This is a genomic window from Nocardioides sp. HB32 (genome assembly GCF_054058995.1).
This window is the reverse complement of record NZ_JBSSBS010000001.1, coordinates 3,465,862-3,522,833: the sequence shown is the minus strand read 5'-3', so window position 1 is coordinate 3,522,833 and position 56,972 is coordinate 3,465,862. Positions and strand designations below refer to the sequence as shown.

Below are 56,972 nucleotides of genomic sequence, written 5' to 3'. Positions count from 1 at the left end.
CCGACGACGGCACCGTCGCGCTCGAGATCCCGGCCACGACGTTCGGCGTCTACGACTGGGGCAACGTCCACGACGACATCCTCCAGGGGCTCGCGGACAGCCCGTGGGCCGTGCGCAACGTGATCCCGCTCGCGCAGCCCGGCAACGTCGCGTTCCTCGACGCGGTCAGCAGGGCGATCGAGTCCGGTCACCCGAGCAGCACGCTCGCGCCGTTCCTCGCGGAGAACGGCGTCGGCAGGCTGGTCGTGCGCAACGACCTCGACCGGTTCCAGACCGGCGCCCCCGACCCGGCGTACGTGCGCAGCGTGCTGATCCACTCGCCGGGCGTCACGCTGGCGAAGTCGTTCGGCCCGACCGTCGGCTCCCGGGCGTGGAGCTACGCGCCCGGCGGCAACGTGCGCGTGGTCGAGGGCTCGGGGATCTCGGCGGAGACCGGGTCTGTCGACGTCTACGACGTCGACCGAGCGGCCGCGGGCACCGTCACGCCGTCGCCCCAGGTGCTGGTCGGCGACCCCGGCTCCGGTCTCGACGCGGGGACGGCCGGGCTCGGCCCGGGTCCGCGGGTGCTCGCCGAGGACGCCACCGACGAGCAGGGACAGGTGCTCACCGACGGCACCAAGCGGCGCGAGGTGAACTTCGCCGCGGTCCGCTTCAACCAGTCCGCGACGATGCCGGCCAACGAGCCGTACCGGCTGCGCGGGCCGGAGAAGGCGCACCGCTTCCTCCAGCACCCCGAGCGCTGGCAGACCACCGAGAGCTGGGCCCGCAACGTCGTCCAGGTCACCGCGAGCACGTCCCAGGCGTACGCCGACGCGCAGCCGCCGCTCGAGATCGGCGCCCACCCCGGCGCGGCCCTCGACCTCGACCCCGCCACGCAGTGGAAGTCGGCGCGGCACCTGGATCCGACCGGCCAGTGGTGGCAGGAGACCTTCTCCGGGCCCACGTTCCTCGACCGCGTCAAGGTCACGCTCGGTCGAGACTCCGCGCCGGTCCAGCAGCTCCAGGTCCAGACCGACGACGGCTCGCGGGTGGTGACCGCCCCGAAGCCGGGGCAGTCACGCACCTACTCCCTGGACTACTCCGCCGCGAACTTCCTGCGGATCACCGCGGCCGGCCGCGACCTGACGCTGCCCGGCTCGTTCGCGCTCGCCGAGGTCGCCGTACCGGGCGTGGCCGCGCAGCGGTACCTGAACCTCCCGGTGCCGGACGACCGGTTCGCGCTGGATGCCGTCTCGGTGACCCGGGACCCCGACCGGGCGCCGTGCGTGATGGTCGGCGCGACCTACGCGTGCGACGAGTCGCTGATCTCCCCGGGTGAGGACGGGGACACGCTCGCGCGCCGGTTCATCCCGCCGTACCAGTCGACCTACCAGCTGTCCGCGACCGGCTCCCTGCGGCGGACCGTGGACGCCAGTCTGCTGCTGTCCTCCGGCGTCTCGATCACCAGCGACGCGCCGGTGCGCGACGTCGCCACCAGCCCGGTCGCGCTCGGGGACGGCGACCTGGCGACCACCTGGATCGCCGACGACCCCGACGAGGTGCTGCACCTGGACCTCCCGGCGCCGCGGACCCTCGGGACGCTCCGGCTCCAGGTGAACGCCGGCGCGGCCGCCGCCCAGCCCACCCGGCTGCTGCTGCGGGCCGGCGAGCGCCGGGCCTTCGTCCAGGTCGACGGGCACGGCCGGGCCGTGCTGCCGCACTGGCGCACCGACGAGCTGGACATCGAGGTCCGGCAGACGAAGGCCGCGGTGTCGACGTACGGCCGCCAGTTCGTGCGGCTGCCCGCCGGAATCTCCGAGCTTGAGCTCGACGGCGTGCCGTTCAACACCGACCCGCTCGACGAGCGCCGGTTCCCCTGCGGCACCGGTCCGCAGATCACGGTCGCCGGGCAGCTCCGCGACACCGCGTTGCGGGCGAGCACCCGCGACCTGGTCCGCGGGGCGTCCGTGCCGCTGCGGATCTGCGGGACGTCGGACATCCTGCTGACCCAGCAGGCCACGTCCCTGCTCGCGCTGCCGAACCCGTTGTTCCGCTTCGACTCCGCGACGCTCGCGCACCAGGGCCTGGCCGGCCCGTCACCGGCTGCGGTCGACGTCGACCGCACCGCGAACGGCACGCCGAAGGGCGTCGACCTGCCTGCCCGCGCGCACGACTCGGTCCTCACGCTGCCGCAGAACGTGAACGCCGGGTGGCAGGCGACCCTGGGTGGGAGCCAGCTCACCGCGGTGCGGATGGACGGCTGGAAGCAGGGCTGGCGGGTGCCGGTCGGCGAGGCCGGCGCCGTGCGGCTGACCTACCGCCCCGCACTGCCGTTCACGATCCTCTTCGTCGCCGGGCTGGCGCTGGCTCTCGTCGTGCTCGCGTTCGCTGTCTGGCCGCGACGTCGGAGGCCGGCCGGCGTGGAGCCGGCCGGGCTGGCGGCCGGGCTGGCGGCCGGCCGTCCGGGAGTGCCCGACCTCGTCGTGGTCCTCGGGGCGGGTGCCCTCCTCGCCGGGTGGTGGGGTCTGGCCGGCACGGCCGCGGCGGTGGTCGCGGGCCTGGTGCTGCGCCGGTTCGGGGGCTGGCCGTGGCTCGCGGGCCTGTCGCTCGTGACGGGTGCGCTCGCGCTGAGCGCGGACCGGATCACCCGCCAGTCGTGGGCGGTCAGCTGGAGCCAGGCCTGGCTGCTCGCGGCGGTCTGCCTGACGGTCGCCGCCCTCGCGACTCAGGTCACCGAGGCCCGGTCCGTCACCCCGGACTCGCGGTCGAGCCGGGCGACGAACCGGACGTTCTTGAAGCGCATGATGCGGCGCTCGAACGAGTAGTAGGAGATCGTCGCGAGCGCGACCGTGATGGTGAGGGTCAGGCCGGCGACGGCGACGAACCGGCCGGTGAAGTACTCGATGTCGAGCCAGCGGAAGACACCGTTGAGCACCAGCATGTGGATCGCGAAGATGCCGTAGGAGATCTCACCGAGCCAGAAGAGCACGGGACCGCTGAGCTGGGTGCGCACCCAGCCGCGGCGCTCCGGGCCGAAGACCAGCGGCAGGAGGTAGAGCCCGCCGGCGACGGCGTACAGGGCGACCTTGGGCCCGGCCTCCCAGCCGCCGGGGGTCAGCAGCGTGCGCGGGCCGGCGAGCGGCGACGCGGCGATCGCGAACACCGCGGTCGCGAGGATCCAGCAGCCCACCAGGTCGTGGCCGAGGCGCTCCAGCGGGTGGTCGCGAGGATCGACGGCCAGGCTGGCCGAGACGGCGGCGAAGCCGACGCCGACGAGGAACCACGGCAGGTAGCCGGGCAGCCACTGGGCGTAGTGGCCCTCGTTGCCCGGGATCTGGGCGACGGCGGCCTGCCAGGCGACGCCGAGGGCGAAGACTACGGCCGAGCGGCCGAGCACCGTCGGCAGGTGCAGCTCGTGCTCGCCGCGGCGCGGCCGCCAGGTGAGGAACCAGCACAGCAGGGGGAGCGCCAGGTAGAACGCGACCTCGGTGCAGAGGCTCCACATCTGGGTGAGCGAGCTCGGCAGCAGGTCGGGCCGGTACAGCTGGGTGAACGTGAGGTTGGCGAGCCAGTCCTGCCAGCCCATGCCCTCGTTCGCGGGGTCCAGGGTCAGCGCGAGGACCACCACGACCCAGTAGAGCGGCAGGATCCGCAGCGCGCGCTTCCAGAAGTAGTGCCGGGACGAGGGCGCGGGGCGTCCGAGTGCCGTGGTGAGGAACCACGGCCGGCTCAGCAGGAAGCCGGACAGCACGAAGAAGATGGTCACCCCGAAGTCGAGCCGGGCGAGCACGGCACCGACCCAGCCGTGGTTGATCTGGCCGGTGTTGAACGCCGAGTGGGTCAGCACGACCATGACCGCGCCGATGGCACGAGCGGCGTTCAGGGTGGGGAAGGTCCGGTCCCGGAAGTCAGGGGTGCTCATCGGTCCTGCTTCTCCTCGAGGGCGCTGGCGGGAGCCACGCGGCCCACCGTCACATCATCGGTGCACAGGGTCACCCCGTCGACCAGCCCCTCGATCGTGACCGACCTGAACTGCGGCCCGCCCTCGAAGTAGAGCGCGTGCACCCCCGCCCGGACGGTGGTGTCCCGGGACACGCTGCCCGCCGTCACCCGGACCGCGCTGTCACCGCTGCTCAGGTAGCCGATCCGGACCCACCATCCGCCGAACGCGACCGGTCCGTCGAGCGGGATCGTCACCGGGCTGTCCTGCACCTGCCAGCCGCACCGCCCGTGCGGCCCGTCCTTGCCGCTGCGCACCACCGGGATGACCGCGGGGCCGACGACGCCGTGGTCGTCGACGATGTCGAGCCGGTCCGTCGCGACCTCGGTGAACGCCAGCGCGTGCTCGCCGGCGAGCACCCGGCTCTGCAGGTTCTCCGGGTAGCGCACTCCGTTGGTCACGGCGTACGGCACCACGGTGTCGACCGTCGGGATCGGTGTCGTGGCGGCGCGCAGCTGCGGCACGAGGGTGGCGAACCACTTCCGCGAGCCGTCGTCGTCGTGCCAGTAGGTCATGTAGCCGTACGTCGACCACGCGGCGACCAGGACCATCGCGCCCGTCGCGAGCGCGACCCGGCGCGGATGGTCCAGGAACTCGCTCGTCGACCGCCGCTCCGACGACTCGGCGGCGCCGAGCACCGGCATCGTGAGGCAGGCCAGGGCGATCGCGGACGCTGCGGCGAGCTCGCCCTGGAACCGGTAGTCCAGGCCGACGAGGGGGCCGGAGACGCTGGCTCGGGTGACCAGCACCAGCGTGACGTCGATGCCGAGGAAGTACACCGGGATCCAGAGCGCCCGCAGCGCGTGGCGGCGGTGCTTGCGGATCTCCCAGAGCAGCACGCCGAGCAGCGCCAGGGCCAGCAGGGTGAGGCCGTCGCCGGGCAGCGAGAACGAGAACGGCTGGTCGGGCACCCGCCACCACCGCACCGGTCCGCCCACCAGGCCGGGCACGTAGGTGTCGAAGAACATCCGGTTCACGGTGTCGAGCACCGGGTAGCTGACCGGCTTCGAGGCGCGGAAGTCGCGACCGACGCTGAGGTAGAGCAGCACGTACGCCGCTCCGGTCAGGACGTAGAGCGCCAGGGCGGGCAGCCGGCCGCGGACCGCTGTCCGCACCCGCTCGACGGGGGACCGGCCGGTGGCGAAGTAGCAGAGCGTGACGATGCCGAGCACGCCGTACACGAGCGCGGTCTTCTCGTTGAACGCGATGCCGGCGACGGCCCAGGAGTTGGCGGCCACGGCGTGCCGCAGCCTCCCGGTGCGCAGGTAGCCGACGTGGGCGGCGAGCCCGAAGAACAGGGCGACCTGGAGCGGCAGCAGGTTGATCGCGGCCGCCCACCAGATCGAGCCCTCGAGAGAGATCACCGACGCGAGGAAGAGGGCGAGCGGCGGCAGGATGCCGGGCCGCAGCCCGAACATCGTGCGCAGGAGGTAGAGCAGGCCCAGGTCGCAGAGCACCTGGAGCGCCACCATCTCGGTGGCCGGCAGCCAGAAGTGCCAGGGCGCGACCGCCTGGTTCAGCCAGGACAGGTACATCGCCGCCGGCATCACGTGGCCGTAGTAGGACCGGGCCGCGACCGACGGGGAGAGCCCGTCGTGGAACATCCGCGAGATGAAGTTGAAGTCGTCGATGTGGAACCAGCCGCCGTAGGTGGCCCACGCGCGCAGGGCGACGTGCGCCGCGATCAGGGTGAGGGCGGCGACGAGGACCTGGCGCTCGCGCCTCACGACGACGTCTTGGCCGACGTACGCGTCGGCTCCGGCGAGCCCAGCACCAGGTCGGTGACGCACAGGCCGGTGTCCTCGGGGAAGGAGTTGACCATCACCTCGTCGAAGCTCCCTTCCGCCTGGAACCACGCGGTGTGCTCGCCGGCCGGCACGTCCACCTCGTGCGCCTCGTCGCCGGCCACCAGCCGGAAGTGGGTGTCCACCGGGCTGTCGTAGTCGAGCGCGATCCACCACCCGCCACCGATGACCGGGCCGTCGAGGGGGATCCGCACGACGCCGCCGCGCAGCGGGTACGCGCAGTCGCCCTCCGCGTCCTTCGGCCGCTTCATCTCGCGCGCCGGATCCAGCCGCACCTGGGCCAGGTCGCCGGAGTCGTCGAACACGAACAGGTCGTCGAGGCTGTTGCGGGGGAATGCCATGTGCGCGGCCCACGGCTGGAACAGGTGGCTGTAGGTGTTCTCCGGGTAGCGGAACGACCACAGGAGCGTCTGCGGCACGCCGGCGTCGACCAGCGGAACCGGTGCGTCGGCAGCCGTCAGGCTCGCCGCGACGTTGTCGAGATAGGCGTGCGTGGGGTTGTGGTCCTGCCAGAGGTCGACCCAGCGAACGCTAGAGACGACGCTCAGCGCCAGCACGACGACCGCGACCGCGCCGACCAGGCGGCGGTCCTCGTAGCCGTCCGGTGCGTCCTCGCGCACGGCGTTCGGCTCCCGCGCGCCGCGCAGCGGCAGGAACGCCAGCCCGATCGCGATCACGATGATCGCGGCGGCCTCGGTCTGGTAGCGGTACTCGCGGGCGATGTCGGGCCCCACGATCCCGGCGCGGGCGGAGGCGAGCAGCGCGACGTTGCCCAGCGTGGTGAACACGACGAGCGACCACGCCCGCTTGCTGATCGTCCGGCTGCGCCAGGCGTAGAACACCAGAGCGCCGATCGCCGCCCAGGACACGATGAGCAGGATGTCGGAGGGGTCGGCGAACGCCCCGACGGTGACCGACTGCCAGTGGACCGGACCGCCGGTGACCGCGGGGAGCATGGCGATCGCGACGAGGTTCCACGCGATCGGGCCCCAGGGGACGTCGGCGGACTCGCCGGGGGAGAAGTTGAGGCCGTACGCGGCGTACACCGCGAGGTAGGCGCCGCCGCAGACGACCGCCGCGACGACCGCGAGCCGGTACTCGTCCCAGAGCCGCCGCAACCGCTCCGGGGTCTTGCCGGCGCTGAACCAGCACAGCGCGACCAGGCCGTAGACGCCGAGCACGAGCACGGTCTTCTCGTAGAAGAGCAGTCCGAGGCCGACCCAGACCAGCGACGCGACCAGGTGCCGGGCGCGGTGGGTCCGCAGGTACGCCAGGAAGGCCGTGAGGCCGAACGCGAGCGAGATCTGCAGCGGGATCTGGTTGATCCCCGCCGCCCACCAGACACCCGCGGAGAGCGTGAAGACCCAGGCCAGGTAGCAGGCCAGCAGGACGAGGACGAGCTTCCGGCGCCCGAACATGGACACCAGCAGCCGGAGCATGCCGACGCTGGCCACGAGCTGGAGCAGCAGGAGCGTGGCCGCCCAGGGTGCCCAGTCGTAGACCCACCACTTGGTCAGCACCCACGCGAGCGCGAAGCCTGCGGGCATCAGGTGGCCGCCGTACGACTCGGTCAGGTAGGCCCAGTCGAAGGGCTGGTTCATGGCCCGGGACATGAACGCCAGGTCGTCGAAGTAGAACCAGGATCCCCACAGCGCCCAGGCCCGGAAGCCGAGCTGGAGCAGGATCAGGAGGCCGCCGACGAGCACGAATCGGTCGGGTCGGCGAAGCACGCCGGGAGTGTGCCACACCGGTCGCGACAATTCGGGCCTTCACAATTTACGGGCGGGGTGTGACGGAAGTCGCATCCCTACCCGCCAGCACTGCTAACGTGCCGCCCATCACATCCTGGGAGGGGTCGCAGTGAAGCGTAAGTGGTTCGGTGTGGTGCTGCTCGGGCTCGGCGCGTTCCTGCTCGTCACCGGCATCCTCGCGGTCACCTGGGCACCCGGCATGGTGAAGAAGACCCCCCTGGACGTGAACCAGGTGACCCACCTGGACGGCACCGTCAACAAGCTCGACCCGGCGACCGGTGAGCTCGTGGAGAACCCGGTCAAGGTGGAGAGCATCAGCAAGGCCGACTCCAAGGCCTCCGACGACGACACCATCGTGTGGGTCCAGACGGCGTGCGTGGTCATCGACATCGACGACGCTCCGAACTGCGTCGACGGCGACGACCCGCGGCTGGTCCAGGCGACCACCGACGTCTTCGCCACCGACCGGGTCTCGGCCGAGGCGATCCCCGACTACCGGGGCCTGCCCGCGGACGCCGTTCCGCACGAGGGCCTGGTCAACAAGTGGCCGTTCGACTCGGAGAAGAAGGACTACGAGTACTGGGACGGCTCCGTCGGCAGCGCGGTCCCGGCCGTGTACGACCGCACCGAGACGCTCCTCGGCATCGAGTGCTACGTCTACAAGATCAACGTCTCGGACGTGCCGATCGAGATCGCCGACGGCATCGACGGCACCTACGACAACGCGGTCGAGATCTACGTGGAGCCGAAGACCGGCGCCATCCAGCAGCAGACCGAGTCGATGCAGCAGTACCTCGACGACGGCACCCAGGTCGTCGACCTGAACATCCAGTTCACCGGCGACCAGATGCAGCAGTTCGCCGACGACGCGGTCACGAACATGCGCCTGCTCGACGTCATCACGCTGTGGGTGCCGATCGTCGGCTTCGTGGGCGGCGCCCTGTGCGTCGTCGCCGGCGTGCTGCTGCTGGTCAGCGTGCGCCGCAGGAAGATCGACGACAGCTCCACCCCGGCCGAGCCGGCGACCGCCGGGGTCTAGCCGAGCCGGGCGCCGAAGATCGCGGTCCCGGGGGTGTACCGCCCGCGGGTCGCGGACCAGCCGCCCCACACCCGCTCGTGGTGCTCGGGCCACTCCGGCTCGAGCAGGTCGGTGATCACGAAACCGGCGCCGGCCAGCAGGGCGACCCAGTCGCCCAGCGTGCGGTGGTGCTCGACGTACGACACCTGCCCGGTGGCGTCGTCGACCTCGACGTACGGCGTGCGGTCCCAGTAGGACTGGCTGGCGACCAGCCCCTCCTCGGAGGGGTCGTCGGGGAACATCCACCGCGTCGGGTGCGTGATCGAGAAGGCGTACCGCCCGCCGGTCCGCAGCACCCGGGCCGTCTCCGCGACGGCGTCGCCGATGTCGCTCACGAACTGGAGCGCGCCGAACGAGGAGAAGACCACGTCGAAGCTGGCGTCCGCGAAGGGCAGGCGGGTCGCGGTGCCGAGCACGGACGGGACCGCGATGCCGCTCTCGAGGTCGATCCGGCGGGAGTGCTGGAGCTGGCGGAAGGACAGGTCGAGGCCGTAGGCGCGACCACCCCGGGAGCGGACCCAGCGCGAGCACTGGCCCGCACCCGACCCGACCTCGAGCACGTCTTTGCCGGCCACGTCCCCGAGCACGCCGGCCTCGGCCTCGGTGAAGCCCTCGGGCCCCCACACGAACCCGGCGTCGCCGAGGAACTCCCCGTGCGTGGCCTGGTACTCGTCGGCGTACCGGTCCCAGTCCGGGCCGTTCGCCCGGCGGGACTCCTCCTCGCCGACCGGCCGGCGCTCGACCCGCACCGGAGGATGGTTCTCCACAACTGGCGAGCGTAGATCAAGGCGCCGCCGCCGGGCACCGCGGGGGCTTGCCCGGTTGGACGGATCTCCCGCGCGCCGCGTACCCTTGAGGTTGCGCCGGAGGTCTGCCTGGGTCCCAGACGGAGTGGATTCTCGCTCGCTATCTCTCCACCACCCTGGAATCGGTAGTGAAAGCTGGCCTTCGACGTGCCCGCACGACTCCATCCATCCAAGGAAACTACCTCCCCTATGACGAGCACCATTTCCGTTCTTCCCGATTACGACGCGCCCCAGGTGGCCGTCAACGACATCGGTTCTGAAGAAGACTTCCTCGCCGCGATCGACGCGACCATCAAGTACTTCAACGATGGCGACATCGTCGAGGGCACCATCGTCAAGGTCGACCGCGACGAGGTTCTCCTCGACATCGGCTACAAGACCGAGGGCGTCATCCCCTCGCGCGAGCTGTCGATCAAGCACGACGTCGACCCCAACGAGGTCGTTTCCGTGGGCGACAAGGTCGAGGCCCTGGTCCTCCAGAAGGAGGACAAGGAAGGCCGCCTGATCCTGTCCAAGAAGCGCGCACAGTACGAGCGCGCCTGGGGCACGATCGAGCAGGTCAAGGAGGAGGACGGCGTCGTCGAGGGCACCGTCATCGAGGTCGTCAAGGGTGGTCTCATCCTCGACATCGGCCTGCGCGGCTTCCTGCCGGCGTCGCTGGTCGAGATGCGTCGCGTCCGCGACCTGCAGCCGTACGTCGGCCAGACGCTCGAGGCGAAGATCATCGAGCTCGACAAGAACCGCAACAACGTCGTCCTCTCGCGTCGTGCGTGGCTCGAGCAGACCCAGTCCGAGGTCCGCCACGGCTTCCTGACCCAGCTCCAGAAGGGCCAGATCCGCAAGGGCGTCGTGTCCTCGATCGTCAACTTCGGTGCGTTCGTGGACCTCGGCGGCGTCGACGGCCTGGTGCACGTCTCGGAGCTGTCCTGGAAGCACATCGACCACCCGTCCGAGGTCGTCGCCGTCGGCGATGAGGTCACCGTCGAGGTCCTCGACGTGGACATGGACCGCGAGCGTGTCTCCCTGTCGCTGAAGGCGACGCAGGAGGACCCGTGGCAGCACTTCGCCCGCACCCACCAGATCGGCCAGATCGTGCCGGGCAAGGTCACCAAGCTGGTGCCGTTCGGTTCGTTCGTCCGCGTCGAGGAGGGCATCGAGGGCCTGGTGCACATCTCCGAGCTCGCCGAGCGCCACGTCGAGATCCCCGAGCAGGTCGTCCAGGTCAGCGACGACGTCATGGTCAAGATCATCGACATCGACCTCGAGCGTCGCCGGATCTCGCTCTCCCTCAAGCAGGCCAACGAGACCGCGACCGCGTCGGAGGCCGAGGACTTCGACCCGACGCTGTACGGCATGACGGCCACCTACGACGAGCAGGGCAACTACGTCTACCCCGAGGGCTTCGACCCGGAGACCGGCGAGTGGCTCGAGGGCTTCGACGAGCAGCGCGCGGTCTGGGAGGACCAGTACGCCAAGGCGCACGCCCGCTGGGAGGCGCACGTCAAGCAGCAGGCCGAGGCCGCCAAGGCCGAGGTCGAGGCCGGCGAGGCCACGTCGTACTCCTCGGGCGGCGACGAGGCCGAGACCGCGGAGACCGGCGGCTCGCTGGCTTCCGACGAGGCGCTGCAGGCGCTTCGCGAGAAGCTGACCGGCGGTAACTGAGCGCCACCGAACGACCCGACGACCCGCCCGGAGCATCCGGGCGGGTCGTCGGCATTTCGGGTTCCGCGGACCGGGTCAGCAGAACGGGTCGGGCCGGCGCGGCGTGGAGAGCGAGTCGTGGCGGGCCCACACGGCCAGGCTGGCGAAGACGGTGGCGAGGAGGATCAGCAGCAGCAGGGTCATGGCAGTAATACTGCGCCGTTCGTGATCCTGCCACGAGTGGCAGGAAAGACACCCTTCGTTGATTTCCTGCCACCGGTCCGGCAGGCTGTGCCCATGCAGAAGGTCGCCGTCGTCGTGCAGGACGGAGCCGAGCCGTTCGGGCTCGGGTCGCTGGTCGAGGTGTGGGGGGAGCCCGAGCACCCGGGGGACGACACGCCGTCCTTCGACTTCCAGGTCTGCACGCCGCGCCCGGGGCGGGTGCGCGGCCGGTCCGACTACGACCTGCACGTGGAGCGGGGGCTGGAGGCCACGGCGGACGCCGACCTGGTGTGCCTGAGCCCGAAGTACGAGTTCACCCGGCACGACCCCGCCGTGCTGGACGCGGTGCGGTCGGCGTACGACCGCGGGGCGATCATCTATGCCCACTGCTCGGCGGTCTTCGAGCTGGGCGCGGCCGGGCTGCTCGACGGACGTGAGTGCACGACGCACTGGCGCTACACCGGCCTGCTCGAGCGGATGTACCCCGAGGCGAAGGTCTGCCCCGACGTGCTCTACTGCCACGACGGCTCGGTCCTCACCGGCGCCGGCTCCGCGGCCGGCATCGACGCCTCCCTGCACCTGATGCGCGAGCAGTTCGGGGCCCGGGTGGCCGCGACGACCGCGCGCCGGATCGTCGTGCCGCCGCACCGGGACGGCGGCCAGGCGCAGTTCATCGCCAGGCCGGTGCCCGACTGCGACGCCGAGACCCTGGGCCCGCTCCTGCAGTGGATCATCGAGAATATCGGCGACGACCTGAGCGTGGAGTCGCTGGCCCGCCAGAGCCACATGTCCGAGCGCACCTTCGCGCGCCGCTTCCGCGCCGAGACCGGGACCACGCCGCACTCCTGGGTCACCCGGCAGCGGGTCCGGGCCGCGGAGGAGCTGCTGGAGCGCACGGACCACTCGATCGACTGGATCGCGGACGAGGTCGGCTTCGGCAACGCGGCCACGCTGCGGCACCACTTCGCGCGGGTGCGCGGGCTCAGCCCGCAGCAGTACCGCCGCCGCTTCGCCGGTTGATCGCCCGGGCGCTCTGCCAGGTGCTCCGTGCAGCCGGCCGAGGGACCTCGGAGTCGGACGCCTACTCGAACGTGGTCACGGGGGTGGTGCCGGCCAGCTGATCGCGGCGCACCTTGCCGGTCAGCGTGCGCGGCAGCTCGTCGAGGTGGCGGTACTCCTTGGGCCGCTTGGGCGGCGCGAGCCGCTCGCGCGCGAAGGCGTCGAGGTCGGCGGCCGTGGCAGTGCCGACGACGGCCGCGCAGACCCGCTGGCCCCACCGGTCGTCCGGGACGCCGTACACCGCGATGTCCGCGACCCCCGGGTGCTCGCGGAGCGCGTTCTCGACCTCCAGCGGGTAGACGTTCACCCCGCCGGTGATGACCAGGTCGTGCCGGCGGCCGTCCAGGTACAGGTACCCGGCCTCGTCCAGCCGGCCGACGTCGTGGACCGTGAACTCGTCGCCGCGCCAGGCGCTCGCGGTCTTCTCCGGGTCGCCGAAGTACTCGAACCGGGCGTACGCCGGCACCGCGCACCAGATCGTGCCCTCGGGATCGACCGCGAGTCGGCGACCCGGCCGCGCGCGGCCGACGGTGCCGGGCCGCTCGAGCCACTCCTCGCTGCGGCAGGCGGTGAACTGGCCCTCGGTGGAGCCGTAGAACTCCCAGGTCGACCCGTCCGGGAAGGCCTCGATCAGCCTCCGCTTCAACGCCGGCGGGCAGGGCGCGCCGGCGTGCGCGACCAGCCGGAAGCTCGACAGGTCGGGCCGGCCGTGCGTGTCCCAGTGCGCGAAGAGCCGCTGGAGGTGCGCGGGAACGCAGAACATCGTGGTCGGCCGGTCGCGCTCGATGGCCGCCGTCGCGAGCGCCGCGTCGAAGGGTCCGGGCACGACGACCCGACCACCCGCGAGCGCCGTGCCGCTGGCAAAGCGGAGCGGCGCCGAGTGGTAGAGCGGGCTGAGGACGAGGTTCACGTCGTCCTCTCGGAACCCCCACATGGCGCGCTCCTCCTCCACGAGCGCGATCGCGTCGGCGGGACCGAGGACGCCGCTCCAGACGCCCTTGGGGGTGCCGGTGGTGCCGCTGGTGACGTGCATCGGGCGAGCGCGGGGTAGGCCCGCGTCCCCGGCCAGCGCGGCGAGCGCGTCCTCGGTGCCGACGACGAGGGCGGGATCGAGGTCGCCGAGGATCCGCTCGCGCTCGTACGCCGTTAGCCGCGGGTCCAGCGGGATCGGCACCACGCCGCGCGCGAGGAGGGCCAGCACGGCGTCGAGGTAGGTCAGCGATCCCGGCACCAGCAGCGCGACCCGGTCGCCCTCGTGCAGCCCGTCTCCCACGGGGCAGGACTGTAGTCGGGAACCCCCTGCTGACTAGGCGAGCCCCAGGTCGGCGGTCAGCTGGCCGGTCACCTGGGCGAAGTGGGCGTCGTAGTCGAGGATGCCGCGGTACATGTGACCAAACAGCTCCAGGCTGAGGTGCCCGAACACCGTCGACCAGGCGATCAGCCAGCGCACGGTCCGCTCGTCGTCCAGGGGTACGTCGAGCGCCTGGCGGATGCCGCCGAGGGCCTGGCGCTCCTGCGCGCTCACCGGGCGGGCCTGCGGCACCGCGTCGCCGCGCTGCCCGGACAGCTGGGCGAGCGTGAGGAACGCGCCGCTGATCCGCGCGGCGGAGGGGATCGTGGTGTCCGGGGCGGCGTACCCGGGGACGGGGGAGCCGTAGAGCAGGGCGTACTCGTGCGGGTTCGCCCGGGCCCAGTCGCGGATCGCGTTCCCGACCGCGAGGAAGCGTCCGGCCAGATCGTCGCGGTCGCGCACGCCGGCGTCGGCGGCCTCGACAGCGTCGCCGAGCTCGTCGTACGCCTCGATGATCAGCGCGGTCAGGAGGTCGTCGCGGCTCGGGAAGTAGCGGTAGACGGCGGACGACACCAGGCCCACCTCGCGCGCGATCGCGCGCAGCGACAGGGCGGCGGGTCCGACCTCGGCGAGATGGCGGCGGCCCGTCACCTGGATCGCGCGGGTCTGCTCCGCGCGGTTCTCGGCACGTGACTTCGGGGGCATGCCCGCATCCTCGCACAAATCGAGAGCAGTGCTCTTGTTTTGCGTCGGCCGGTGTGCCAGTCTGGGGAAAGCGAGAGCACCGCTCTCGATTCATCGGACCTCCAGGAGGAACCCATGTCCGCTCTCCACGTCATCGTCGGCGCCGGCCCCGTCGGGCGCGCCACCGCCGTCGCCCTCGTCGCCCGGGGCCACGACGTGCTGCTCGTCAGCCGCTCCGGCGCCGGCCCCGACATCCCCGGGGTCCGCCGCGCGGCCGCCGACGCGGCCGACGCCGAGCGGGTGACGGAGCTCGCGACCGGTGCGGTCGCGCTCTACAACTGCGTGAACCCGCCGTCGTACACGGTGTGGCCGACCTTCTGGCCGCCGATCGCGGCGGCGTTCCTCACGGCTGCCGAGCGCACCGGGGCGACGCTGGTGACCGCCTCCTGCCTCTACGGCTACGGCCCGGTCGAGAGGCCGATGGTCGAGGGCCTGCCCGACGCGGCGACCACGAAGAAGGCCGGCATCCGCGCGCGGATGTGGGCCGAGGCCCGGGCCGCGCACGAGGCCGGTCGGATCACGGCCGTCGAGGTCCGCGGCTCCGACTACATGGGTCCGTGGATCGACCCGGACCACGCGCACATCGTCCGGGTGACGGAGGCCGCGCTGGCCGGGAGGACGGTGCGGGTGATGGGCCGGCCGGACCAGCCGCACTCGTTCACCGACGTCCGCGACATGGGCCGGGCGCTGGCCGCGGTCGCGCAGGTACCCGAGGCGTGGGGCCGGGTCTGGCACGCGCCGACCAACGCGCCGCGCACCCAGGCGGAGGCGATCGCCGACGTCTGCCGCGCCGCGGGGCGTGAGCCGGTCGCGGTCAAGGGCTTCCCGAGGTGGGTGCTGGGGGTGATGGGCCGGTTCGTGCCGGTGCTCCGCGAGCTGCGGGAGACCGAGTACCAGTTCCGCTCGCCGTACGTCCTCGACTCGAGCGCCATCACCCGCGAGCTCGGCCTGGCGCCGACGCCGTGGGACGAGGTGTGCCGCGCGACCGCGACGGGCGAGCCTACGGCGGAGCCCTCTAGCCTGAACGCATGCGCGTCGGACTGACCGGAGGCATCGCCTCGGGCAAGAGCACCGTCTCGGAGATGCTGGCCGAGCTCGGCGCCACGATCATCGACGGCGACGTGCTCGCCCGCGAGGTGGTCGACAAGGGCACCCCGGGCCTGGCGCAGGTCGTCGAGGCCTTCGGCCCGGAGATCCTGACCGACCAGGGCGACCTCGACCGGCCGAAGCTGGGCGGGATCGTCTTCAACGACGAGGCGCAGCGGAAGCTGCTCGAGGGGATCGTCCACCCGCTGGTGTTCGAGCGGTACGCCGAGCTCGAGGCGGCCGCCCCGCGGGACGGCGTCGTCGTGCACGACATCCCGCTGCTGGCCGAGACCGGCCGCGCGGACGACTTCGACGCGGTGATCGTCGTCGAGACCCCCGCCGAGGTGCAGGTCGAGCGGATGCTCCGCGACCGGGGCTGGACCCGCGCCGATGCCGAGTCGCGGATCGCGGCCCAGGCCACGCCGGAGGAGCGCCGGGCCATCGCCACCCACCTGATCCTCAACACCGGCACCCGCGAGGACCTCCGCGAGCGGGTCCGCGAGGTCTATGCGGAGCTGCTCGCGGAGGCCTGAAGCGGGACCGCGGAACCGTCAGGCTGCGAGGTCGGGGTCCCCGAGGCGGCGGAGCTTCTGGAGCGCCTCGCGCTCCAGCTGCCGGACCCGCTCCGCGGAGATCCCGTGCTTCGCGCCGATGTCGGCCAGCTTGTGCTGGCGACCGTCGACCAGGCCGTAGCGCGAGCGGATGATGTCCGCGGCGCGCTCGTCCAGCTGGCCGACCAGCGTGTTGAGCCGCTCGCGCGACTCGACGTCGATGAAGTTCAGGTCGGGTCCCGGCGAGCTCTCCTGGGCCATCAGGTCGCCCAGCGAGGTGTCGCCGTCCTCGTCGACGGGGGAGTCCAGCGAGACGTGCTCGCGGCCCCACGCCATCAGGTCGAGGACCCGCTCGACGTCCATGTCGAGCTCCTTGGCGATCTCCTGGGGCTCGGGGTCCCGGCCCAGCTGCCGCTCGAGGGTACGGCGCGCGCCGCCGACCTGGTTGAGCTCCTCGACGACGTGCACGGGCAGCCGGACCACCCGGGCCTGCTGCGCGATGCCGCGGGTGATCGCCTGGCGTACCCACCACGTGGCGTACGTCGAGAACTTGTAGCCCTTGGTGTAGTCGAACTTCTCGACCGCCCTGATCAGGCCGGTGTTGCCCTCCTGGATCAGGTCGAGCATCGGCATCTGGGCCCGCCCGTACTTGCGCGCGATCGAGACGACCAGGCGCAGGTTCGCGGTGATGAACGTGTCGACGGCCTTGCGGCCCTCCTCGGCGAGCCACTCGAGCTCGTCCTGCCTGGCCTGCATCGGGGCGCCGCCCTTCTTGCGGCCCACGCGGCCCTCGGCGAGGAGGTGCTCGGCCATCAGGCCGGCCTCGATGGCCTTCGAGAGCTCCACCTCGGCGGCAGCGTCCAGGAGGGGGTTCCGCGCGATCTCGTCGAGGTACAGGCCGACGCTGTCGCGGCCCTCGATCTCTCGGGTGCGGGCCGGTGCAGTACGTGTTGCCATGGGACGCCCTCCTCTTCCTACCTGGGTGGACGGCGCCGCTGCGCCCCCACACGTGCTGTACAACGCCCACGGTGACCAGCGGATTCCCCGGTCAAACATCGGCCTGTCATCCGGAACGACGTGTGGAGGGCCGGTTGAGTTGCGTCTGGGAAGAACTCTCAGGGACTTCTCAGGAGCGGGTGACCAGCCGCATCCGGTCGAGCATCCACGCGAGGGCGAACGCCCGGTCGTGCCAGGACTTGTACCGGCCCGACACGCCGCCGTGCCCGGCGGCCATCTCGGTGCGCAGCAGGAAGTCCCGGCGGCCGACCGCCGTCGCCCGCAGCCGCGCGATCCACTTGGCGGGCTCGACGTACAGCACGCGGGTGTCGTTGAGGGACGTCTCCGCGAGGATCGGCGGGTAGTCCAGCGCCGCGACGTTGTCGTACGGCGCGTACGACGCGAGGTAGTCGTACACGTCCGGGTCCGCCTCGGGGTTGCCCCACTCGTCGTACTCGGTGACCGTCAGCGGCAGCGTCGCGTCCAGCATCGTGGTGAGCGCGTCGACGAACGGCACCCCCGCGACCACGCCGCCGAACAGCCCCGGCGCCTGGTTCGCGACCGCCCCCACCAGCAGCCCGCCCGCGCTGGCGCCCTCCGCGAGGAGCACGTCCGGGGTGGTCCACCCGGTGTCGACGAGGTGGCGGGCGCAGGCGATGAAGTCGGAGAAGGTGTTCTGCTTGCGGAACAGCTTGCCGTCGTCGTACCACCGCCGGCCCATCTCGCCGCCGCCCCGCACGTGCGCGATCGCGAACGCGGCGCCCCGGTCGAGCAGCGAGAGCCGGGCGATCGAGAAGTACGGGTCGATCGAGGTCTCGTACGCGCCGTACCCGTAAAGCAGGACCGGCACGGGCCCCGTCCCGCCGCCCTCGGCCTCGCGGGAGCCGCGGCGTGCCACGATCGAGATCGGCACCCGCTCGCCGTCCTCGGCGGTCGCCCAGAGCCGGTGCTCCTCGTAGTCGGCGGGGTCGTAGCCACCGAGGACGGGGGTACGCCGGAGCAGCGTCAGCTCGCGGGCCCGCACGTCGTAGTCGTAGACCGAGGAGGGCACCGCCATCGTCGTGTACCCCAGGCGCACCACCGGCTGGTGGAAGCCGGGGTTGCCGGCCGAGCCGACCGTGTAGACGGCGTGGTCGAACTCGACCAGGTAGTCGTCACCGAGCCCCTGCTCGCCGAGCTCGACGATGCGGAGCTGGGTCAGGCCGTCGCTGCGCTGGTGCACCACGAGGTGGCCGGCGAACGCGTCCACGTCCTCCAGGCGTACGGCGGGGTCGTGCGCGATCAGCGGCCGCCACTGCCCGGCCGGGGTGGGCTCGATCGGCGCGGTGGCCAGCTCGAAGTCGGGCCCGGTGCCGTTGTGGAGGACCAGGAAGACGTCTTCGCCGCCGATCACGGCGTGGTCGAGGGAGTACTCGAGGCCTTCGTGCCGGGCGCTGAACGTGCGGAAGCCGAGCTCCGGGCGGTCGGCGTCCAGGAACCGGTACTCCGAGGTCGTCTTGGAGCCGCTGGCGACCACGATGAACCGGTCGCTGCGGGTCCTGCCGACACCGACCCAGAACCGGCCGTCGGTCTCGTGGTGCACCAGCTCGTCGTCGGACTGCGCGGTCCCGAGGCGGTGCCGCCAGATCTTGTCGGCGCGCCACGCCTCGTCGACCGTCGTGTAGTAGAACGCCTCGCCGTCGCGCTCCCAGGTGGCACCGCCGAGGACGCCGGTGATCTCGTCGGGCAGCAGGCCGCCGGTGGAGAGGTCCTTGACGCGGATCGTGTACCGCTCGTCGCCGACCACGTCGGTGGAGTAGGCCAGCAGGTTCGCGTCCGGGCTGACCGAGGAGCCGCCGAGCGAGAAGAACTCGTGGCCCCGGGCCAGCTCGTCGAGGTCGAGCAGCACCTGCTCCCCGGGCAGCGCGGGCTGGTCCGGGCTGGTGTCCTCGGCGGGCCGCGGCGGGCTCCAGTCATCGGGGTCCGTCACCGGCACCCGGCAGCTGGCGCCGTACTCCCTGCCCTCGAACGAGCGCCCGTAGTACCAGTAGCCGCGGTTGCGGGTGGGCACGGAGAGGTCGGTCTCCCGGGTGCGCGCCTTGATCTCGTCGAAGATCTGCTGCCGCAGGTCGGCCAGGTGGGCCGTGCGGTCCTGGGTGTAGGCGTTCTCCGCCTCCAGGTACGCCGTCACCTCGGGCGACGCCTTCTCGCGCAGCCACTCGTAGTCGTCGGCACGGGTCCGGCCGTGGTGCTCGGTGGGGTGGGGCCGCCGGTCGGCGACGGGTGGCTGTGCGGGGGACGGCATGGCGGCGACTGTAGCGTCGGCCTCATGGCGGTCATCGACCTGAACGCCGACCTCGGTGAGGAGGTCACCGACGACGCGGCGCTGCTCACCGTCGTGACCAGCGCGAACGTCGCGTGCGGCTACCACGCCGGCACGCCGGCGAGCATGCGGGCGGTGTGCGCCGAGGCGGCCGCGCGTGGCGTCGCGGTCGGCGCCCAGGTCTCGTACGCCGATCGGGAGGGGTTCGGCCGGGTGCCGCGGGACGTGCCGTACGAGGTGCTCCGCGAGCAGGTCGCCGACCAGGTCGGCGTGCTGGCCACGACCGCGGGGGAGTGCGGGACCGAGGTGCGGTACCTGAAGCCGCACGGTGCGCTCTACCACCGGGTGCTCGACGACGAGGAGCAGGCGGCCGCGGTCCTGGACGGTTCCGGGACGTTGCCGGTGCTCGGGATGCCCGGCGTGCTCCTGACCGGGGCGCGCGCGGCCGGGAGAGCGGTGTTCCACGAGGGCTTCCCGGACCGCGGGTACACCCCCGAGGGCCGGCTGGTGCCGCGGTCCGAGCCGGGTGCGCTCGTCACGGCGGAGCGCGACATCGTCGCGCAGGCGCTCCTGCTGGCGGAGACGGTGGACTCGCTCTGCCTGCACGGCGACTCGCCGGGCGCGGTGCGGCACGCGGGCGCCGTGCGCGCGGCGTTGCTCGCGTCGGAGCTGGAGCTCCGTCCGTTCGTCGGCGCGCCGTAGCGGGGGATGAGCGGCCCGGTGGCCCATGCTGCACCCGTGCACACCACCACGCTCGCGGCGCTCGCCGCCGCCGTCCTGCTGCCCGTCTCCCTGACCGCCTGCTCCGGCGAGGTCAGCGTCGGGGGCGGTGGGTACGACCCCGACGACGTCGCCGCCAAGGTCCAGGAGGCGCAGGAGAAGGCCACGCCCGACCTCGACGTGACCGACGCGACCTGCCCCGACGACGAGCCCGAGAAGGGCGGCACGATCGAGTGCACGATCGCGATCGACGGCGTCGAGGCGCCGTACTCCGTGACGTTCACGCGGGTCGACGACGACGGAGTGAACTTCGACGTCGCGCCGGCCAAGGCCATCGTCTCGACCGACAAGGCGGCCGGGGCGATCACCGCCCAGCTCGAGAAGGCCGGGTACCCGGGGGTCGAGGTCGACTGCGGGGACGCCGGCGTGATCGTGCAGGACCCGAAGACGACCTTCACCTGCGACCTCACCGACACCGACGGGACGACCTCGCAGGCGACGGTGACGATCGACGACCTCGACGGGAACGTCCACTTCGAGGCCTGACGCCCCGGCCCCGGATCCATCCACAGGTCTGGACCGGAACCTGTGGACTGTGCACTCCTGTTGTGGATGGAGTGCCGTTGCCTGTGGAGGAACCTGTGGGTTGGGGTGAAGCCCTTGCGGGTTGTGACCGGGGCCACGTAGAACTCTCCCTACCGAAGCCGCCGCGAGGCGGGGTCGGGGATCGGACAGGAGCGAGGATCCGCACCGCGAGGCAACTCGAGGCGCCGGCCCGGTGACGGGGACGGCGGGGTCGGAGCGAGAGTCCGGTGGGCCGGGCGTCACCGATTCCGGTCAGCCGAGGGGCCCCTGGTGCTCATACCACCGGGGGCCCCTCACCCATTTCCGACAAGATGGCGCCATGCAGCTGCGCCCGGTCGGCCCGCGTGCGGTCCTCGCCGAGGTAGGCGACGCCGCGACCGCCCTGGCGCTCGCGACCTGGGCCCGCGGTCGGGTGGTCGCCGAGGAGATCGTGCCGGCCGCCGAGACGGTGCTCTTCGACGGTGTCGCCGACCTGTCCGCGCTGTCCGGCTGGTCCCCGACCGACGCGGTGCCCGACGGACCGCTCGTCGAGATCCCGGTCGAGTACGACGGTCCCGACCTGGCGTACGTCGCGGCGGCGTGGGGGACCGACGAGGACGGCGTCGTACGCCGGCACACGTCCCTGGAGCTCGTGTCGGAGTTCTGCGGGTTCGCGCCCGGGTTCGCCTACCTGGCCGGGCTCCCGGGCGAGCTCGCCGTACCCCGCCTGGAGTCGCCGCGCCCCCGGGTGGCCGCCGGGTCGGTCGGGCTGGCCGGGACCTGGTGCGGCGTCTATCCGACGGCCTCGCCGGGCGGGTGGCGGCTGATCGGCCGCACCGACGCGGTGCTGTGGGACGCCGGCCGCGACGACCCGGCGCTGCTGGCGCCGGGCACGCGCGTGAGGTTCGTGGCCCGATGAGCCTCGAGGTGCTCGAGGTCGGCCCGCTGGTGACCGTCCAGGACCGTGGCCGCGTGGGCTTGGCGCACCTCGGCGTGCCGCGGGCGGGCGCGCTCGACGCACCGGCGGCCGCGCTGGCGAACCGGCTGGTCGGCAACGACCCGGACGCCGCCGTCCTCGAGGTGCTGCTCGGCGGGCTCGTGGTCCGCAGCGGCGCCGGCCACTGGGTCGCGGTCACCGGGGCGGCCGGGCGCGACCGGGCGGAGTGGCTCCCGGCCGGAGGGGTGCTGCGGCTCGAGCGCCCGGCGACCGGGCTGCGGACCTACCTGGCGGTCGCGGGCGGGATCGCCGTCGACCCGGTGCTCGGGTCGCGCTCGACCGACACGCTGGCCTGGGTCGGCCCGCCGCGGGTCGAGGCGGGTGCGCTGCTCCCGGTCGGGCCCACGCGCGCGGAGCCGCGGCCGCTGGACACGCCGCGCGCGCCGAGGCCGGGCCCGCTGCGCATCGTCCCGGGACCGCGGGACGACTGGTTCGCCGACGACGCGCTGGACGTGCTGTGCGGGGCGGCGTACGTCGTCGAGGCGGACTCCAACCGGGTGGGCCTGCGCCTGGCCGGCCCGGCGCTGCGGCGTACCCGGGAGGGGGAGCTGGCCTCGGAGGGCATCGTGCTCGGCGCGGTGCAGGTGCCGCCGAACGGGATGCCGGTGGTGTTCCTGGCCGACCACCCGCCGACCGGCGGCTACCCGGTGGTCGGGGTGGTCGACGCCGACGACCTGTGGCAGTGCGCGCAGCTGCGGCCGGGGGAGCTGGTGCGGTTCACGCGGGCTCCGACGCCGCCGGGTCCGCCGGCTCCGGCGGCCGCCACGGCGTGAGCAGGGGGTCGTCATCCTTGAACGACCGCACCGGACCCGGCGGCGTAACGGCCGTCTCGAAGCGCACGGTCACGACGCCCCGGCCCGAGCCCCAGACCCACCCGCGGCCGTGCTCGGTGTGCTCGACGTCCATGCCGGGCGCCCAGGTGCGGCGCGAGTGGTGGGGTACCTCCACCTCGGGGAGGGGCTCGGCCTCCTCCTCGGCCGTCTCCCCGAAGAGGTCCTCCTGCACCCAGTCGGCCAGCCCGGAGACGCCGACGCCGAGGAGGCGGACGCCCCCGGAGGTGTCCAGGTCGGTCAGCAGTGCCCGGGCCAGGCGGGCGACGGTCGCGGAGCTGTCGGTGGGGGAGGCGAGGGTGCTCGACCGGCTGAGCGTGGTGAAGTCGTGGAGCCGGACCTTGATCGTGACCGTGCGACCGGACAGGCCGCTCTTGCGGAGCCGGGCCGCGACGTCGTTCGCCTGCCGGGTCAGCAGCCCTTCCATCAGCCGGCGGTCGGTGAGGTCGGTGTCGTAGGTGCCCTCGACGCTGACCGACTTCGCCTCGCGCTCGGCCACCACCGGGCGGTCGTCCTCGGCCCTGGCCAGGCTGTAGAGCCAGTGGCCGTTGGCGTTGCCGAGCAGCCGGACCATCTCGTCCTCGCTCACCGACTCGAGCTCGGCCACGGTGTGGATGCCGACCCGGCGGAGCCGCTCGGCGGTCGCCGGCCCGACGCCGGGGATCACGCGCACGTCCATCGGGCGGAGCAGGTCGCGCTCGGTGCCGGGTGCGACGACGACCAGGCCGTCGGGCTTGTCGAGGTCGCTGGCGACCTTCGCGATGAACTTGGAGGTGCCGACGCCCACGGACGCGGTCAGGCCACCGGTCGCCTCGACGACCCGGGCGCGGAGGTCCTCGGCGAAGGCCGTCACGGTCTCCAGGGCCAGGTCGGGGAGGTCCGCGCGGGCCAGGTCGACGAACGCCTCGTCGAGCGACAGCGGCTCCACCAGTGGTGAGGCGGCCCGGAGCAGGCCCATCACCGTCCGGCTGGTCTCGCGGTAGGCGTGGAAGCGGCCGCTCAGGAACGCCGCGTGGGGGCACCGCGAGCGCGCCTCGCGCGTCGACATCGCCGAGCGGACGCCGTACACGCGGGCCTCGTAGGACGCGGTCGACACCACCCCCCGGCCGCCCACCCCGCCGACGACGACGGGCTTGCCGCGCAGCGACGGCTTGTCCCGCTGCTCGACCGCGGCGAAGAAGGCGTCGAGGTCGAGGTGGAGCACCGACGCTTCCGCACGCACGCGCGCACGCTACCTCTCGGCGCCGACCTCGGGCCGACGGCCCGCTCACCGTCCACCGCGAGTCCTCCGACACGACGTTCCCCAGGCGGGCTCCCGGACCGTCGCCGGTGTCCGGCCGCGCGGGGACCGTCGTCCCATGACCGCCCTCTCCTTCACCGCCCGGACCCCCGACGACGTGCTGGCCCTGGTCCCCGTCGTGCTGGGCTTCGCGCCCCGCGACTCCATCGCGATGCTGACCTTCGGCGCGGGTCACCCCTTCCACGCGCGGGTCGACCTGCCCGCCGACCCGGCCGAGCTCCCCGAGGTCGTCGACCTGCTGCTCGCGCCCGCGCGTCAGCACCGGGTCCGGCAGGTGCTGTTCGTCGTCTACAGCGACGACGCCGGGCTGGCCCGGCGTGCCGTCCGGCTGCTCGAGCGGGCCTTCGCGGAGGGCGGCATCGAGGTCGTCGAGGCGCTCCGCGCCGACGGCGAGCGCTGGTGGCCGGCGATCGGCACCCGGGCCGGCGTACCTCCCTGGGGGGTGCCGTACGACGTCGCCGCCCACCCGTTCAGCGCCCAGGCGGTCTTCGACGGCCGGGTGCTGCACGGGTCCCGCGACGAGCTCCGCGGGACCCTGCGCGCCGACGACCGCCTGGTCGCCGGCGTCGTCGCGGCGCTGCCCGGGGTGGCAGGCGACCCGCCCGACGCCGGCTTGGTGCGTGCGCTGGTCGAGCGGCACTGCCGCGACGGCACGCTGCCGGCCGCCGCCGAGGTGGCCCGCCTGCTCCGCGGGATGCTCGACCCCGAGGTCCGCGACGCCGTCACCGCGCTGCTGTGCCGCGCCACCGCACGTGAGCACGTGGGCTTCTGGACCGAGGTCGTGCGCGGCAGCCCGGACCAGCTGCTGCCGGCCCCGGCCACGCTGCTCGCGCTCGCCGCCTGGCAGGCCGGGAACGGCGCGCTGGCCTGGTGTGCGCTGGACCGGTGCTTCGACGTGGACGAGGACTACCCGCTCGCCGGCCTGGTGGCCCGGCTGCTCACCGAGGCCATGCCGCCCGAGGCGTGGGAGGAGCTGCGGGAGGCCCGGTGACCCGCACGCGTGTCCGCGGCCCGGTGCGGGTACGTCCGCCCCATGGTGCGCTCGGTGGGCCTCGAGGAGGAGCTCCTGCTCCTCGACCCGCGCACCCCGGCAGGTGGTCCCCGGCGCGCCCACCGTGCTAAAGGAGTTCCGCGAGCACGGCCGGGGCCGCGCCCGCCTCCGGCCGGCCACCGACGAGGTCGACGCGGAGCTGTTCCGCCACCAGCTCGAGACGCGCACCGACCCCTCCCGGGACCTCGGGGACGCGTTCGCCCAGCTGGTGAGCGCCCGCCGCACGGCGGGCGAGGCCGCGCGGGCGGTCGGGCTCGCGACGGCGGCGAGCGGCATGGTCCCGCTCGGCGGTGAACAGTCCGCGGTCACCACCAACGACCGCTACCGCGACATGGTCGACACCTTCGGCGAGATCGCGCGGGACGGCGGCACCTGCGGGCTGCACGTCCACGTCGAGATCGAGTCCGACGAGGAGGGGGTCGCGGTCATCGACCGGATCACGCCGTGGCTGCCCGTGCTGCTCGCCATGAGCGCCAACTCGCCGTTCGCGCGCGGCCGCGACACGGGCTACGCCTCCTGGCGCGCCCAGGTGTGGCGACGCTGGCCGAGCGCCGGGCCGACCGAGGCGTTCGGCTCGGTTGCTGGCTACCGGGCGACCCGGGCGATGATGCTGGAGACCGGAGCGGCGCGCGACGACGGGATGCTCTACTTCGACGCCCGGCTGTCGGTGGGACAGCCCACGGTCGAGGTCCGGGTGTGCGACACCTGCGCCGACCCGGGCGACGCGGCGGTCATCGCGGCCCTGGTCCGGGGTCTCGTCGAGACGGCCGCCCGGTCCTGGGTGCAGGACCGGCCGGTGCCGCGCTGGCGGGCCGAGGAGCTGCGTGCCGCCCAGTGGCGGGCGTCGCGGTTCGGGGTGTCGGGCGACCTGGTGCACCCGGGCACCCGCCGGCTGGCGCCGGTGCGCGCGGTGCTGGACGCGCTGGTGTCCGAGGTCGAGCCGGTGCTCGCCGAGGCCGGCGACGTCGGGCTCGTCCGCACCGGGCTGGACCGGGTCCTGCAGGCCGGCGGCGCGGCCCGGCAGCGAGCGGCGTTCGAGCGGACCGGCTCGGTCGAGGGCGTGGTCGACGACCTGGTGGCCCGGACCGAAGCGTCCTGGGACGCCACGGAACTGCGCGTGAGGTCCTAAGGTCTCGTCATGGGCGAAGAGGTGGAAGCTCAGGAGTTCTCCCGCGCCGACCGGACGCGGCACCGGGAGAAGGTGCGGCGCAACCTCGACGTGTTCGCCCGGATGCTGCGCGAGGCGCGCTTCGACACCGACGACCCGATGACCGGCCTCGAGGTCGAGCTGAACCTCGTCGACGAGCAGGGCGACCCCGCACTCAAGAACGCCGAGGCGCTCGAGGCGATCGCCGACCCCGACTTCGTCACCGAGCTGGGCCAGTTCAACGTCGAGATCAACGTGCCGCCCGCGAAGCTGCGTCAGGGCGGTCTGACGACGTTCGAGGACACCCTGCGCGGCAGCCTGAACAACGCCGAGCAGCACTCCGCCGAGATCGGCGCGCACATGGTGATGATCGGCATCCTGCCGACGCTCGCACCGGGCCACATGGACCTCAGCTCGCTGAGCGCCAACCCCCGCTACAAGCTGCTGAGCGAGCAGATCCTGGCCGCTCGCGGCGAGGACATCACGATCGCCATCGACGGCACCGAGCGGCTGAAGACCACGGCGGACTCGATCGTCCCCGAGGCGGCGTGCACGAGCACCCAGTTCCACGTCCAGACCTCCCCGGACGACTTCGCCGACTACTGGAACGCCTCGCAGGCGATCGCGTCGGTGCAGGTGGCGCTCGGCGCGAACGCGCCGTACCTCCTCGGCAAGGAGCTCTGGCGCGAGACCCGGATCCCGCTGTTCGAGCAGGCCACGGACACCCGCAGCGAGGAGCTCAAGGCGCAGGGGGTGCGGCCGCGGGTGTGGTTCGGCGAGCGCTGGATCACCTCGGTGTTCGACCTGTTCGAGGAGAACGTCCGCTTCTTCCCGGCGCTGCTGCCGGTCACCGACGACGAGGACCCGCTCGAGGTGCTCGAGCGGGGCGACACCCCGGCCCTGCCGGAGCTGCGGCTCCACAACGGGACGATCTACCGCTGGAACCGCCCGGTGTACGACGTCTCGCGCGGCGTCCCGCACCTGCGTGTCGAGAACCGCGTCCTCGGGGCCGGCCCGACGGTCGCGGACACGATCGCGAACGCCGCGTTCTACTTCGGCCTGGTCCGGAGCCTCGCCGAGAGCGAGCGCCCGCTGTGGTCGCAGATGTCGTTCAGCGCGGCCGAGGAGAACTTCCACACCGCTGCCCGGCTCGGGATCGACGCGCAGATCTACTGGCCCGGTGTCGGCCAGGTCCGCGCGACCGAGCTGGTGCTGCGCCGGCTGCTGCCGATGGCCCACGAGGGACTCGTGGCCTGGGGCGCGTCCGGCGAGGAGATCGACCGGCTGCTGGGGATCATCGAGCAGCGCTGCCTGACCGGCCACAACGGCGCCGAGTGGTTCGTCCGCCGGATGCACGCGCGCCGCAGCGAGCACGAGCGGTGGGACGCCCTGCGGGCGACGCTGTGCGACTACCGCGAGCGGATGCACACCAACGAGCCGGTCCACACCTGGGACTGAGCCGGCCGCGGTGCTCAGCGCTGCCGGAGCCGCTTCCACTCCCGGCGTACGCCGCTGCGCGGGTCCCTCCACCCGTGCCGGGTCACCACGACCATGGTGAGGGTGACGCCGGCCTCCGCGGCGGCGGTGCGGGCGGCGGCCAGCCAGGCGGCGTCGACGTCCTGGAGGTCGAGCGGCCCGGCCCGGGTCAGCCACACGAGTGGCACGGCGCCGGCCACCCGACGACAGCGCTGCAGCATCGCGGCGAGCACGTCGGCCCGGATCGCGTGGTCGGTCGGGTCGCCCCGGGTCAGCGTGAACAGCTCCTCGGCGCCGCCCGGGAAGCCGACGTGCAGGAGGGGCGGGTAGCCGCGCCGGTGCTCGGCGCGGGCGTGGTCCAGCGCCGCGCGGCGCAGCACGGTGGCCATCGCACGGGGGACCGGCTCCGAGATGCCCTCCACGCCCACCAGCCTGCCCCGGACCGCGGGTCCCGTGCCGCCGTCCTCCACAGGCTCCCGTCCGCTGCGGCGATCGGATACCGTGCCCGACAACTGCAGTGCTCGTCCTGGACAGGGAGGCTCGATGGGGACCGTCGTCGTGGGTTACGTGCCCAAGCCGGAGGGTGAGGCCGCGCTGAACCGGGCGGTCGAGGAGGCCAAGCTCCGGGGCGCCCGGCTCGTGGTGGTGAACTCCCGCCGCGGCGGCACCGACTTCGACGCCGACGCCTCGACCCAGGCCGAGCGCGACATGGACGCGGTGCGCAAGGTCCTCGACGGCACCGGCGTCGAGTACGACGTCCGGCAGCTGGTCCGGGGCTTCGAGCCCGCCGAGGACCTGATCAGCATCGCCGAGGCCAACGCCGCGGAGCTGATCGTGATCGGCCTGCGCCGCCGTTCGCCGGTCGGCAAGCTGATCCTCGGCAGCAACGCCCAGCGCGTGCTCCTCGACGCGCACTGCCCGGTGCTGGCGGTCAAGGCCGACTGAGCACGATGGCCACGATCCGGATCACCGGCGACGCCGCCGCCGACCAGGTCCTCACCGACGACCCGTTCGCCCTGCTGGTCGGCATGATGCTGGACCAGCAGTACCCCATGGAGCACGCGTTCCGCGGGCCGGCGAAGGTCCTGGACCGGTTCGGCACGCTGGACCCGGCCCGCATCGCCTCCGCCGACCCGGTCGAGTTCGCGGCGCTGTGCAGCACCCCGCCGGCGATCCACCGGTTCCCGGGCTCCATGGCGGCCCGCCTGCAGACGCTGGCCTCGATCGTCGAGGAGCGGTACGACGGCCACGCCGAGCGGCTCTGGACCGAGGCGACGTCGGGCAAGGAGCTGCTGGCTCGGGTGATGGAGCTGCCCGGCTTCGGGAAGCAGAAGGCGCGGATCTTCGTGGCGCTGCTCGCCAAGCAGCTCGACGTCCGGCCGGACGGTTGGCAGGTCGCTGTCGGGGCGTACGCCGAGGACGGGTACCGCTCGGTCGCGGACGTCGTCGACCAGGCGTCCTTGCAGAAGGTGCGCGACTTCAAGAAGCAGAAGAAGGCCGCGGCCAAGGCCGCCCAGACCGGCTGACGCGGGCTCGTCCGCTCCGGCCGTGACCGAGGGGCGGGGGAGCTCGTCAGGACCGGTCCGGTCCGGATCGGGGGGATTGTCCGGATCTCAGGGTGAGCGTGGCAGAATGAACCCCGCGGCTCTTGACGACACCGGGATGGGCCGCGCCCGGAACTGGTTGACCGTCGTTTCACGAGAGGTGTTCGTGTCCTCGAACCCGCGCAAGATGCTCCCTGCCGAGGTGCTCACGCACCCTGCCGTCGTGGCCCTCATCGACCGAGGAGCGCCCACCGGCAGCATCACTCCCGAGGAGGTCCGGCAGGCCAGTGAGGACGCCGCTGTCGAGCCGCGCCATCTGAAGGCGCTGCTGGCCCACCTGAGCTCCGTGGGGATCTCGGTCGAGATCCCGGCGAGCACGCGCGCGGTCGCGGCGACGTCGGCCCGCAAGACCACCACCGCGAAGACCGCGGCGAAGAAGGCGCCGGCCAAGAAGGCCGCGACCGCCCCCGCCACGAAGACCGCCGCGCCGGCCAAGAAGGCCGCAGCGCCGACGAAGACCGTGGCCAAGAAGGCCGCCGCGGGAGAGCCCGCCGCCGAGGCGACCCCGGCCGCCGAGGCCGCCGCGGTCGGCCCCGACGGCAAGAAGGTCCTCCCGGACCTGCCCGACGAGCAGTTCGAGAAGGACGTCGCGACCGACCCGAGCATCGAGGAGGACGAGAAGTCCGCCACGTTCGTCGTCTCGGCCGCCGACGACACCGACGAGCCCGAGCAGCAGGTCATGGTCGCGGGCGCGACCGCCGACCCGGTCAAGGACTACCTGAAGCAGATCGGCAAGGTCCCGCTGCTGAACGCCGAGATGGAGGTCGAGCTCGCCAAGCGGATCGAGGCCGGCCTGTTCTCGGAGGAGAAGCTCGCCAAGGGCGGCAAGACCTCCGCGAAGCTCCAGGAGGAGCTGGAGTGGATCGCCGAGGACGGCCGGCGCGCGAAGAACCACCTCCTCGAGGCGAACCTCCGGCTCGTCGTCTCCCTGGCCAAGCGCTACACCGGCCGCGGCATGCTGTTCCTGGACCTGATCCAGGAGGGCAACCTCGGTCTGATCCGCGCGGTCGAGAAGTTCGACTACACCAAGGGCTACAAGTTCTCGACGTACGCCACCTGGTGGATCCGCCAGGCGATCACCCGCGCGATGGCCGACCAGGCCCGGACCATCCGGATCCCGGTGCACATGGTCGAGGTCATCAACAAGCTCGCCCGCGTGCAGCGCCAGATGCTCCAGGACCTGGGCCGCGAGCCCACCCCGGAGGAGCTCGCCAAGGAGCTCGACATGACCCCCGAGAAGGTCATCGAGGTCCAGAAGTACGGTCGCGAGCCGATCTCGCTGCACACCCCGCTCGGTGAGGACGGCGACTCCGAGTTCGGCGACCTGATCGAGGACTCCGAGGCGATCGTCCCGGCCGACGCCGTGTCGTTCACGCTGCTCCAGGAGCAGCTGCACGCCGTGCTCGACACGCTCTCCGAGCGCGAGGCCGGCGTCGTCAGCATGCGGTTCGGCCTCACCGACGGCCAGCCGAAGACGCTCGACGAGATCGGCAAGGTGTACGGCGTGACGCGCGAGCGGATCCGCCAGATCGAGTCCAAGACCATGTCGAAGCTGCGGCACCCGTCGCGCTCGCAGGTCCTGCGCGACTACCTGGACTGAGCCGGGTCGTAGCCCAGGACCTGGTAGTCCTCCGCCTGGGTGCGCAGCACGTCAGCGGAGATCTCGGGACCGGCCACGGGCAGAACTGCCGGGCGTCGGTCAGCCCGTCGTGAGGTCCCGCAGCGCGCGCCGGGCGGCCAGGTGGCCGCACATCCCGTGCACGCCCGGCCCGGGCGCGGTCGACGCCGAGCACAGGTAGGCGCCGGGGGCGCCGGTCGCGTACGCCGCCCGGCGCACGAGCTGCGGCACCGTCACCGCGCCCGCGGCGATGTCGCCGCCCACGTAGTTCGGGTTGTAGGCCTCGAACCCGGCCGGATCGGTCACGTGCATTCCGACGATCCGGTCGCGGAGCCCCGGCGCGAACCGCTCGATCTGGTCCAGCACCACGCCGGTCGCGTCGCCGGCGTACGCGTGCGGGACGTGCGCGTAGGCCCAGACCGGGTGCACGTCGCCGACGGAGCGGGTCGGGTCCGCGAGGTACTGCTGCCCGACCAGCACGAACGGCCGTTGCGGCATCCGACCCTTGGCGGCGCGCGCCTCGGCGCGGGCGATCTCCTCGAACCGGCCTCCGACGTGCACGGTGCCGGCCCGGCGACAGGGCTCGGCGGTCCAGGGGACCCCGCCGCGGACGGCGAGGTCGAGCTTGTACGCCCCCATGCCGTAGCGCCACCGCGGCCGGGGCCGGCCGGCGATGTCGGCGAACGCCGTCGGCGTGGTGTCGAACAGGCTGATCCGGGCGTCGGGCAGGTCCGACATGGAGCGGACGTGCACCCCGGTGCGGATCTCGCCGCCCAGCGAGCGCAGGAGACCGGCCAGCGCGTCGGTGATGGCGCGGGAGCCGCCCTCGGCGACCGGCCAGCCGTACCGGTGGCCGGCGCCGATCATGAACGCGCCGATGGCGGCCGTCGACGGCCGGTTCAGCGGCCGGCTGATGTGGGCGGCGACGCCGGTGAACAGGGCACGCGCCGCGTCGGTGCGGAACGCCCGCGCCAGCACCGTCGCCGGCAGGGCGGCGCGCAGCCCGAAGCTGCCGAGCAGCACCGGGCGGTGCGGCAGGTGCACGATCGGCCCGAGGACGTCGGGCGCCAGGTCGTCGTACCGCTCGCTGACCGGTCCGAAGACGGCACGCCACCGGTCGCCGTCCTCGCCGAGACCGGCGGCGGTCGTCTCGAGGTCCCTGACCAGCACGCCCGCGGTGCCGTCGTCGAGGGGGTGCGCGAGGTCCACCTCGGTGGACCGCCAGACCAGGCCGTGATCCTCCAGCGGCAGGGTCTGGAAGAACGGCGAGCCGATCCCGAAGGGGTGGATCGCCGAGCAGACGTCGTGCAGCACCCCGGGCACGGTCAGCTCGGCCGTTCGGGCGCCACCGCCGATCTCGTCGTGCGCCTCCAGCACCGTCACGGCGAGACCGTGATGCGCCAGCGTGATCGCCGCCGCGAGCCCGTTCGGGCCTGACCCCACGACGACCGCGTCCATGCCCATCAGGTGCCCAGTCCTGGTTCCGGTACTCAGCCGGCGGCGACCAGCGCGACGGCGCCCGCGCACAGCGCGAGGCCGTAGGCCTGGGTGCGGTGGACGTGCTCGCGGAGCACGGTGGCGGCGAGGAGCACCGTGAACGCAGGGTAGAGCGAGGTGATGACCGCGGCGACGGTGAGGTACCCGTGCTGGGTGGCGACCAGGAAGAGGCCGGTGGCGGACGCGCCGAGCGCCCCGCTGAGCACGCCGCCGGCGGCGTACCGGTTCCGCGGCACCCAGCTCTCGCGCAGCAGGATCGCGACCATGATGATCGCGCCGGCCGCGATCAGCTGGTTGAGGGCGAGCGGCAGGAAGCCGGCCTCCGCGGGGATCTGGGCCAGCGCCGCGAACAGGACGCCGAAGCCGAGGCCGGCGAGCACGCCGTCCACCAGCCCCGAGCCACCGGTGGACCCAGGTGACTCGACGGGCTCCCGGGAGACCAGCCAGATCGCCGGCAGCGCGAGCAGCACCCCCAGCCAGACCAGGGCGCCCGGCCGCTCGCCGCTGACCAGGCCGACGACGACCGGGACCAGGACCGAGCCGACGCCCGAGACCGGGGCCACGACGCCCATCCGGCCGGAGGCGAGCCCGCGGTACAGGAACGCCGTGCCGAATCCGTTCGCGACGCCGGCCACCACGGCCCAGCCGAGGTCGGTCGCGGTCGGGGACCCGCCGTCGAACGCCGCGACCACCAGCACGAGCCCGGTGGCGGCGAGCTGGGTGACCAGCGCGACCGCCCAGGCCCCGCCGCGCCGGGAGAGCAGCCCGCCGCTGAAGTCGCTCAGCCCGTAGGAGAGCGCCGCGCACAGGGAGAGCAGGATGCTCACGTCGCGAGCACCCCGTACGCCCAGATCGCGGTCGCTCCCAGGGCGGCGACCAGCTCGATCACGATGCTCAGCCCCACCGCCTTGAGCGAGTGCACGGTCGACGGCCACGCCTGCCGCGACCCGACCCGGGCCAGCTCGGCCAGGTACACCCCGAGGACGAAGCCGAGGAAGAGCCCGACGACCGGGACGACGAAGAACCCGACGACCCCGACCAGCGCGCCGATCCACTGGGTCGTGGCGGGGATCCCGGCGACCTGGAGGTTGCGGCCGGGTACGACGTACTTGACGACGGCACCGGCGACCACGATGGCGGTGGCCACGGCGAAGACGGCCCACGCCGTCGGCCCGCCGACCAGCACCGCCCAGCCGAGGATGCCGGCGACCACCAGGATCGAGCCGGGCAGGACCGGCACCAGGATGCCGACCAGTCCCACGGCGATCACGAGGGCGACGATGAGCTCGGCGGCGGTCACGGGGAGAGCCTAGGCAGGTCCGGACGCACCGAGGCCCCGGACTCGCGTCCGGGGCCTCGGTGGAGGAGTCTCGGGATCAGACCTCGTCGTCGGGGGCGATGGCCGGGGTGCTCGAGAGCTTGTGGGTCTCGTCGATGACGTTGGCGGCGATCTCCTTGAGCTTGTCTCCGTGCTCGCGGGCGTGGTGGGCGCAGAAGAGCAGCTCACCGCCCGACTGGAGCTCTACGCGGAGGTAGGCCTGGGCTCCGCAACGGTCGCATCGGTCCGCGGCGCTCAGCGCGGCGGAGTTGGGGGCAACTGCAGTGGTCACATCGGCCTCATTTCTTCTACTGCCTCGGTGTCTGGCTCAACGTACTGACCGGGTCCAAGATTCCCGCTCCTTCGTGGTGCCGGACACGTCATCCAATCATGTGTCCTCTTCCCGTTCCCCGGCTTTTCCATGCAACGGATGCCCAGTTGTGAACGGGACGACATCGTCTGATGAGTGTGACGCGGGTTCGGACGCTCGCGTTGCAGATCGCGGCGCCCGAGTGCCGATCGTGTCCACATCGTGACCCTCCCCGGGTTTTCCGTGTCGCTGCGCTGGCCCTGCGTGGTGGTGCGTCGTGGTGCCGGGTGGTGCTGGTGGTGCTGCGGGGAAGTGCTTCCCACGCTAGACCCGCCCCGGGCAGGCGAGCCTTCATCGGTGTCCGGCGTGTCGCGGGTAGATTCGGTGTGCACGGCACCATCGGATTTCGTCGCAGGAGCCCCACGATCGACAACACGTACAACGCGGCACACCTCCTCGTCCTCGAGGGACTGGAGGCGGTGCGCAAGCGTCCCGGGATGTACATCGGCTCCACCGACACCCGCGGCCTCATGCACTGCCTGTGGGAGATCATCGACAACGGCGTCGACGAGGCGCTGGCGGGCGCCGCGCACCGGGTCGAGGTGACGCTCCACCCGGACGGCTCGGCCGAGGTGCACGACGACGGCCGCGGGATCCCGACCGACAAGGAGCCGAAGACCGGGCTCCCCGGCGTCGAGGTCGTGGCCACCAAGCTGCACGCCGGCGGCAAGTTCGGCGGCGGCTCGTACGTCGCCACCGGCGGCCTGCACGGCGTCGGCCTCTCGGTCGTCAACGCCCTGTCCGCCCGGATGGACATCGACGTCCAGCGTCCGCCGTCCGAGCAGGGCCTGTCCTTCCGGCACGGGGAGCCCGGGGTGTTCACCGGCGATGGCCCGGAGGCGCCGTTCGAGCCGAGGTCGGGCCTGACCCGCAAGGGCGGCCGGGTCGCCAAGGGGAAGTCCGGCACCCGGATCCGGTTCTGGCCGGACCGCCGCATCTTCACCAAGGACGCGACGTTCCTCTACGACGACCTGATCGGTCGCGCCCGGCAGACGTCGTTCATCGTGCCCGGCCTGGAGCTGGTGATCCGCGACCTGCGCGGCCCGGACCCGGTCGAGGAGAAGTTCCGCCACGACGGCGGCATCGCGGAGTTCGCGGACTTCCTGGCGCCGGACGAGCCGGTGACCGACATCGTGCGGCTGCAGGGCGCGGACACGTTCACCGAGACCGTGCCGTTGCTCGACGACAAGGGCCACATGACGCCCCAGGAGGTCGAGCGCGAGCTGCAGGTGGACGTCGCGGTCCGCTGGGGCACCGGCTACGACACCACGCTGCGGTCGTTCGTGAACGTCATCGCCACCCCCAAGGGCGGCACCCACGTCAGCGGCTTCGACCAGGCCGTCACCCGGACGTTCAACGACGCCATGAAGGCCACGAAGGTCCTCAAGGTCAACGACGACGACGTGATCAAGGACGACGTGCTCGAGGGCATGACGGCCGTGGTCGCGGTCCGGCTCGCGGAGCCGCAGTTCGAGGGCCAGACCAAGGAGATCCTCGGCACCCCGGCCGCGCGCACCGTCGTACGCCGAGTGGTGGCGGCGGAGCTGAAGAAGTTCCTCACCTCCACCAAGCGCGCCGAGAAGGCGCAGGCCCGCCTGGTGATGGAGAAGGTCGCCGGCGCCGCCAAGACTCGGGTCGCGGCCCGCCAGCACAAGGAGACCCAGCGGCGGAAGAACGCGCTGGAGTCCTCCGCGCTGCCGTCCAAGCTCGCCGACTGCCGCGCGACCGACAACGAGCGCACCGAGCTGTTCATCGTCGAGGGCGACTCGGCGCTCGGCACCGCCAAGCTGGCCCGGAACTCCGAGTTCCAGGCGCTGCTGCCGATCCGCGGCAAGATCCTCAACGTCCAGAAGGCCTCGGTCGGCGACATGCTCAAGAACGCCGAGTGCGCCTCGATCATCCAGGTCGTCGGGGCCGGCTCCGGCCGCACCTTCGACCTCGAGGCACGGCGCTACGGCCGGATCATCTTCATGGCCGACGCGGACTCCGACGGCGCGCACATCCGCTGCCTGCTGGCCACGCTGTTCTACAAGTACATGCCCGAGCTGATCACCGAGAAGCGGGTCTACACGGCGGTGCCCCCGCTGCACCGGATCGAGCTCTCGAACCCGAAGAAGGGCATGGACAAGTACGTCTACACGTACTCCGACGACGAGCTGCAGCGCACCCTCGCCGAGCTCAAGAAGAAGAACGTGCGGTGGAAGGACCCGGTCCAGCGCTACAAGGGCCTCGGCGAGATGGACGCCGACCAGCTGGCCGAGACCACGATGGACCCGCGGCACCGCACGCTGCGCCGGCTCACGATCGACGACGCCGACGAGGCCGCGAACGTGTTCGAGCTGCTGATGGGCTCCGACGTCGCCCCGCGCAAGGAGTTCATCGTGCAGGGCGCGTACGAGGTCGACGTGGAGGCGCTGGACGCCTGAGCGTCTAGCAAGGTCGACGCGGACCGGGTCCGTGCCGAGCTCCGTCTCGGCCCGGAGCGCAGCCCGAACTCGCGCTCCTGACCCTCACAGCAGGTAACGGCTGCTCGGCCAGATCTCGGTGAGAGGGACGCCCGGGAACCGCTCGGCGACCGCGGTGTACACGCCCCGGTAGTGCTCGGCCACGGTGCGGACGGTGTCGTCGGGCAGCTCGGAGGTCTTCGGGGAGAAGTGCACGCGCTCCTCGAAGCCGGGCTCGACGTAGTCGATGCCGGCCAGCCCGCACAGCCTCAGGATCTCCTCCTCGGTGAAGAGCGTCTCGTAGAAGCCGTAGTACACGCGGTCCGGCCCGAACACGGTGTCGAGCTTGCGGATCACCTCGTCGTACGCCGTGCGGTTCGCGTACGCCGGTCGCGCGTACTGAGCCAGGACGAACTCCGCGGACTGGGTGCGGGCGGCCTCGTGGCGGTCGTACAGCCGCGCGTGCATGCGCACCTGGGACCAGATCCGCTCCACCGGGTCGCGCATCAGGAACACGGGCAGGGTGCTGATCCCGCGCCGGTCGAAGCCGGCGCGGACGGCCTCGAACCGCTCGGTGGGGAGCATGCCGTACGACGGCGTCATGTCGGCGACCAGCCTGGTCCGCGGCGTCCGGTGCAGCAGGCCGGTGAAGTAGTCGAAGTAGAACTGCTGGTCGAGGAACATGCTGAGCCGGTGCGCCGACGTCGCCGCCAGCCGGTTGCCCGGCTCCGGGTCGGAGGTCACCTGCTCGGCGGCCCGCCCCAGCAGGCGCTTGCGGGCGACCCCCTCCGACGGCAGGTCCAGCGAGTCCAGCACGTGGTACTCCTTGCGGTACCCGTGCGTGAACTGCGGAGACGTGGCCAGGTACTGGTACAGCCACGTCGTGCCGCCCTTCTGGCAGCCCGCCCCGAGCAGGAAGGTCTTCGTCACGAGCCGAAGGGTAGTGGCGCCGTCAGACCCGCTGGTCGAGCAGCCCCGTGTCGACGTCGTAGATGAACCCGCCGATCTCGACGGTGTCGGGGACCAGCGGGTGCGAGCGGAGCTTCTGCACGTCCTCGCGCAGGGCCGCCTCCTGGTCCGCGATCACGTTGAAGGGCTGCCACGAGGCGTCCTGACCGGCGCTCGCGGCGACCCGCTCGCGGAGCTCGGCCTCGGTGTTGCTGGCGACCGCGCAACGGGTGTGCGGGACCACGAGGATGCGGTCGACGTTGAGCAGGTGGACGCCGAGGACCAGCGCCTCCATCGCCTGGGGGGTGATCCGGCCGCCGGGGTTGCGGAAGATCTTCGCGTCGCCGGCCTTGAGGCCCAGCATCCGCAGCGGGTCGATGCGGGAGTCCATGCAGGTGACGATGGCGACGCCGGCGTGGGCGACGCCGTCGAACCCGGACAGGTCGAAGTCGGCCGCGAACTCGCGGTTGGCGGCGAGCAGGTCGTCGAAACTCACGTCTGGGGACGTTAGCCGACGCCTACCCCGCGGCGCGCAGCAGGTCGCCGGTCGAGACGGCCCGGGTCCCGGCCGACCGGAACAGCAGCAGGGCCAGGACGCCGGCGACGATCGCGCAGACGGCCGCTCCGGTGAAGACGGTGTGCTCCTGGGCGATGCCGGCGACCTTGAGGAGGTGCGTGAACTCGTCGCACCGCGAGCTCCCGCCGCACACCTCCCGCGCGGTGGGGACGTCGGCCTGCTCCTGGTAGTACCGCCGCAGGCCGATCGTGGTCAGCGCCGAGATCCCAACGAGCATCCCGACCATCCGGGACACCACGACGAACGCGCTGGCGAGGCCGTGCACGTCGTCGTCGGTGCTGGCCAGCACGGCCGCGTTGACGGGGGCGAGCGCCAGGCCGAAGCCGAACCCGCCGACCAGCAGCGGGACCGTCGCGAGGGCGCTGCCAAGGCTCTCGAAGTCCCACGTCGCCATCCAGAGGAACGCCGTCGCGGCGCAGGCCATGCCGATCGCGGTCACGACGCCGGCCGGCAAGGTGCGGGTGAGGTAGCCGCCCAGGACGGCACCCGCGGGCAGCGCGACGAGGAACCGCACCAGCACCAGCGCCGACATGAGCTGGGAGCTCGGGTACGCCGTGGTCCGGGCGAAGAGCGGGATGTCGATGAGCGCGGCGATCAGCGCCGCGCCGACGAAGAAGCTGACGAGCATGGCTCCCCAGGCCGGCGTACGACGGAGCGCGCCGGTCGGCACCAGCGGCGCCTCGGCCCGGCGCAGGTGCATTACGAAGGCGACCGCGGCCGCCGCCGCGCCGAGGAGGTACCAGATCCCCTGGTCGGAGAAGACCTGGACCTTCGGGTCCGCGGTCGCGAACGCGAGGATCACCCCGGCCAGGGCCAGGGCTAGGAGCAGCGCACCGACCAGGTCCGCCTCGCGCAGGGTCCGGGACCAGGCGGGCAGGTCGAGCAGCGGCCGCCTGGCGGTGCAGCACCGGACCACGAGGAGCAGGAACGCCGCGATCGCGGCCACCCCGAGCGGGGTCAGCCACCGGCTGTCGCCGGCCACGGGGATGAACAGCTGTCCCCAGGTCAGGTCGCGCATCAGGGCGTCGGGCTGGGTGAACACCAGGATCCCGGCGCCGAGGGCCACGAGCGCGAGGGCTAGCCCGATCCAGTCGACGCCTCGGTGCACCGCCGCTCGTCCCTCGCGACGGCGCTCGCCGACCGAGAGGGTGCGGATCGCGGCGGCGAGCACCAGCCCGACGGCGAGGTTGACCACGAAGATCACCCGCCAGTCGGCGACCGCCAGCACGAGGGCGCCGAACAGCGGGCCGAGCACGCTGCCGAGCTCCTGGACGGCGGACACCACGCCGAGCGGGACCCCGCGGCGCTGGGCCGGGTAGAGGTCGGCGACCAGGGCAAGGGTCGCGGGCACCAGGCCGCCGCCGCCGACGCCCTGGAGGAACCGGCCGGCCACCAGGGTCGGCAGGTCGTAGGCGAGCGCGGTGACCAGCGAGCCGATCGCGAACACCAGCAGCGCGGCGACCAGCACCGGCACCCGGCCGCGCAGGTCGGCGATCCGACCGATCAGCGGCAGCATCGCGACGTAGCCGAGCAGGAAGCCCGAGACGATCGGCGCGGCCCGCTGGAGCTGGTCGATCGGGACGCCGGCGCTGGCCATCATGTCCGGCAGGGCGAGCACCACGACGTAGGTGTCCGCAGCCGCGAACGCCACGGCGACCGCTGCGAGCGCGAGCAGCACCCGCGGCGACCGGGTCATGGCGCCTTGATGTCCTTGTCGGTGCCGTAGTCCTCGAACGTGACCGTGTAGCTCATCGGGACGGAGTCCTGGTAGAAGACGCCGGTGAGGTGGGCCTCGCGGAGCTCGTCGTCGTCGGTGATCGTGTACGTCACGTCGAAGTCGCCGGAGGCGGTCGGGATGATGTTCTTGACGACCTGGCTGGAGACCTTGCCGGAGTACTCGGTGAGGACCTCGCTGTTGTCCTTCCCGCCGCGGACGCTGTCGCCCTTCTCGAGCGCGGTGGTGGCGCTCAGCAGCGAGGAGAAGCCGTGGTCGGGGCTCATCAGCTGCGCGGGGTCGGGGGCGCCGTAGTCGACCGGGTCGATGTCCTGCCAGCCCGAGGTCAGCGGCAGCTGCACGTAGACCTTGCGGTCGACCGCGATCACCGGCACCTCGAAGGCCTGGCCGTTCAAGACCACGGTGATCTTGCCGTCGAACGCCGGGTCGTGGGTGCCCACGCCCTGCGCGTCCTCGACCCCCGTGACGCCGTCGGGGAGGTTGTCGGTGTGCAGCGTGAGGTCCACGCCGCTGGTCTCGTCGAGGGTGGTCTTGGCCGCCGCCAGCACGTCCACGGGCGCCTCGTCGGAACCGCTGGAGCCGCCGTTGCAGGCAGACACGGACAGGAGCAGGGCGCCGGCCGCGAGGGCCGACGTCACCCGGTGGGGAGGGAGCACCCGCTCACCCTTCCACACGCACGCGCAGCGCCACCGGTCCGGCGATCGCCGCGATCGGCTGGCTCCCGGGCGTGCCGGAGCCGTCCCGCTTGCCGGTCGCGGGCGGCAGCTCGACGGGCGCCCCGCTCGCGGCGGCAGCGCGCGGCGGCGCCGTACCGGCCCAGGCCACGACCAGGGCGTCCTCGCCCTTGAGGAACCGGTGGCAGCGCACGCCGCCGGTGGCGCGACCCTTGCTCGGGTACTCCGAGAACGGCGTGACCTTGAGCGCCCCCGGCTCGGTGCCGGGCAGCGCCGTCGAGGAGCCGGAGGCGGTGACCACGACCGAGCCCTCGGGCGCGTCCGGGTCGATCGCGCCGAACCACGCGACCCGCTCGCCGGCGGCGACCCGGACGCCGGCGATGCCGCCGCCCGAGCGACCCTGCGGGCGTACGGCGTCCGCGCCGAAGTGCAGGAGCTGGGCGTCGGAGGTGATGAAGCAGAGCGTCTCCCGGCCGGTCGTCAGCTCGACCGCGCCGACGACCTCGTCGCCGTCCGCGAGCCGGATCACCTCCCACTCGTCCCTGCCGAGGACCTCCGGGTTGACCCGCTTCACGATGCCCTGACGGGTCCCGAGGGCGATGCCCGGGCCGTCGGTGGCGAGCGTGCAGAGCGCGAGCAGCCGCTCGCCGCTCTCCAGCGGCAGGATCTCGCTGACCGGCAGGCCGCCTGCCAGGTGCGGGTCGTTCGCGGTGTCGGGCAGCTGCGGCAGCTCGAGCACGCCGATCTTGACCAGGCGACCCAGGCTGGTCAGGCCGCCGACCTCGCCGCGCGCGGTCGCCCGCACCGCCGAGACCACCACGTCGTGGCTGGCGCGGCCGCCACCCTGGCCGGGCTGCTCCGCGTTGGCGGTCCGGGCCAGCAGCCCGCTGGAGGACAGGTAGACGAAGCACGGGTCGTCGGCGACCTCGAGGGCCACGGCGGTCGCGGTGACCGCCGTACCGGCCGACTCGAGCAGCACGGTGCGGCGCGGGGTGCCGTAGGTCTTCGCGACCTCGCTGAGCTCGTCGCCGACGACCTTCCAGCGCAGCTTCTCGTCCTGGATGATCGCGTCGAGGTCCTCGATGGTGCGGCGGAGCTCGTCCTGCTCCTTCTCCAGCTCGATCCGGGAGAACTTCGTGAGCCGGCGCAGCGGCATGTCGAGGATGTAGTCGGCCTGGATCTCGCTGAGGTCGAAGACCGACATCAGCCGCTCCTTCGCGGCCGCGGCGTTGTCGCTGGCGCGGATCAGCTGGATGACCTCGTCGATGTCGAGGATCGCGACCAGCAGGCCTTCGACGAGGTGCAGCCGGTCGGCCGCCTTCCTGCGGCGGAACTCCGAGCGCCGCCGGACCACCTCGAAGCGGTGGTCGAGGAAGACCCGGAGCATCTCCTTCAGCGACAGCGTCCGCGGCTGGCCGTCGACCAGAGCCACGGCGTTGATGCCGAACGTGTCCTCCATCGGCGTGAGCTTGTAGAGCTGCTCGAGCAGCGCCTCGGGCACGAAGCCGTTCTTGACCTCGATCACCAGCCGCAGGCCGTTCTCGCGGTCGGTGAGGTCCTTGATGTCCGAGATGCCCTGGAGCTTCTTGCCCTGCACGAGCGTCTTGATCCGCTCGATGACCTTCTCGGTGCCGACGCCGTACGGCAGCTCGGTCACCACGATGCCCTTGCGGCGGTTGGTGATGCTCTCGACGCAGGCCGTGGCGCGCATCCGGAACGTGCCGCGGCCGGTCTCGTAGGCGTCGCGGATGCCCTCGAGGCCGACGATCTTGCCGCCGGTGGGCAGGTCCGGCCCGGGGATGAACCGCATCAGGTCGTCCACCGAGGCGCTCGGGTGGGCGATCACGTGCCGCAGCGCCTGGACCACCTCGACCAGGTTGTGCGGGGCGCAGTTGGTGGCCATGCCGACCGCGATGCCGGTCGTGCCGTTCACGACGAGGTTCGGGATCGCCGACGGCAGCACCGCCGGCTCGAACTCGCGGCTGTCGTAGTTCGGCTTGAAGTCGACGGTGTCCTCGTCGATGGAGGAAGTCATCGCCACTGCGGGTGGCGCCATCCGGCACTCGGTGTAGCGCATCGCGGCCGGGGAGTCGTCGGGCGAGCCGAAGTTGCCGTGCCCGTCGATCATCGGCAGCCGCATCGACCACGGCTGCGCCATCCGCACCAGCGCGTCGTAGATCGCGCCGTCGCCGTGGGGGTGCAGCCGGCCCATCACCTCGCCGACGACGCGGGCGCTCTTGACGTGACCGCGGTCGGGCCGCAGGCCCATGTCGTTCATCGTGTACAGGATCCGGCGCTGGACCGGCTTCAGCCCGTCCCGGGCGTCCGGGAGGGCGCGGGAGTAGATGACGGAGTAGGCGTACTCGAGGAACGACGACTCCATCTCCTGCTTGATGTCGGTGTCGAGGATGTGCTCCTCGAAGTCGTCGGGGAGGTCCTGCTTCGTGCTACGCCGTGCCATGTCCGTGATCCTCTCAACCGGCGCCGACGGAAATGTCGCGGGCACGCCGATGTCACGGCGGCAGGCTAGATTTCACCGCGTGACCGGCACCGACGCACCCAGGCACTGGGAGGCCGACGTCCTGCTCCGCGACGGCCGGACCGCCCACATCCGGCCGATCCGACCGGAGGACCGGGACGTGTTCGTCGAGTTCTACGGCCGGGTGTCGGACAAGTCGAAGTACTTCCGGTTCTTCTCCCCGATGCCCCGTCTCTCGGAGCGGGACATCGACCGGTTCACCCACGTCGACCACCAGGACCGGGTCGCGTTCGTGCTGACCCTCCAGGACCGGATCATCGCCGTCGGGCGCTACGACGTCGTGAAGCCCGGCGAGGCCGAGGTGGCCTTCCTGGTCGAGGACCAGCACCAGGGCCGCGGGATCGGGCAGCTGCTGCTCGAGCACCTCGCCCAGGCCGGACGCGAGCGCGGCGTGGACCGGTTCGTCGCCGAGGTGCTGCCGGACAACGCCCGGATGATCCAGACCTTCCGCGACGCGGGCTACCGCGTCGCCAGCGAGTACGACGAGGGCGTGCTCCAGCTGGAGTTCCCGATCGACCCGACCGACACCGCGATCGGGGTGATGATGAGCCGCGAGCACCGGGCCGAGGCGGCCTCGATCGAGCGGTTCTTCAAGCCCCGCTCGGTGGCCGTGATCGGTGCCAGCCGCCGCCAGGAGACGATCGGCCAGGCGCTGGTCCGCAACCTCGTGACCGGTGACTTCAGCGGCCGGGTGTACGCGGTGAACCCCAGCGCGAGCGCGGTGAGCGGGCTCCCGACGTACAAGACCGTCGCGGACATCCCCGACGACGTCGACGTCGCCATCGTCGCGGTGCCGGCCGAGTCGGTGCAGGACGTGGTGCTCGACTGCGCGGCCAAGGGGGTGCACGGCCTGGTCGTGATCTCGTCGGGCTTCGCCGAGACCGGTGAGGAGGGGCGCGTGCGGCAGCGGAAGCTGGTCGGCCTGTCCCGCTCCTACGGCCTGCGGCTGATCGGCCCGAACGCGCTCGGCATCATCAACACCGCCGCCGACGTGTCCCTCAACGCCTCGCTGTCGCCGCTGATGCCACCGCGCGGGCGGGCCGGCTTCTTCTGCCAGTCCGGCGCCCTCGGCACGGCGATCCTCGAGAAGGTCTACAACCGTGGCCTCGGCCTCTCCACGTTCGTCAGCGCCGGCAACCGCGCCGATGTCTCCGGCAACGACCTGCTCCAGTACTGGGAGGAGGACGACTCCACCGAGGTGGTGCTGCTCTACCTGGAGTCGATCGGCAACCCGCGCAAGTTCTCCCGGATCGCCCGGCGGGTCTCGCTGCGCAAGCCGATCATCGCGGTGCGGTCCGGGCGTACGACGCAGGGCGTGCCGATGGGCCACGCCGTCCGGAAGATCGCCGCGCCCCCCGCTGCCGTCGACGCGATGTTCCGGCAGGCCGGGGTGATCCAGGTCGACACCCTGGAGGAGATGTTCGACGTGGCGCAGCTGCTCGCGCACCAGCCGCTGCCGCGCGGCCGCCGGGTCGCCATCGTCGGCAACTCCGACGCCCTCGGGCTGCTGGCGGCGGACGCCGCCGCGGCGGTGGGCCTGGTCGTGAACAAGTCCACCGCGCTCGGCGCCGAGGCGAGCGCGGAGGACTTCGAGGACGCGCTGGACGCCGCGATCGACGACCCCGAGGTCGACTCGGTGATCGCGGTCTACGTGCCGCCGATCAACGTCTCCGGCGAGGACGTCGCGAACGTGCTCGCCGCGGTGGGCGAGCAGTCGGACAAGCCGCTGGTGTCCTCGTTCCTGGGCTCCGAGGGGGTCCCGGAGCTGCTCCGGGTCCCGGACGTCGCCGGCTCGACGGCCGGCCGCGGCTCGGTCCCGTCGTACCCCGGTGTGGAGGCGGCGGTGCGCGCGCTCGCTCGCGTCGTCGACTACGCCGTGTGGCTGCGCACGCCCGACGGTGCTGCCGCCGACCCGGCCGAGGTGGACGCCGTGGCGGCGAAGCGGCTGGTCAACCAGCTGCTCGCCGAGAACCCCGACGGCACCGAGCTCGGCGCGGAGCCGCTGACCGAGCTGCTGGCGGCGTACGGCATCGAGCTGTGGCAGACCCGGCCGGTCGCGACCCGCGACGAGGCCGAGGCCGCGGGGGAGGCACTGGCGTGGGACGTGGTGCTCAAGGCGACCGCGGAGCACCTGCGCGAGCGGCCCGACCTTGCCCACGTGTGGCGCAACATCGACAACGTCGAGGAGATGCGGGACGCCTGGGACTCGCTGACCGCGCTGATCACCGAGCCCGAGCGGGCCGGCTTCGTGGTCCAGAAGAACTCGAGTCCCGGCGTGCCCGTGGCGATCCGCAGCATCGAGGACCCGCTCTTCGGGCCGGTCGTCTCCTTCGGCATCGCGGGCCCGCTGACCGAGCTGCTCGCCGACAAGGCATACCGGATCCCGCCGCTGGGGGAGCGTGATGCCGCCTCGATGGTCCGGGAGATCAAGTCGGCGCCGATGCTGTTCGGCTACCGCGGCAGCGAGGTCGTCGACGTCGCCGAGGTGGAGCGGCTGATCCAGCGGGTCTCCCAGCTCCAGAACGACCTGCCGCAGGTCAGCTCGCTCGAGCTGTCGCTGGTGCTGGCGGGGGCGGACGGCGCGACCGTGCTGACCGCGGCGGCCCGCGTCGACCCGGTGACCGACCCGCGGTCGGACTGGTTCGTGCGCCGGATGCCCAGCCCGGCGGGCGATACCTTGCCCAGCTGAGGTCGGACATAGGATCGCCGCCATGGTCATCAGTGACGCCCACAAGCTGCTGTTCGTGCACGTGCAGAAGACGGGTGGGTCGACCATCGACAACCGCTTCGACGAGGTGCTGCAAGACACCCGCCACGTGACCGGCCTCGACCGGCACGCGACGCTCGGCCAGATCCTGGCCGCCGAGCCCGACCTCGCGGCGTACTGGACCGTCGGCTTCGTGCGGAACCCGTGGGCCCGGATGCTGTCCTGGTTCCGGATGGTCGAGCGCTTCAAGGATCGCGCCGAGAAGGGCCGCCGCGGCGCCGACGCGTTCCTGAAGAAGAACCAGTTCATCAAGGGTGTCGCCGACGCGTGCCCCGACTTCGAGACCTTCGTGATGAAGGGACCCGAGCAGTGGGCGCGGCTGCGCACCCCCCAGATCCGCTACCTCACCAGCAAGACCCGGCGGGCCGACTTCATCGGCCGTCAGGAGTCGCTCGAGGCGGACCTGCGCGCGATCTTCGCCCGGCTGGAGCTGCCGTGGGAGCCGTTGCAGAGCGTGAACGTCGACAAGAGCCGCCCGGACTACCGCGAGGTCTACACGGACCCGATGCGGCGCCGCGTCGAGGACCTGTTCGCGAAGGACATCGCGGCGTTCGACTACTCGTTCTGACCCCGTCCCACCTGCGTGACAGACTGACCGGCATGCGGAGCAGCACCCCCGAGCTCAGGGACGCCATCAACCGGACCGGGTACTACCCGGACGTCGTCGCCGACGGTGTCGAGTCCGCCGTGGCCGGCGAGAGCGTGGTGTCGTTCTTCGTCCACCACGAGCCGACGTTCGATCGCGACGAGGTGCGGCGGCACCTGTCCGTGGTCGTGCTGACCCCCACCCGCCTGATCCTGGCCCACACCGACGAGCACGAGGGCGACGACCTGCTGCCCGAGCCGTACACGTCGACGTCCACCGAGGCGATCCGGCTCTCCTCGGTGAAGTCCGTGGTCGTGACCCGGATGATCGCCAACCCGGCGTCCGGCCCGAGCCGCCCGGCCGAGGCGGTCGTGACCATCGGCTGGGGCGGCGTGAGCCGGGTCGACCTCGAGCCCGCCGGCTGCTCGGACCCGGAGTGCGACGCCGACCACGGCTACACCGGGGTGCTCGCCTCCGACGACTTCTCGCTGCGGGTCTCGGCCGCGGCCGACGGCACCGAGGCCGTCGACCGGCTGCTCGCGTTCGCCGAGTCCCTGTCCGCCCGGACGCAGTGACCTGGTGTCGGAGTTCCTGGAACCGGCGTACGGCCAGCGCTCCCTGGGGGACGTCGTGCCTGCGGTCGGCGCCGCGCTCGGGTTCCTGGAGCCGGCCGGGCTCGAGCTGCCGACGGGCTCGGCGTACGTCGTGTTCCTGGTCGACGGCCTGGGCGCCCGGCTGCTCGAGCGGTACGCGCATGCCGCGCCGTTCCTCGCCTCCCAGCTGACGGCGTCGTCGGTCGCGACCGCCGGGGTCCCGTCGACGACGGCGACCAGCCTGACCTCGTTCGGCACCGGGCTCACGCCCGGCACGCACGGGCTCGTGGGGTTCACCTCGCGGGTGCCGGGCACCGGCAAGCTGCTCAACGCGCTGTTGTGGGACAAGGACGTCGACCCGGTCGAGTGGCAGCCGCACCCGACGGCGTTCACGCGGCTGCGGGAGCTGGGTGCGACGGTCACCGTGGTGAACAAGCGCGAGTTCGCGCGGTCCGGCCTCACGGTCGCGGCGCACCGCGGCGCGGAGTACGTCGGCGCCGACAAGGTCGGTGAGCGGATCGCGGCCGCCGTCGCGGCGTCGGGGGAGCGCGGCTCGCTGACCTACCTCTACGACGGCGACCTCGATTGGACGGGCCACCGCTACGGCGTCGCGTCGCGGCAGTGGCTCCAGCAGCTCGCGATGGTCGACGCCGAGGCCGAGCAGCTCCGCGAGGCGCTGCCGCCCTCGGTGCGGCTGGTCGTCGTCGCGGACCACGGGATGGTCGACTCACCGACGGAGAGCCGGATCGACGTCGACGAGCACCCCGACCTGCGCGACGGTGTCGCGCTGCTGGGCGGCGAGGCACGGTTCCGCCACCTCTACTGCCCGCGCGGCGCGGTCGAGGACGTGGTCGCCACCTGGCGCGCGTTCCTCGGCACCCGGGCCGACGTGCTGACGCGCGACGAGGTGATCGGCCGCGGCTGGTTCGGCCCGGTCGCCCCCGCCGTGCTCCCGAGGATCGGCGACGTGGTCGTCGCCTGCCGCGGCGACGTGGCCGTCCTCTCCACCGCCGAGTTCCCCTACGAGGCCACGCTGGTCGGCCTGCACGGCTCGCTGACCCCGGACGAGATGGTGATCCCGCTGCTGGTGAGCTGACCGGACTACCCGAAGGGGAGGGGCTCCGGCGCGAGGGAGACCGCCTTGGCGCGGGCGGCGGTGAGCCGCCGCCGGTGGTGCTGGCGGCAGAGCACCTCGTAGGCCACGTCGGCGGGCGGCTGGTCGATCGCCTCGACGTCGCCGACGACGATCACCTCGCCCTCGACCACCATCACGCCGTTCTCGGTCCGGGCGTTGTGGGTCGCGCGCTTGCCGCACCAGCACAGCGCCTCGACCTGGAGCACGTTCATCCGGTCGGCGAGCTCGACCAGCCGGGCGCTGCCCTCGAACAGCTCGGTGCGGAAGTCGGTGAGGATGCCGAACGCGAACACGTCGATCTGGAGCTCGTCGACGATCTTCGCGAGCTGGTCGATCTGGACACGGGTGTAGAACTGCGCCTCGTCGCAGACCAGGTAGTCGATCCGGCCGCCCTGGGTCAGCGAGTCCACGACGTACCGCCAGAAGTCGAAGTCGCGCGCCACCTCGAGGGCGTCGTGGGTCAGCCCGAGCCGGCTGGAGAGCTTGGCCTGGCCGGCCCGGTCGTGGGTGGTGAAGAGCCGGCCGACCCGGGCCCGGGCGGCGTGGTTGTGGTTCGTCTGGAGCGCCAGCGTGCTCTTGCCGGAGTCCATGGTGCCGGTGAAGAAGTGCAGTTCAGCCACGAGCCGGGATCCTTTCACGGTCCGGCAGGATGGGCGCATGCCGACACCCCTCATCTCCGCCGCGGAGCTGCACGAGCGGCTCGGATCGGTGACCGTCCTGGACGTCCACTACCGGACGGGTGGCCCCGGCGGCCGCGCCGAGCACGAGAAGGGGCACGTCCCGAGCGCTGTCTACGTCGACCTGGACACCGAGCTCGCCGGACCCCCGGGCGCGGGCGGCCGGCACCCGCTCCCGGAGACCGCGGTCTTCGAGATCGCGATGCGGAGGGCCGGCGTGCGTGCCGACCGGCCCGTGGTCGTGTACGACGACTGGTCCGGGCTCGCCGCCGGCCGCGCGTGGTGGCTGCTGCGCTACCACGGCCACGACGACGTGCGCGTCCTCGACGGCGGCTGGCCCGCGTGGGTGGAGGCCGGCGGAGCGGTGCACACCGGGACGACGCTGCCCGGTCGGGGAGACTTCGTCGCCCGGCCCGGCCGGCTGCCGGTGGTCGAGGCGGACGAGGTGCTCGGCGTACCGGTGCTGGTGGACGCGCGGGCGCCGGAGCGGTACCGCGGCGAGGTCGAGCCGATCGACGCGGTGGCCGGGCACATCCCGGGAGCGGTCAACGTGCCCACCACCACGAACCTGCGGGCCGACGGGCGGTTCCGCTCGGTCGACGAGATCCGCGCGCTGTACGCCGCCGCCGGCGTGACGGGCGACGAGGCCGTGGCCGTCTACTGCGGCTCGGGCGTCACCGCGGTGCACGACATCATCGCGCTGGAACTGGCCGGGATCCCGGCGGCGCTCTACCCCGGCAGCTGGTCGGGCTGGATCGCCGACCCCGACCGGCCTACCAGTGGACGCCCTTGAACACCTTCGCGAGCATGATCTGCTCGGACTCGCGGGTGCCGCCGGCCGGGAGCTCGCCCTTGGCCGCGGCCGAGTCCGGGAACACGTGGTAGGCCATGTTCAGCACCCGGAACGCGAGCTTCGGGGTCAGCGTGTGGGCCACCGCACCCGCGTTGCCGAGCAGGGTGTTGATCTCGTGCGGGCGGTCGACCATCGCGTCGATCACCAGGTCCGCGGCCTGCGCCGGTGAGATCGTCGGGAACTTGTCGTAGAGCTTGGTCGGCGCGATCATCGGCGTCCGCACCAACGGCATGTGGATGTTGGTGAACGTGATGCCGTCGCCGACCAGTTCGGAGGCGACCACGTTGCTCCACGAGTCGAGCGCCGACTTGGAGGCGACGTACGCCGAGAACCGGGGCGGGTTGGTCTGCACGCCGATCGAGGAGATGTTCACGATGTGCCCGCGCTTCTGCGCGCGCATCGCCGGGACCAGGCCCATCACCAGCCGGATCGCGCCGAAGTAGTTGAGCTGCATGGTGCGCTCGAAGTCGTGGAAGCGGTCCTGCGAGAGCCGCAGCGACCGGCGGATCGAGCGGCCGGCGTTGTTGACGACGAAGTCGACCGACGGCAGCTCGGCGGTCAGCGTCTCGCAGAGCGCGTCGATGGCCTCGAGGTCGGAGAGGTCGCACGGCTGGACGACGGCCTTCCCGCCGCGCTGCTCGATCAGGTCGCGCAGCTCGTCGAGCTTCTCCTTGCCGCGCGCGACGAGCACGGGGGTGCCGCCTGCCTGGGCCACCTTCAGGGCGGTGACCTTGCCGATCCCGGAGGAGGCGCCGGTGACGACGACGTACTTGCCGGTGAGCTTCTCCCGCACCCGGGGATCCCGGGCGGTGGAGTCGTCGTGGTGCTCCTCCCAGAACGTCCAGAGGCTGCGGGCGTAGGAGTCGAGGTCGGGTACGCCGATGCCCGACCCGGCGAGCGCCTGCTCGGTGCGCCGGGAGTCGAACGTCGACTGGAAGGACGTGTGCGCCAGCACCTCGGCCGGGATGCCGACCCGACTGGTGGCGACGTCGAGGACCGACTGCACCAGCGGCTGACTGGCGAGCAGGTTGAGCGCACCGGCCGGCGTGAGGGCCCGCGGCACGAACCGCATCCGGCGGCGGTCGACCGGGGTCATGAAGCGCGGCGCGCCGGCCGCCGCGCAGAACGCGTTCAGCATGTCGTGCACCGGCTGCGGCTCCGGGTTGACGAGGTGGAACGCCTCGCCGTCGCGGTCCGGCAGGTGCGCGATGTGGTCCATCGCCGCGCTGACGTAGTCGACCGGCACCACGTTGGTGTCGCCGAGGTCGACGCCGACCAGCGGCAGCCACGCGGGCAGCCGGTCGCGCATCGCCTTGATGATCTCGAAGAAGTAGTAGGGACCGTCGACCTTGTCCATCTCGCCGGTCTCGGAGGCCCCGACCACGATCGCGGGGCGGTACACCCGCCACGGGACGGTCGCCTCGGTGCGCACGATCCTCTCGGACTCGAACTTCGTGCGGTGGTACGCCGAGGGCAGGCGCTGCCCCTCGTCGAACATCGTCTCGTCGAACCGGCCCCGGTGCTCGCCGGCGGCGGCCACGGACGAGACCTGGTGGAAGCACCCGACCTGCAGGGCCTCGGCCAGGGCGAGCGCGTTGCGGGTGCCGCCGACGTTCAGGGCCTCGTTGGTCTCCTCGTCGGCGGTCATGTCGTAGATCGCCGCGACGTGGAAGAAGTGGTCGATGCCGCCGCGGTGCTCTGCGACCCAGGCGGGGTCCACGCCGAGGGCGTCGGTGGCCAGGTCGCCGACGACGGGGACGACCCGGTCGGTGCCCCAGCGCGCCGCCAGCGCCTGCATCCGCGGCAGCGACGACTCGCGCACCAGCACGAAGATCTGACCGTCGCGGTGGTCGATCAGCTCACGGACCAGGTGCCGGCCGATGAAGCCGGTCGCGCCGGTGACGAAGTACGACATGGGGGGACGCTACCCGCAGGTAGACCCCCGGGTCACTCCGTCCCGCCACCGCCGAACATGATCTCGTCCCAGCTCGGCACCGAGGCTCGACCGCGGGTCTTCTTGACCGCGCGGCGGGCGGGCGGCTCGTCCTGGTGGTCCGGTTCGCGCTCCGGGTCGTGGAGATCGTCCTCGGCGGCGGCCTCCTCGGCCTCCTCGCGCAGGTCCGACTGCTGCCGCTCGAGCTCCGGCTCGGCCGGCGGCTCGGCGTCGAGGAACGCCTCGACCGGCTGCTCGGAGACCAGGTCGATCGCGTCGTCCCCGAGGGGGAGCTCGTCGTCGCCGACCGTGCTCAGCCGGCGCTGGCGGGCCTGGCGGAGGTCGTCGCGCGCCTCGGGCGCGGCGGCCACGGCCTCGCCGACCAGCCAGCGCGCGTCCTCGTTGTCGAGGGTCACGTAGTTGCCGGGGGCGTCGAAGGTGAGCTCCGCGGTGCCGCTGCGCTCGGCGGTGGCGTAGCGGCCGACCAGCGACCAGCGGCCGTCCTCGCGGCGCCAGGCGTCCCACTCGACGGTCTCGGGGACGACGTTCAGCGCCCGGAGGTGGCTCGCCACGGCGTCGCCGAGGGTGCGGGCGCCGTGCGGGGCCGACCCCTCGCCGCGGCGTACCGAGGACCGCTGGGCGCGCTCGGCGACGTGCTGGCGCTCGGCCATCACGGGCGCGGCGAACGCCATGATCTTGTCCACGGACGTCTGGGCTGCCTGTGCCACCGCCTCGGGACTCTCGCCCGCGCGGATGCGCGCCTGGATGTCACGGGGCCGGAGGGCACTGTCCATCTTGTTCTCCAATCGGCGGGACTCGCCGCGGGTGGCGGACCGGAGACGCTCGTCGAGGTCGACGGTGTGCTCGGTCCCGTCCTCGTCGACCAGGCGCAGGCGCTTCCCGTCGTCGCTCACTCCAGCGAGCGTCAGGTGCGCCATGGTGGGTCGTGCTCCTGTCCCATCGTGCGAGGTACGTCTTCGGTGCGCCGAGCCTACGCCAGCGGGGGCGCCGGAGCCGGGAGCGTCGCCGCGTGGCTCGGGACACGTACCCTCCTGTCGTGTCGACCTCCGAGCCCAGCGCGATCCTGGTCGTCTTCGACCTGGTGGGCATCTTCGTGTTCGCGATCTCCGGCGCCCTGGTCGCGGTCCGGAAGGGCCTCGACGTGTTCGGCGTCCTCGTCCTGGCGGGTACGACGGGCCTCGGCGGTGGCTTCCTCCGTGACGTGCTCATCGACGCGACGCCGCCGGCCGCGCTCGCCGACTGGCGCTACCTCGTGGTGCCCGTCGCCGCGGGCCTGCTGGCGTTCTTCTACCACCCGGTCCTCGGCCGGGTGGAGCGCTCGGTCAACGTGCTCGACGCGTTCGGGCTCGGGCTGTTCTGCGTCACCGGCGCGCTCAAGGCGCTCGACTACGGGCTGGGCGTCGTGCCCGCCGCGCTGATGGGCATGGTCACCGGCATCGGCGGCGGCATGCTCCGCGACCTGCTGGCCGGCCGGGTCCCGGCCGTCTTCCGCGGCGAGCTCTACGCCACGCCTGCGCTCGCCGGCGCGGTCGTCGTCGTGGCGGGCGCGCACACCGACCTGCCGACGTTCGTCATCGCGTTCGCCGGCGGCGGGCTCTGCGTGGGCTGGCGGCTGCTCGCGCTCTGGCGGCACTGGCAGGCGCCCGTGCCCACCGGTCCCGCCTCGGTCTGACCGCCGAGTCGGCGCAGTCTCAGCTGAGACTGCGCCGACTCGGCGCTCAGTCGCCGAGGACGCGGCGCAGGTAGGGGTTGGCGAACACCCGGTCCGGGTCGAGCCGGTCGCGCAGCGCGAGGAAGTCTGCGAACCGTGGGTACGCCGGGGCGAGGTCGGCGGCGGTGCGGTCGTGCACCTTGCCCCAGTGCGGGCGGCCGTCGTGGGCGCGCATGATCGGCTCGATCAGCCGGAAGTAGTCCCGGTGGTCGGCGTCGCGGTGCGTGTGGAAGGCCAGGTAGAAGGAGTCCCGGCCGAACGAGGTGGACATCGCGATGTCGTCGGCGGGGGTCACCCGGATCTCGACCGGGAAGGTGATCCGCAGGTCCGAGGCGTCCAGCGCGGCACGCGCCTCGCGGAGCGCGGCGAGGCCGGCCTCGCGCGGCACGGCGTACTCCATCTCCCGGAACACCACGGTCCTCGGCGAGGTGAACACCTTGTGCGCGACGTCGCTGTAGCTGCGTGCCGACAGCAGCCGGCTGGAGAGCTGGTTGAACGACGGGATGATCGAGGGGAGGGCGTTCGTGAGGTGGTTGAGCGCGCCGAACAGTGAGTTCGACAGGAACTCGTCGTCCCACCACTCGCGCAGCCTGGAGAGCGGCTCGACCTCGAGGTCGTCGAGCCGGTCGTTGGTCTTCACCATCAGCCGGTCGGTGTGGGGGAACCAGTACGTGTCGACGTGGTGGTGCGCCGCGACCCGCTCGTCGAAGCCGCCGAGCGCCTCGTCCCACGACATCGGGGTCTCGTTGGCCTCGAGCGCGAACAACGGCTCGACGCGGAACGTCAGCGTCGTCAGGACGCCGAGCGCGCCGAGCCCGACCCGGGCGAGCTCGAGCAGCTCCGGGTTCTCGGTCTCGGTCGCCCGGACCACCTCACCGGTGCCGGTGACCAGCTCGAGCCCGCAGACCTGCGCGGACAGCGACGCCGCGACGCCCCCGGTGCCGTGGGTGCCGGTCGAGATCGCACCGGCGAGCGTCTGCTCGGCGATGTCCCCCATGTTGTGGAGGCTGAGGCCCATCCCCTCGAGACGGGCGTTGAGCACCTTGAGCTGGGTGCCGGCCAGCGCGGTGACGGTCAGCGCCTCCCGGTCGACCGAGACGATGCCGCCCAGGTTCGTGGGCCGCAGCATCGTGTCCTCGGGCGCCGAGATCGCGGTGAAGCTGTGGCCGGTGCCGACCATCTTCACCGTGGAGCCCTCGGACCGGGCGCGCTCCATGGCCGCCACGATGGCCGCCGTGTCGACGGGCTCCTCGACCCGGCTCGGCCGCGCCGTCTCCAGGCCCGACCAGTTCCGCCACGACTCAGTCACGGATGGAGGGTACTGGCGCCTTCCGGCGCGGGATGGCCAGGGCGGCCAGTGCGGCGACCGCTCCGGCGGCGAGCGAGACGAGGTACGCCGCCGAGGCGCCCTGGTGGTCGACCACGAGGCCGCTCAGCGTCGCACCGGGAGCGACCCCGGCGACCAGCCCGGTCTGCATGATCGCCATGCCCTCCGTCAGCCGGCCGGACGGCACGACCTCCTCGGTCAGCGACATCGTCGCGATCATCGTCGGGGCGATCGCGAAGCCCGCGACGAACAGCGTGGCGCCCATCAGCGGCAGCGACCCGACCAAGGAGAGGGGCGCCATCGCGCAGGCCATCGCCAGCGCGCCCCAGCGCACCCGGAACGACGGGCCGCGCCGCCAGTGCACCGCACCGGTGATCACGCCGGCGGTCAGGCTGCCGAACGCCCACAAGGCGAGCAGCGCCCCGGACACCGCCTTGTGCCCGCGCTCGTCGGCGAACGCGACCGTCGTCACCTCGGCCGCGCCGAACAGCACGCCGAGCGCCGCGCACACGACCGCCAGCGGGACCACCGTGCCCCACGGCATCCCGGGCCGCGGCCCCGACGCACCGGTCCGGGGCTGCGCCGGCGGCTCGGTCGCGCGCTGGGAGCAGAAGAACAGCGTGCCGCTCACGCACGCGACCACCGCGACCAGGATCCCGGCCACCGGGTGCCACGCGGTCGCGAGGACCGTCACGATGATGGGGCCGAGGATGAACACCGCCTCGTCGAGGACCGCCTCCAGCGCGTACGCCGTCTGCACCTCGGTCGGCTGGTCCAGCACGTGCGACCAGCGCGCCCGCACCGACGACCCGACCTGCGGCAGGCACCCGCCGGCCAGCGCCGCGAGCACGTAGCTCGTCGCGATCGGCCAGTCCGCCTGCACGGACACCACCAGCAGCGTGACCGCGACGCCGAACCCGAGGCTCGCGGCCGACAGCACCCGGCCCTGGCCGAAGCGGTCCAGCAGCCGGCCCTGCACGATGGCCAGGCCCGCGTTCGCGAACATGTACGCCGCCGACACGGCACCGGCGACGCCGTACCGCCCGGTCGCGGACGAGACCAGCAGCACGATGCCCAGGCCGACCATCGAGATCGGCAGCCGCGCCACCAGACCGGCCATCGAGAACCGGAGCGTGCCGGGCCGGGCCAGGATCCGGCGGTACGACGTGAGCATCGCGCTGAGCGTAGGGCGCCCCCGCGACCACCGACGAATCGTTATCAACGGCTCCCTACGATGAACGACATGACCCCCGACCCCTCGCCGTACGACGCCGTCCTGCTGGTGTCGTTCGGCGGCCCGGAGAAGCCCGAGGACGTGCTGCCGTTCCTCGAGAACGTCACGCGCGGGCGGGGGATCCCGCGGGAGCGGCTCGAGGAGGTCGGGCAGCACTACTTCCTCTTCGGCGGCCGGTCCCCGATCAACGACCAGAACCGCGCGTTCCTGGCTGCCCTGCGCGAGGACCTGGCCGGCGCCGGGGTCGATCTCCCGGTCTACTGGGGCAACCGCAACTGGGACCCGTACCTCACCGACACGCTCCGCCAGATGGCCAGCGACGGGGTCACCCGGGCGGCGTGCTTCGTGACCAGCGCCTACTCGTCGTACTCCTCGTGCCGGCAGTACCGGGAGAACCTCTTCGACGCCGTCGACGCGCTGCCGGACGGGGCGACGGCGCCGGTCCTGGACAAGCTCCGCCACTACTTCAACCACCCGGGCTTCGTGGAGCCGGTGGTCGACGCGACGCTCGCCGCGCTGGCCGACCTGCCCGACGAGGCCCGCGAGGGTGCGCACCTCGCGTTCGTCACGCACTCGATCCCGGACACGATGGCCGCGAGCAGCGGCCCCGACGGCGACGCGTACGTCGAGCAGCACCTCAGCATCGCCGACGAGGTCGTCGAGCGGGTCCGCCAGGAGACCGGCCGGAGGCACCGGCACGCGCTCGTCTACTGCTCCCGCTCCGGTGCCCCCCACGTCCCGTGGCTGGAGCCGGACATCAACGACCACCTCGAGCGCCTGCAGGCCGACGGCGCGGCGGGCGTCGTGATGGTGCCGGTCGGCTTCGTCTCCGACCACATGGAGGTCGTCTACGACCTCGACACCGAGGCCCGGGCGACCGCCGAGAAGCTCGGCCTGCCCGCCACCCGCGCCGCGACCGCGGGCGTGGACCCGCGGTTCGTGGCCACGGTCCGCGACCTGCTGCTCGAGCGCGCCGCGGTCGAGCGGGGCGAGGACGTCGCCCGCGCGAGCGTCGGCACCTACCCGGCCTGCTGGGACCGCTGCGCGCCCGGTTGCTGCCCGAACCCGCGGGCCGACCGGCCCGCCCTGGCGGGCGCATGAGCGCCGGCAACGCCGAGCTCGCCGCCCTCGCGCTCGACGTCGCGCGGGAGGCGGCCGCGCTGGTCCGCGACCGGCGCCGCGGCGAGGTGACCGTGGCGGCGACCAAGTCGAGCGACGTCGACATCGTCACCGAGGCAGACCGGGCCAGCGAGGAGCTGATCCGCGACCGGCTGCTGGCCCGGCGTCCGGACGACGGCGTGCTCGGCGAGGAGGGCGACGACGTGCCGTCCCGCTCGGGGGTGCGGTGGGTGGTGGACCCGATCGACGGCACGGTGAACTTCCTCTACGGGCTGCCGGAGTACGCCGTCTCGATC

At 72.5% G+C, this 56,972-nt stretch carries 49 protein-coding genes (2 of these 49 only partly in view); 25 read left to right on the top strand and 24 right to left on the bottom strand.

The genetic code is table 11. The annotated features are described in order from the left end of the window. Positions 1-2,804: the 3' portion of an alpha-(1->3)-arabinofuranosyltransferase domain-containing protein gene (locus tag ACVW2K_RS17720; RefSeq protein WP_457203416.1), read on the top strand. 1,330 nt of this gene lie to the left of the window's left edge; the window shows 2,804 of its 4,134 coding nt (coding positions 1,331-4,134); its start codon lies beyond the left edge, outside the window; it ends in the stop codon at positions 2,802-2,804. Here the strand turns inward: ACVW2K_RS17720 and ACVW2K_RS17715 are convergent. From ACVW2K_RS17715 to ACVW2K_RS17705, 3 genes are read right to left on the bottom strand one after another with little or no spacing between them, the layout of a single operon-like run. Further along, entirely contained in the window at positions 2,705-3,901 is a 1,197-nt protein-coding gene (locus tag ACVW2K_RS17715) for an acyltransferase family protein (protein WP_457203415.1), read from the bottom strand. The two genes, ACVW2K_RS17720 and ACVW2K_RS17715, sit on opposite strands and share 100 nt — an antisense overlap. After that, a complete protein-coding gene (locus tag ACVW2K_RS17710) occupies positions 3,898-5,706 on the bottom strand; it encodes a hypothetical protein (RefSeq protein ID WP_457203414.1) in 1,809 nt (602 codons plus the stop codon). Before ACVW2K_RS17710 ends, ACVW2K_RS17715 begins: the two co-directional genes overlap by 4 nt. Beyond that, positions 5,703-7,514, bottom strand: coding sequence for a hypothetical protein (locus tag ACVW2K_RS17705; protein WP_155991909.1), 1,812 nt, complete (start codon positions 7,512-7,514; stop codon positions 5,703-5,705). Before ACVW2K_RS17705 ends, ACVW2K_RS17710 begins: the two co-directional genes overlap by 4 nt. A gap of 130 nt (positions 7,515-7,644) precedes the next feature. Between ACVW2K_RS17705 and ACVW2K_RS17700 the strand changes: the two genes are divergently transcribed. Next, entirely contained in the window at positions 7,645-8,574 is a 930-nt protein-coding gene (locus ACVW2K_RS17700) for a DUF3068 domain-containing protein (RefSeq protein ID WP_457203413.1), read from the top strand. Here the strand turns inward: ACVW2K_RS17700 and ACVW2K_RS17695 are convergent. Next, positions 8,571-9,380: a class I SAM-dependent methyltransferase gene (locus ACVW2K_RS17695; protein ID WP_036569088.1), complete on the bottom strand. Its 810-nt coding sequence runs from the start codon at positions 9,378-9,380 to the stop codon at positions 8,571-8,573. The two genes, ACVW2K_RS17700 and ACVW2K_RS17695, sit on opposite strands and share 4 nt — an antisense overlap. A 228-nt stretch (positions 9,381-9,608) precedes the next feature. Between ACVW2K_RS17695 and rpsA the strand changes: the two genes are divergently transcribed. Together rpsA and ACVW2K_RS17685 are read left to right on the top strand one after the other, a co-directional pair. Continuing rightward, positions 9,609-11,081, top strand: coding sequence for a 30S ribosomal protein S1 (gene rpsA / locus ACVW2K_RS17690; RefSeq protein WP_028635778.1), 1,473 nt, complete (start codon positions 9,609-9,611; stop codon positions 11,079-11,081). Positions 11,082-11,357: 276 nt separating this feature from the next. Next, a complete protein-coding gene (locus tag ACVW2K_RS17685; protein WP_457203412.1) occupies positions 11,358-12,302 on the top strand; it encodes a GlxA family transcriptional regulator in 945 nt (314 codons plus the stop codon). A 61-nt stretch (positions 12,303-12,363) separates the two neighbouring features. Here ACVW2K_RS17685 and ACVW2K_RS17680 read toward each other — a convergent pair whose 3' ends face one another. Together ACVW2K_RS17680 and ACVW2K_RS17675 are read right to left on the bottom strand one after the other, a co-directional pair. Continuing rightward, positions 12,364-13,614, bottom strand: coding sequence for a class I adenylate-forming enzyme family protein (locus ACVW2K_RS17680; protein ID WP_457203411.1), 1,251 nt, complete (start codon positions 13,612-13,614; stop codon positions 12,364-12,366). 33 nt (positions 13,615-13,647) lie between these two features. Beyond that, positions 13,648-14,337 carry a TetR/AcrR family transcriptional regulator gene (locus ACVW2K_RS17675; protein WP_457203410.1) on the bottom strand — a complete coding sequence of 230 codons (690 nt, stop codon included), beginning with the start codon at positions 14,335-14,337 and terminating at the stop codon, positions 13,648-13,650. A 114-nt stretch (positions 14,338-14,451) separates the two neighbouring features. On the opposite strand from ACVW2K_RS17675, the gene ACVW2K_RS17670 reads away from it, so the two are divergent. Together ACVW2K_RS17670 and coaE are read left to right on the top strand one after the other, a co-directional pair. Next, complete coding sequence (locus ACVW2K_RS17670) at positions 14,452-15,420, top strand: NAD-dependent epimerase/dehydratase family protein (RefSeq protein WP_457203409.1); 969 nt, start codon at positions 14,452-14,454, stop codon at positions 15,418-15,420. Further along, positions 15,405-15,995, top strand: coding sequence for a dephospho-CoA kinase (gene coaE, locus ACVW2K_RS17665; RefSeq protein WP_457203408.1), 591 nt, complete (start codon positions 15,405-15,407; stop codon positions 15,993-15,995). The genes ACVW2K_RS17670 and coaE overlap by 16 nt, the downstream gene beginning before the upstream one ends. 18 nt (positions 15,996-16,013) lie before the next feature. Here coaE and ACVW2K_RS17660 read toward each other — a convergent pair whose 3' ends face one another. Together ACVW2K_RS17660 and ACVW2K_RS17655 are read right to left on the bottom strand one after the other, a co-directional pair. Beyond that, positions 16,014-16,970: a sigma-70 family RNA polymerase sigma factor gene (locus ACVW2K_RS17660; protein ID WP_028635782.1), complete on the bottom strand. Its 957-nt coding sequence runs from the start codon at positions 16,968-16,970 to the stop codon at positions 16,014-16,016. A gap of 169 nt (positions 16,971-17,139) precedes the next feature. Continuing rightward, positions 17,140-19,293, bottom strand: a complete 2,154-nt coding sequence (locus ACVW2K_RS17655) for a S9 family peptidase (protein ID WP_457203407.1) — start codon at positions 19,291-19,293, stop codon at positions 17,140-17,142. A gap of 24 nt (positions 19,294-19,317) precedes the next feature. Here ACVW2K_RS17655 and ACVW2K_RS17650 point away from each other — a divergent pair, with 24 nt between their 5' ends. The 4 genes from ACVW2K_RS17650 to ACVW2K_RS17635 all read left to right on the top strand — a co-directional run bounded on the left by ACVW2K_RS17650 (position 19,318) and on the right by ACVW2K_RS17635 (position 22,365). Continuing rightward, positions 19,318-20,013 carry a LamB/YcsF family protein gene (locus tag ACVW2K_RS17650; RefSeq protein ID WP_457203406.1) on the top strand — a complete coding sequence of 232 codons (696 nt, stop codon included), beginning with the start codon at positions 19,318-19,320 and terminating at the stop codon, positions 20,011-20,013. Between the two features lie 36 nt (positions 20,014-20,049). Continuing rightward, positions 20,050-20,577: a DUF4333 domain-containing protein gene (locus tag ACVW2K_RS17645; RefSeq protein ID WP_036569095.1), complete on the top strand. Its 528-nt coding sequence runs from the start codon at positions 20,050-20,052 to the stop codon at positions 20,575-20,577. A gap of 358 nt (positions 20,578-20,935) precedes the next feature. Beyond that, entirely contained in the window at positions 20,936-21,514 is a 579-nt protein-coding gene (locus tag ACVW2K_RS17640) for a 5-oxoprolinase subunit B family protein (RefSeq protein WP_028635785.1), read from the top strand. Continuing rightward, the gene (locus ACVW2K_RS17635) at positions 21,511-22,365 is read left to right on the top strand and encodes a 5-oxoprolinase subunit C family protein (RefSeq protein WP_457203405.1); all 855 of its coding nucleotides are present in this window, start codon (positions 21,511-21,513) and stop codon (positions 22,363-22,365) included. Before ACVW2K_RS17640 ends, ACVW2K_RS17635 begins: the two co-directional genes overlap by 4 nt. Here ACVW2K_RS17635 and ACVW2K_RS17630 read toward each other — a convergent pair. Next, positions 22,310-23,644, bottom strand: a complete 1,335-nt coding sequence (locus ACVW2K_RS17630; protein WP_028635786.1) for a DNA polymerase IV — start codon at positions 23,642-23,644, stop codon at positions 22,310-22,312. The genes ACVW2K_RS17635 and ACVW2K_RS17630 overlap by 56 nt on opposite strands. 136 nt (positions 23,645-23,780) lie before the next feature. On the opposite strand from ACVW2K_RS17630, the gene ACVW2K_RS17625 reads away from it, so the two are divergent. The 3 genes from ACVW2K_RS17625 to ACVW2K_RS17615 all read left to right on the top strand — a co-directional run bounded on the left by ACVW2K_RS17625 (position 23,781) and on the right by ACVW2K_RS17615 (position 27,378). Then, positions 23,781-24,713 (top strand): DUF4192 domain-containing protein, encoded by a 933-nt coding sequence (locus tag ACVW2K_RS17625; RefSeq protein WP_457203404.1) that lies wholly within the window; start codon positions 23,781-23,783, stop codon positions 24,711-24,713. A 124-nt stretch (positions 24,714-24,837) separates the two neighbouring features. Next, a complete protein-coding gene (locus ACVW2K_RS17620) occupies positions 24,838-25,902 on the top strand; it encodes a carboxylate-amine ligase (protein ID WP_457203403.1) in 1,065 nt (354 codons plus the stop codon). 9 nt (positions 25,903-25,911) lie between these two features. Continuing rightward, positions 25,912-27,378, top strand: a complete 1,467-nt coding sequence (locus tag ACVW2K_RS17615; protein WP_028635789.1) for a glutamate--cysteine ligase family protein — start codon at positions 25,912-25,914, stop codon at positions 27,376-27,378. 14 nt (positions 27,379-27,392) lie between these two features. Here the strand turns inward: ACVW2K_RS17615 and ACVW2K_RS17610 are convergent, their stop codons facing one another. Further along, positions 27,393-27,818 carry a hypothetical protein gene (locus ACVW2K_RS17610; RefSeq protein WP_028635790.1) on the bottom strand — a complete coding sequence of 142 codons (426 nt, stop codon included), beginning with the start codon at positions 27,816-27,818 and terminating at the stop codon, positions 27,393-27,395. Between the two features lie 121 nt (positions 27,819-27,939). Between ACVW2K_RS17610 and ACVW2K_RS17605 the strand changes: the two genes are divergently transcribed. The 3 genes from ACVW2K_RS17605 (at position 27,940) to ACVW2K_RS17595 (ending at position 30,600) form a co-directional block, all read left to right on the top strand. Next, entirely contained in the window at positions 27,940-28,341 is a 402-nt protein-coding gene (locus ACVW2K_RS17605; protein ID WP_028635791.1) for a universal stress protein, read from the top strand. A gap of 5 nt (positions 28,342-28,346) precedes the next feature. After that, positions 28,347-28,922 carry an HhH-GPD-type base excision DNA repair protein gene (locus tag ACVW2K_RS17600; RefSeq protein WP_457203402.1) on the top strand — a complete coding sequence of 192 codons (576 nt, stop codon included), beginning with the start codon at positions 28,347-28,349 and terminating at the stop codon, positions 28,920-28,922. Positions 28,923-29,127: 205 nt separating this feature from the next. After that, positions 29,128-30,600 (top strand): RNA polymerase sigma factor, encoded by a 1,473-nt coding sequence (locus ACVW2K_RS17595; RefSeq protein ID WP_231496105.1) that lies wholly within the window; start codon positions 29,128-29,130, stop codon positions 30,598-30,600. A 99-nt stretch (positions 30,601-30,699) separates the two neighbouring features. Here the strand turns inward: ACVW2K_RS17595 and ACVW2K_RS17590 are convergent, their stop codons facing one another. The 4 genes from ACVW2K_RS17590 to ACVW2K_RS17575 all read right to left on the bottom strand — a co-directional run bounded on the left by ACVW2K_RS17590 (position 30,700) and on the right by ACVW2K_RS17575 (position 33,725). Then, positions 30,700-32,082: a phytoene desaturase family protein gene (locus tag ACVW2K_RS17590; RefSeq protein ID WP_457203401.1), complete on the bottom strand. Its 1,383-nt coding sequence runs from the start codon at positions 32,080-32,082 to the stop codon at positions 30,700-30,702. 26 nt (positions 32,083-32,108) lie between these two features. Next, the gene (locus ACVW2K_RS17585; RefSeq protein WP_457203400.1) at positions 32,109-32,942 is read right to left on the bottom strand and encodes an EamA family transporter; all 834 of its coding nucleotides are present in this window, start codon (positions 32,940-32,942) and stop codon (positions 32,109-32,111) included. Further along, entirely contained in the window at positions 32,939-33,415 is a 477-nt protein-coding gene (locus ACVW2K_RS17580) for a DUF456 domain-containing protein (RefSeq protein ID WP_457203399.1), read from the bottom strand. Before ACVW2K_RS17580 ends, ACVW2K_RS17585 begins: the two co-directional genes overlap by 4 nt. Positions 33,416-33,491: 76 nt before the next feature. Beyond that, positions 33,492-33,725 (bottom strand): DUF7455 domain-containing protein, encoded by a 234-nt coding sequence (locus tag ACVW2K_RS17575; RefSeq protein ID WP_457203398.1) that lies wholly within the window; start codon positions 33,723-33,725, stop codon positions 33,492-33,494. Between the two features lie 515 nt (positions 33,726-34,240). Between ACVW2K_RS17575 and ACVW2K_RS17570 the strand changes: the two genes are divergently transcribed. Next, positions 34,241-36,229 (top strand): DNA gyrase/topoisomerase IV subunit B, encoded by a 1,989-nt coding sequence (locus tag ACVW2K_RS17570; RefSeq protein WP_457204088.1) that lies wholly within the window; start codon positions 34,241-34,243, stop codon positions 36,227-36,229. Between the two features lie 84 nt (positions 36,230-36,313). Here ACVW2K_RS17570 and ACVW2K_RS17565 read toward each other — a convergent pair whose 3' ends face one another. Genes ACVW2K_RS17565 through ACVW2K_RS17545 form a run of 5 tightly spaced genes read right to left on the bottom strand, consistent with a single transcriptional unit; the run spans position 36,314 to position 42,642 of the window. Next, positions 36,314-37,177, bottom strand: coding sequence for a sulfotransferase (locus ACVW2K_RS17565; RefSeq protein ID WP_457203397.1), 864 nt, complete (start codon positions 37,175-37,177; stop codon positions 36,314-36,316). Between the two features lie 22 nt (positions 37,178-37,199). Continuing rightward, entirely contained in the window at positions 37,200-37,691 is a 492-nt protein-coding gene (locus tag ACVW2K_RS17560) for a beta-class carbonic anhydrase (protein ID WP_028635800.1), read from the bottom strand. Between the two features lie 22 nt (positions 37,692-37,713). Beyond that, positions 37,714-39,468 carry an MFS transporter gene (locus tag ACVW2K_RS17555; RefSeq protein WP_457203396.1) on the bottom strand — a complete coding sequence of 585 codons (1,755 nt, stop codon included), beginning with the start codon at positions 39,466-39,468 and terminating at the stop codon, positions 37,714-37,716. Then, positions 39,465-40,163 (bottom strand): LppX_LprAFG lipoprotein, encoded by a 699-nt coding sequence (locus tag ACVW2K_RS17550; RefSeq protein ID WP_197025203.1) that lies wholly within the window; start codon positions 40,161-40,163, stop codon positions 39,465-39,467. The genes ACVW2K_RS17555 and ACVW2K_RS17550 overlap by 4 nt, the downstream gene beginning before the upstream one ends. A gap of 4 nt (positions 40,164-40,167) precedes the next feature. Further along, positions 40,168-42,642, bottom strand: a complete 2,475-nt coding sequence (locus ACVW2K_RS17545; protein WP_457203395.1) for a DNA gyrase/topoisomerase IV subunit A — start codon at positions 42,640-42,642, stop codon at positions 40,168-40,170. A gap of 79 nt (positions 42,643-42,721) precedes the next feature. Here ACVW2K_RS17545 and ACVW2K_RS17540 point away from each other — a divergent pair, with 79 nt between their 5' ends. From ACVW2K_RS17540 to ACVW2K_RS17525, 4 genes are read left to right on the top strand one after another with little or no spacing between them, the layout of a single operon-like run. Further along, entirely contained in the window at positions 42,722-45,409 is a 2,688-nt protein-coding gene (locus ACVW2K_RS17540) for a bifunctional acetate--CoA ligase family protein/GNAT family N-acetyltransferase (RefSeq protein WP_036569104.1), read from the top strand. 22 nt (positions 45,410-45,431) lie between these two features. Further along, positions 45,432-46,055 (top strand): sulfotransferase family 2 domain-containing protein, encoded by a 624-nt coding sequence (locus ACVW2K_RS17535; protein ID WP_457203394.1) that lies wholly within the window; start codon positions 45,432-45,434, stop codon positions 46,053-46,055. 32 nt (positions 46,056-46,087) lie between these two features. Next, positions 46,088-46,648, top strand: coding sequence for a DUF5998 family protein (locus tag ACVW2K_RS17530; RefSeq protein WP_028635804.1), 561 nt, complete (start codon positions 46,088-46,090; stop codon positions 46,646-46,648). A 4-nt stretch (positions 46,649-46,652) separates the two neighbouring features. Then, entirely contained in the window at positions 46,653-47,762 is a 1,110-nt protein-coding gene (locus ACVW2K_RS17525; protein ID WP_457203393.1) for an alkaline phosphatase family protein, read from the top strand. Between the two features lie 5 nt (positions 47,763-47,767). On the opposite strand, the gene ACVW2K_RS17520 is transcribed toward ACVW2K_RS17525, so the two are convergent. After that, the gene (locus ACVW2K_RS17520; RefSeq protein ID WP_028635806.1) at positions 47,768-48,421 is read right to left on the bottom strand and encodes a thymidine kinase; all 654 of its coding nucleotides are present in this window, start codon (positions 48,419-48,421) and stop codon (positions 47,768-47,770) included. A 37-nt stretch (positions 48,422-48,458) separates the two neighbouring features. Here ACVW2K_RS17520 and ACVW2K_RS17515 point away from each other — a divergent pair, with 37 nt between their 5' ends. Further along, entirely contained in the window at positions 48,459-49,271 is an 813-nt protein-coding gene (locus ACVW2K_RS17515) for a sulfurtransferase (RefSeq protein ID WP_028635807.1), read from the top strand. On the opposite strand, the gene ACVW2K_RS17510 is transcribed toward ACVW2K_RS17515, so the two are convergent. Both ACVW2K_RS17510 and sepH read right to left on the bottom strand, forming a co-directional pair. Continuing rightward, entirely contained in the window at positions 49,252-51,246 is a 1,995-nt protein-coding gene (locus ACVW2K_RS17510) for an SDR family oxidoreductase (protein ID WP_457203392.1), read from the bottom strand. The genes ACVW2K_RS17515 and ACVW2K_RS17510 overlap by 20 nt on opposite strands. A gap of 32 nt (positions 51,247-51,278) precedes the next feature. Continuing rightward, positions 51,279-52,202: a septation protein SepH gene (sepH, locus tag ACVW2K_RS17505; protein WP_457203391.1), complete on the bottom strand. Its 924-nt coding sequence runs from the start codon at positions 52,200-52,202 to the stop codon at positions 51,279-51,281. 119 nt (positions 52,203-52,321) lie between these two features. Here sepH and ACVW2K_RS17500 point away from each other — a divergent pair, with 119 nt between their 5' ends. Beyond that, positions 52,322-52,957, top strand: a complete 636-nt coding sequence (locus ACVW2K_RS17500; RefSeq protein WP_028635809.1) for a trimeric intracellular cation channel family protein — start codon at positions 52,322-52,324, stop codon at positions 52,955-52,957. Positions 52,958-53,003: 46 nt separating this feature from the next. On the opposite strand, the gene ACVW2K_RS17495 is transcribed toward ACVW2K_RS17500, so the two are convergent. Both ACVW2K_RS17495 and ACVW2K_RS17490 read right to left on the bottom strand, forming a co-directional pair. Then, the gene (locus tag ACVW2K_RS17495) at positions 53,004-54,305 is read right to left on the bottom strand and encodes a D-arabinono-1,4-lactone oxidase (protein WP_457203390.1); all 1,302 of its coding nucleotides are present in this window, start codon (positions 54,303-54,305) and stop codon (positions 53,004-53,006) included. After that, on the bottom strand, positions 54,298-55,497 hold the full coding sequence (locus tag ACVW2K_RS17490; protein ID WP_457203389.1) for an MFS transporter: 1,200 nt from the start codon (positions 55,495-55,497) through the stop codon (positions 54,298-54,300). Before ACVW2K_RS17490 ends, ACVW2K_RS17495 begins: the two co-directional genes overlap by 8 nt. Before the next feature lie 69 nt (positions 55,498-55,566). Between ACVW2K_RS17490 and ACVW2K_RS17485 the strand changes: the two genes are divergently transcribed. Both ACVW2K_RS17485 and ACVW2K_RS17480 read left to right on the top strand, forming a co-directional pair. Then, positions 55,567-56,658, top strand: coding sequence for a ferrochelatase (locus ACVW2K_RS17485; protein WP_197025204.1), 1,092 nt, complete (start codon positions 55,567-55,569; stop codon positions 56,656-56,658). Next, positions 56,655-56,972 carry the beginning of an inositol monophosphatase family protein gene (locus ACVW2K_RS17480; RefSeq protein WP_457203388.1) on the top strand. The gene runs 513 nt beyond the window's last position, so 318 of the gene's 831 nt are visible here — the first part of the coding sequence; its start codon is at positions 56,655-56,657; its stop codon lies off the right edge, out of view. The genes ACVW2K_RS17485 and ACVW2K_RS17480 overlap by 4 nt, the downstream gene beginning before the upstream one ends.

What these genes read in the sequence shown, in the direction of transcription:
- ACVW2K_RS17715 (WP_457203415.1), bottom strand. Translation starts at nt 3,901, where the DNA reads ATGAGCACCCCTGACTTCCGGGACCGGACCTTCCCCACCCTGAACGCC.
- rpsA (WP_028635778.1), top strand. Translation starts at nt 9,609, where the DNA reads ATGACGAGCACCATTTCCGTTCTTCCCGATTACGACGCGCCCCAGGTG.
- ACVW2K_RS17685 (WP_457203412.1), top strand. Translation starts at nt 11,358, where the DNA reads ATGCAGAAGGTCGCCGTCGTCGTGCAGGACGGAGCCGAGCCGTTCGGG.
- ACVW2K_RS17675 (WP_457203410.1), bottom strand. Translation starts at nt 14,337, where the DNA reads ATGCCCCCGAAGTCACGTGCCGAGAACCGCGCGGAGCAGACCCGCGCG.
- ACVW2K_RS17670 (WP_457203409.1), top strand. Translation starts at nt 14,452, where the DNA reads ATGTCCGCTCTCCACGTCATCGTCGGCGCCGGCCCCGTCGGGCGCGCC.
- coaE (WP_457203408.1), top strand. Translation starts at nt 15,405, where the DNA reads ATGCGCGTCGGACTGACCGGAGGCATCGCCTCGGGCAAGAGCACCGTC.
- ACVW2K_RS17660 (WP_028635782.1), bottom strand. Translation starts at nt 16,970, where the DNA reads ATGGCAACACGTACTGCACCGGCCCGCACCCGAGAGATCGAGGGCCGC.
- ACVW2K_RS17655 (WP_457203407.1), bottom strand. Translation starts at nt 19,293, where the DNA reads ATGCCGTCCCCCGCACAGCCACCCGTCGCCGACCGGCGGCCCCACCCC.
- ACVW2K_RS17650 (WP_457203406.1), top strand. Translation starts at nt 19,318, where the DNA reads ATGGCGGTCATCGACCTGAACGCCGACCTCGGTGAGGAGGTCACCGAC.
- ACVW2K_RS17640 (WP_028635785.1), top strand. Translation starts at nt 20,936, where the DNA reads ATGCAGCTGCGCCCGGTCGGCCCGCGTGCGGTCCTCGCCGAGGTAGGC.
- ACVW2K_RS17635 (WP_457203405.1), top strand. Translation starts at nt 21,511, where the DNA reads ATGAGCCTCGAGGTGCTCGAGGTCGGCCCGCTGGTGACCGTCCAGGAC.
- ACVW2K_RS17625 (WP_457203404.1), top strand. Translation starts at nt 23,781, where the DNA reads ATGACCGCCCTCTCCTTCACCGCCCGGACCCCCGACGACGTGCTGGCC.
- ACVW2K_RS17615 (WP_028635789.1), top strand. Translation starts at nt 25,912, where the DNA reads ATGGGCGAAGAGGTGGAAGCTCAGGAGTTCTCCCGCGCCGACCGGACG.
- ACVW2K_RS17605 (WP_028635791.1), top strand. Translation starts at nt 27,940, where the DNA reads ATGGGGACCGTCGTCGTGGGTTACGTGCCCAAGCCGGAGGGTGAGGCC.
- ACVW2K_RS17600 (WP_457203402.1), top strand. Translation starts at nt 28,347, where the DNA reads ATGGCCACGATCCGGATCACCGGCGACGCCGCCGCCGACCAGGTCCTC.
- ACVW2K_RS17595 (WP_231496105.1), top strand. Translation starts at nt 29,128, where the DNA reads ATGCTCCCTGCCGAGGTGCTCACGCACCCTGCCGTCGTGGCCCTCATC.
- ACVW2K_RS17590 (WP_457203401.1), bottom strand. Translation starts at nt 32,082, where the DNA reads ATGGGCATGGACGCGGTCGTCGTGGGGTCAGGCCCGAACGGGCTCGCG.
- ACVW2K_RS17570 (WP_457204088.1), top strand. Translation starts at nt 34,241, where the DNA reads ATGTACATCGGCTCCACCGACACCCGCGGCCTCATGCACTGCCTGTGG.
- ACVW2K_RS17555 (WP_457203396.1), bottom strand. Translation starts at nt 39,468, where the DNA reads ATGACCCGGTCGCCGCGGGTGCTGCTCGCGCTCGCAGCGGTCGCCGTG.
- ACVW2K_RS17545 (WP_457203395.1), bottom strand. Translation starts at nt 42,642, where the DNA reads ATGGCACGGCGTAGCACGAAGCAGGACCTCCCCGACGACTTCGAGGAG.
- ACVW2K_RS17535 (WP_457203394.1), top strand. Translation starts at nt 45,432, where the DNA reads ATGGTCATCAGTGACGCCCACAAGCTGCTGTTCGTGCACGTGCAGAAG.
- ACVW2K_RS17530 (WP_028635804.1), top strand. Translation starts at nt 46,088, where the DNA reads ATGCGGAGCAGCACCCCCGAGCTCAGGGACGCCATCAACCGGACCGGG.
- ACVW2K_RS17515 (WP_028635807.1), top strand. Translation starts at nt 48,459, where the DNA reads ATGCCGACACCCCTCATCTCCGCCGCGGAGCTGCACGAGCGGCTCGGA.
- ACVW2K_RS17510 (WP_457203392.1), bottom strand. Translation starts at nt 51,246, where the DNA reads ATGTCGTACTTCGTCACCGGCGCGACCGGCTTCATCGGCCGGCACCTG.
- sepH (WP_457203391.1), bottom strand. Translation starts at nt 52,202, where the DNA reads ATGGCGCACCTGACGCTCGCTGGAGTGAGCGACGACGGGAAGCGCCTG.
- ACVW2K_RS17490 (WP_457203389.1), bottom strand. Translation starts at nt 55,497, where the DNA reads ATGCTCACGTCGTACCGCCGGATCCTGGCCCGGCCCGGCACGCTCCGG.
- ACVW2K_RS17485 (WP_197025204.1), top strand. Translation starts at nt 55,567, where the DNA reads ATGACCCCCGACCCCTCGCCGTACGACGCCGTCCTGCTGGTGTCGTTC.